This is a genomic window from Collinsella aerofaciens, from assembly GCF_040910265.1.
GTDB classification, from domain to species: domain Bacteria; phylum Actinomycetota; class Coriobacteriia; order Coriobacteriales; family Coriobacteriaceae; genus Collinsella; species Collinsella aerofaciens_BK.
In genome coordinates this window covers 57672-115342 of the sequence record NZ_JBDGAW010000002.1, presented here as the reverse complement: position 1 = coordinate 115342, position 57671 = coordinate 57672, and the positions used below count along the sequence as shown (strand labels likewise).

At 59.8% G+C, this 57671-nt stretch carries 48 protein-coding genes and 1 riboswitch (2 of these 49 cut by a window edge); of the genes, 27 read left to right on the top strand and 21 right to left on the bottom strand.

The window, feature by feature from the left end; all coding sequences use genetic code 11:
* Positions 1-366, top strand: partial view of a class I SAM-dependent methyltransferase gene (locus AB5Z14_RS02015; protein ID WP_117805916.1) — the 3' portion only. 339 nt of this gene lie to the left of the window's left edge; the window shows 366 of its 705 coding nt (coding positions 340-705); its start codon lies beyond the left edge, outside the window; the stop codon is at positions 364-366.
* A 48-nt stretch (positions 367-414) separates the two neighbouring features.
* On the opposite strand, the gene AB5Z14_RS02010 is transcribed toward AB5Z14_RS02015, so the two are convergent.
* Positions 415-711, bottom strand: a complete 297-nt coding sequence (locus AB5Z14_RS02010) for a hypothetical protein (RefSeq protein WP_055310006.1) — start codon at positions 709-711, stop codon at positions 415-417.
* Between the two features lie 77 nt (positions 712-788).
* Here AB5Z14_RS02010 and AB5Z14_RS02005 point away from each other — a divergent pair, with 77 nt between their 5' ends.
* From AB5Z14_RS02005 to AB5Z14_RS01990, 4 genes are all read left to right on the top strand, one after another.
* Entirely contained in the window at positions 789-1277 is a 489-nt protein-coding gene (locus AB5Z14_RS02005) for a GNAT family N-acetyltransferase (RefSeq protein WP_117582849.1), read from the top strand.
* A gap of 306 nt (positions 1278-1583) precedes the next feature.
* Positions 1584-3587 carry a GTP-binding protein gene (locus AB5Z14_RS02000; RefSeq protein ID WP_368130060.1) on the top strand — a complete coding sequence of 668 codons (2004 nt, stop codon included), beginning with the start codon at positions 1584-1586 and terminating at the stop codon, positions 3585-3587.
* 93 nt (positions 3588-3680) lie between these two features.
* Complete coding sequence (locus AB5Z14_RS01995; RefSeq protein ID WP_089572898.1) at positions 3681-4799, top strand: DUF8462 domain-containing protein; 1119 nt, start codon at positions 3681-3683, stop codon at positions 4797-4799.
* Positions 4792-7305, top strand: a complete 2514-nt coding sequence (locus AB5Z14_RS01990) for an excinuclease ABC subunit UvrA (protein WP_438265643.1) — start codon at positions 4792-4794, stop codon at positions 7303-7305. The genes AB5Z14_RS01995 and AB5Z14_RS01990 overlap by 8 nt, the downstream gene beginning before the upstream one ends.
* A gap of 29 nt (positions 7306-7334) precedes the next feature.
* Here the strand turns inward: AB5Z14_RS01990 and AB5Z14_RS01985 are convergent, their stop codons facing one another.
* The 6 genes from AB5Z14_RS01985 to AB5Z14_RS01960 all read right to left on the bottom strand — a co-directional run bounded on the left by AB5Z14_RS01985 (position 7335) and on the right by AB5Z14_RS01960 (position 14883).
* Positions 7335-7934 carry a tRNA (cytidine(34)-2'-O)-methyltransferase gene (locus tag AB5Z14_RS01985; protein ID WP_368130058.1) on the bottom strand — a complete coding sequence of 200 codons (600 nt, stop codon included), beginning with the start codon at positions 7932-7934 and terminating at the stop codon, positions 7335-7337.
* A 102-nt stretch (positions 7935-8036) separates the two neighbouring features.
* Entirely contained in the window at positions 8037-9167 is a 1131-nt protein-coding gene (locus AB5Z14_RS01980; RefSeq protein ID WP_368130057.1) for a GTP-binding protein, read from the bottom strand.
* Between the two features lie 86 nt (positions 9168-9253).
* Positions 9254-9592 carry an arsenate reductase family protein gene (locus tag AB5Z14_RS01975; protein WP_368130056.1) on the bottom strand — a complete coding sequence of 113 codons (339 nt, stop codon included), beginning with the start codon at positions 9590-9592 and terminating at the stop codon, positions 9254-9256.
* A 181-nt stretch (positions 9593-9773) separates the two neighbouring features.
* Positions 9774-10397 carry a flavodoxin family protein gene (locus AB5Z14_RS01970; RefSeq protein WP_368130055.1) on the bottom strand — a complete coding sequence of 208 codons (624 nt, stop codon included), beginning with the start codon at positions 10395-10397 and terminating at the stop codon, positions 9774-9776.
* A gap of 111 nt (positions 10398-10508) precedes the next feature.
* Positions 10509-12038, bottom strand: a complete 1530-nt coding sequence (locus tag AB5Z14_RS01965) for a diguanylate cyclase domain-containing protein (protein WP_368130054.1) — start codon at positions 12036-12038, stop codon at positions 10509-10511.
* 127 nt (positions 12039-12165) lie between these two features.
* Complete coding sequence (locus AB5Z14_RS01960; protein WP_368130053.1) at positions 12166-14883, bottom strand: bifunctional diguanylate cyclase/phosphodiesterase; 2718 nt, start codon at positions 14881-14883, stop codon at positions 12166-12168.
* Between the two features lie 314 nt (positions 14884-15197).
* On the opposite strand from AB5Z14_RS01960, the gene AB5Z14_RS01955 reads away from it, so the two are divergent.
* Positions 15198-16067: a patatin-like phospholipase family protein gene (locus AB5Z14_RS01955; RefSeq protein WP_368130052.1), complete on the top strand. Its 870-nt coding sequence runs from the start codon at positions 15198-15200 to the stop codon at positions 16065-16067.
* A 100-nt stretch (positions 16068-16167) separates the two neighbouring features.
* Here AB5Z14_RS01955 and AB5Z14_RS01950 read toward each other — a convergent pair whose 3' ends face one another.
* Genes AB5Z14_RS01950 through thiM form a run of 3 tightly spaced genes read right to left on the bottom strand, consistent with a single transcriptional unit; the run spans position 16168 to position 18044 of the window.
* Entirely contained in the window at positions 16168-16863 is a 696-nt protein-coding gene (locus tag AB5Z14_RS01950) for a thiamine phosphate synthase (RefSeq protein WP_022093951.1), read from the bottom strand.
* Positions 16860-17201, bottom strand: a complete 342-nt coding sequence (locus AB5Z14_RS01945) for a thiamine-binding protein (RefSeq protein WP_022093950.1) — start codon at positions 17199-17201, stop codon at positions 16860-16862. Before AB5Z14_RS01945 ends, AB5Z14_RS01950 begins: the two co-directional genes overlap by 4 nt.
* A gap of 3 nt (positions 17202-17204) precedes the next feature.
* Positions 17205-18044, bottom strand: a complete 840-nt coding sequence (thiM, locus tag AB5Z14_RS01940) for a hydroxyethylthiazole kinase (RefSeq protein ID WP_368130051.1) — start codon at positions 18042-18044, stop codon at positions 17205-17207.
* Between the two features lie 51 nt (positions 18045-18095).
* Positions 18096-18206, bottom strand: a riboswitch (TPP riboswitch).
* A 161-nt stretch (positions 18207-18367) separates the two neighbouring features.
* Here thiM and AB5Z14_RS01935 point away from each other — a divergent pair.
* The 4 genes from AB5Z14_RS01935 to AB5Z14_RS01920 all read left to right on the top strand — a co-directional run bounded on the left by AB5Z14_RS01935 (position 18368) and on the right by AB5Z14_RS01920 (position 22929).
* Positions 18368-19276, top strand: coding sequence for an HAD-IIB family hydrolase (locus AB5Z14_RS01935; protein WP_368130050.1), 909 nt, complete (start codon positions 18368-18370; stop codon positions 19274-19276).
* A gap of 10 nt (positions 19277-19286) precedes the next feature.
* Entirely contained in the window at positions 19287-20183 is an 897-nt protein-coding gene (locus AB5Z14_RS01930; protein ID WP_368130049.1) for a LysR family transcriptional regulator, read from the top strand.
* A gap of 155 nt (positions 20184-20338) precedes the next feature.
* Positions 20339-21472 (top strand): 5-methyltetrahydropteroyltriglutamate--homocysteine S-methyltransferase, encoded by a 1134-nt coding sequence (locus tag AB5Z14_RS01925; RefSeq protein ID WP_368130048.1) that lies wholly within the window; start codon positions 20339-20341, stop codon positions 21470-21472.
* 122 nt (positions 21473-21594) lie between these two features.
* On the top strand, positions 21595-22929 hold the full coding sequence (locus AB5Z14_RS01920) for a uracil-xanthine permease family protein (protein ID WP_368130047.1): 1335 nt from the start codon (positions 21595-21597) through the stop codon (positions 22927-22929).
* Between the two features lie 57 nt (positions 22930-22986).
* Here the strand turns inward: AB5Z14_RS01920 and AB5Z14_RS01915 are convergent, their stop codons facing one another.
* The 4 genes from AB5Z14_RS01915 to AB5Z14_RS01900 form a co-directional block, all read right to left on the bottom strand.
* The gene (locus AB5Z14_RS01915; RefSeq protein ID WP_368130046.1) at positions 22987-23652 is read right to left on the bottom strand and encodes an alpha/beta hydrolase; all 666 of its coding nucleotides are present in this window, start codon (positions 23650-23652) and stop codon (positions 22987-22989) included.
* A gap of 207 nt (positions 23653-23859) precedes the next feature.
* On the bottom strand, positions 23860-25572 hold the full coding sequence (locus AB5Z14_RS01910) for a hypothetical protein (protein ID WP_368130045.1): 1713 nt from the start codon (positions 25570-25572) through the stop codon (positions 23860-23862).
* A gap of 271 nt (positions 25573-25843) precedes the next feature.
* Positions 25844-27631, bottom strand: coding sequence for an LPXTG cell wall anchor domain-containing protein (locus tag AB5Z14_RS01905; RefSeq protein WP_368130044.1), 1788 nt, complete (start codon positions 27629-27631; stop codon positions 25844-25846).
* 207 nt (positions 27632-27838) lie between these two features.
* Complete coding sequence (locus tag AB5Z14_RS01900; protein WP_368130043.1) at positions 27839-29152, bottom strand: NCS2 family permease; 1314 nt, start codon at positions 29150-29152, stop codon at positions 27839-27841.
* 193 nt (positions 29153-29345) lie between these two features.
* On the opposite strand from AB5Z14_RS01900, the gene AB5Z14_RS01895 reads away from it, so the two are divergent.
* Together AB5Z14_RS01895 and bsh are read left to right on the top strand one after the other, a co-directional pair.
* Complete coding sequence (locus tag AB5Z14_RS01895; protein ID WP_055250721.1) at positions 29346-29765, top strand: peptide deformylase; 420 nt, start codon at positions 29346-29348, stop codon at positions 29763-29765.
* Between the two features lie 135 nt (positions 29766-29900).
* Entirely contained in the window at positions 29901-30866 is a 966-nt protein-coding gene (gene bsh / locus AB5Z14_RS01890; RefSeq protein WP_368130042.1) for a choloylglycine hydrolase, read from the top strand.
* A gap of 79 nt (positions 30867-30945) precedes the next feature.
* On the opposite strand, the gene AB5Z14_RS01885 is transcribed toward bsh, so the two are convergent.
* Both AB5Z14_RS01885 and AB5Z14_RS01880 read right to left on the bottom strand, forming a co-directional pair.
* Complete coding sequence (locus AB5Z14_RS01885; protein ID WP_368130041.1) at positions 30946-33195, bottom strand: KUP/HAK/KT family potassium transporter; 2250 nt, start codon at positions 33193-33195, stop codon at positions 30946-30948.
* A gap of 135 nt (positions 33196-33330) precedes the next feature.
* The gene (locus AB5Z14_RS01880) at positions 33331-34242 is read right to left on the bottom strand and encodes a DMT family transporter (protein ID WP_368130040.1); all 912 of its coding nucleotides are present in this window, start codon (positions 34240-34242) and stop codon (positions 33331-33333) included.
* A gap of 118 nt (positions 34243-34360) precedes the next feature.
* On the opposite strand from AB5Z14_RS01880, the gene AB5Z14_RS01875 reads away from it, so the two are divergent.
* Both AB5Z14_RS01875 and AB5Z14_RS01870 read left to right on the top strand, forming a co-directional pair.
* Positions 34361-35218 carry a LysR family transcriptional regulator gene (locus AB5Z14_RS01875; RefSeq protein ID WP_368130039.1) on the top strand — a complete coding sequence of 286 codons (858 nt, stop codon included), beginning with the start codon at positions 34361-34363 and terminating at the stop codon, positions 35216-35218.
* Between the two features lie 201 nt (positions 35219-35419).
* The gene (locus AB5Z14_RS01870; protein WP_368130104.1) at positions 35420-36901 is read left to right on the top strand and encodes an aminotransferase class I/II-fold pyridoxal phosphate-dependent enzyme; all 1482 of its coding nucleotides are present in this window, start codon (positions 35420-35422) and stop codon (positions 36899-36901) included.
* Between the two features lie 75 nt (positions 36902-36976).
* On the opposite strand, the gene AB5Z14_RS01865 is transcribed toward AB5Z14_RS01870, so the two are convergent.
* Positions 36977-37387, bottom strand: coding sequence for a peptide deformylase (locus AB5Z14_RS01865; RefSeq protein WP_368130038.1), 411 nt, complete (start codon positions 37385-37387; stop codon positions 36977-36979).
* A 204-nt stretch (positions 37388-37591) separates the two neighbouring features.
* Between AB5Z14_RS01865 and AB5Z14_RS01860 the strand changes: the two genes are divergently transcribed.
* Together AB5Z14_RS01860 and AB5Z14_RS01855 are read left to right on the top strand one after the other, a co-directional pair.
* Positions 37592-39004, top strand: coding sequence for an MFS transporter (locus AB5Z14_RS01860; RefSeq protein WP_368130037.1), 1413 nt, complete (start codon positions 37592-37594; stop codon positions 39002-39004).
* A 152-nt stretch (positions 39005-39156) separates the two neighbouring features.
* Positions 39157-40068, top strand: a complete 912-nt coding sequence (locus AB5Z14_RS01855) for a hypothetical protein (protein WP_368130036.1) — start codon at positions 39157-39159, stop codon at positions 40066-40068.
* Between the two features lie 420 nt (positions 40069-40488).
* Here the strand turns inward: AB5Z14_RS01855 and pdxT are convergent, their stop codons facing one another.
* Complete coding sequence (gene pdxT / locus AB5Z14_RS01850) at positions 40489-41076, bottom strand: pyridoxal 5'-phosphate synthase glutaminase subunit PdxT (protein ID WP_368130035.1); 588 nt, start codon at positions 41074-41076, stop codon at positions 40489-40491.
* A 20-nt stretch (positions 41077-41096) separates the two neighbouring features.
* Positions 41097-41987 carry a pyridoxal 5'-phosphate synthase lyase subunit PdxS gene (pdxS, locus tag AB5Z14_RS01845; protein WP_368130034.1) on the bottom strand — a complete coding sequence of 297 codons (891 nt, stop codon included), beginning with the start codon at positions 41985-41987 and terminating at the stop codon, positions 41097-41099.
* A 145-nt stretch (positions 41988-42132) separates the two neighbouring features.
* On the opposite strand from pdxS, the gene pdxR reads away from it, so the two are divergent.
* Together pdxR and AB5Z14_RS01835 are read left to right on the top strand one after the other, a co-directional pair.
* Positions 42133-43572 (top strand): MocR-like pyridoxine biosynthesis transcription factor PdxR, encoded by a 1440-nt coding sequence (gene pdxR, locus AB5Z14_RS01840; protein ID WP_368130033.1) that lies wholly within the window; start codon positions 42133-42135, stop codon positions 43570-43572.
* A gap of 540 nt (positions 43573-44112) precedes the next feature.
* Entirely contained in the window at positions 44113-44670 is a 558-nt protein-coding gene (locus tag AB5Z14_RS01835) for a hypothetical protein (RefSeq protein ID WP_368130032.1), read from the top strand.
* Between the two features lie 576 nt (positions 44671-45246).
* On the opposite strand, the gene AB5Z14_RS01830 is transcribed toward AB5Z14_RS01835, so the two are convergent.
* Positions 45247-45807 (bottom strand): ferritin family protein, encoded by a 561-nt coding sequence (locus AB5Z14_RS01830; protein WP_022094328.1) that lies wholly within the window; start codon positions 45805-45807, stop codon positions 45247-45249.
* A gap of 256 nt (positions 45808-46063) precedes the next feature.
* On the opposite strand from AB5Z14_RS01830, the gene AB5Z14_RS01825 reads away from it, so the two are divergent.
* From AB5Z14_RS01825 to AB5Z14_RS01785, 9 genes are all read left to right on the top strand, one after another.
* Positions 46064-47284 carry an iron-containing alcohol dehydrogenase gene (locus AB5Z14_RS01825; RefSeq protein ID WP_368130031.1) on the top strand — a complete coding sequence of 407 codons (1221 nt, stop codon included), beginning with the start codon at positions 46064-46066 and terminating at the stop codon, positions 47282-47284.
* A gap of 8 nt (positions 47285-47292) precedes the next feature.
* Positions 47293-48672, top strand: a complete 1380-nt coding sequence (locus AB5Z14_RS01820) for an aldehyde dehydrogenase (RefSeq protein ID WP_368130030.1) — start codon at positions 47293-47295, stop codon at positions 48670-48672.
* 425 nt (positions 48673-49097) lie between these two features.
* Complete coding sequence (locus tag AB5Z14_RS01815) at positions 49098-49424, top strand: HIRAN domain-containing protein (protein WP_368130029.1); 327 nt, start codon at positions 49098-49100, stop codon at positions 49422-49424.
* 18 nt (positions 49425-49442) lie between these two features.
* On the top strand, positions 49443-49622 hold the full coding sequence (locus tag AB5Z14_RS01810) for a hypothetical protein (RefSeq protein ID WP_368130028.1): 180 nt from the start codon (positions 49443-49445) through the stop codon (positions 49620-49622).
* Between the two features lie 66 nt (positions 49623-49688).
* Positions 49689-50234, top strand: coding sequence for a metallophosphoesterase (locus AB5Z14_RS01805; protein ID WP_368130027.1), 546 nt, complete (start codon positions 49689-49691; stop codon positions 50232-50234).
* Positions 50235-50307: 73 nt separating this feature from the next.
* Complete coding sequence (locus AB5Z14_RS01800) at positions 50308-51144, top strand: PRD domain-containing protein (RefSeq protein WP_368130026.1); 837 nt, start codon at positions 50308-50310, stop codon at positions 51142-51144.
* 346 nt (positions 51145-51490) lie between these two features.
* Positions 51491-52939 carry a PTS transporter subunit EIIC gene (locus tag AB5Z14_RS01795; protein ID WP_368130025.1) on the top strand — a complete coding sequence of 483 codons (1449 nt, stop codon included), beginning with the start codon at positions 51491-51493 and terminating at the stop codon, positions 52937-52939.
* A gap of 78 nt (positions 52940-53017) precedes the next feature.
* A complete protein-coding gene (locus AB5Z14_RS01790) occupies positions 53018-53782 on the top strand; it encodes a ChbG/HpnK family deacetylase (RefSeq protein WP_368130024.1) in 765 nt (254 codons plus the stop codon).
* A 139-nt stretch (positions 53783-53921) separates the two neighbouring features.
* Positions 53922-55679: a DUF2130 domain-containing protein gene (locus tag AB5Z14_RS01785; protein ID WP_368130023.1), complete on the top strand. Its 1758-nt coding sequence runs from the start codon at positions 53922-53924 to the stop codon at positions 55677-55679.
* Between the two features lie 80 nt (positions 55680-55759).
* Here the strand turns inward: AB5Z14_RS01785 and AB5Z14_RS01780 are convergent, their stop codons facing one another.
* Positions 55760-57671, bottom strand: the 3' portion of a protein-coding gene (locus AB5Z14_RS01780; RefSeq protein WP_368130022.1) for a DEAD/DEAH box helicase. Its footprint extends 770 nt past the window's final position; only the last 1912 of its 2682 coding nucleotides appear in the window; its start codon lies off the right edge, out of view — the gene reads right to left on this strand; the stop codon is at positions 55760-55762.

The following is a 57671-nucleotide window of genomic DNA, read 5'->3' as shown; positions in this document are numbered from 1 at the left end:
GCGCTTGCGGCTGCTGTGGCGCGCATGCGCTTACATGCGGGCGAGGACAGCATTGCCGGCCTTCGCCATACGGCCGAGCTGATCAAGCAAGGCGAGCTCGCGGCTCCCGACGTGGTGTATCTGGACCCCATGTTTCCCGAGCGCACCAAGAGCGCGGCGGTGAAAAAGAAGTTTCAGCTCTTGCACCATCTGGAGCAGCCGTGCGCCGACGAGGAGACGCTGGTCGAAGCTGCGCTTGCGGTGCACCCGCGCAAGGTCGTTATCAAGCGACCGGTGAAGGGGCCGCTGCTTGCCGGCGTTAAGCCGAGCTATCAGCTTGCGGGCAAGGCCGTTCGTTACGATGTTTTGGTGCCGCCGCGCCCGTAGCTTGTGCACGATGGCTGGCGCTTCGCCAGCGCCGTGCCGATGCGGGGTCTATTTCCAAGGGTGCGACGTCAGGTGCCAGCCGCCGCAGTATTCGCATTTGTAGCAGGCCAAACCACGCCGTCCGCGGTTTTCGCAGTCGGCCATAACGGCCTCGGCTTCGGCGCGTGTGTCGTAACGGTTTTTGCGCTCGCACGACTTATAGCGCCAAGCCTCGTCGCGCTCGGCGTCCAGGGCGTCGCGGCGCTCGTCCTCGCGTGCAAACAGGTCGCTCATATCGCCGCCGGTGGCAGCGCCCAAAAACTCGCTTTTGGCTTTTGACCAGGCGGCTCGCTTTTTGCTCCCCATCTGCTTCGCGCTCCTCTCCAAACGTTGGTATCATTGCTCAATCAAAGTGATACCAATAAACGTGAGGTCGCCGCGTGATGATCAGAAAAACCCTCGATACCGACATTCCCGCCGTCATGGCTATCTATGACGCGGCCCGCGCCTTTATGCGCGCGCATGGCAACGCCACGCAGTGGCCCGAGGGCACGCCTTCGGCCGAGCAGCTGGCTGCCGATATTGCCGCTGGTGGCAGTTACGTGTGCGAAGTCGACGGCCGCGTGGTGGCGACGTTTGCCTTTTTACCGGGTCCGGACGAGTGCTATGACGTGATTGAGGACGGTCAATGGCGCAGCGACACTCCGTATGCCGTGCTGCATCGCGTGGCATCCGACGGCACCGTGCACGGTATCGCGGCGGCGATGTTTGCCTTTGCCAAGGAATGCGCCGACCATCTGCGTATTGACACGCACGAGGACAACTTGCCCATGCAGGGCGCCATCGCCAAGGCGGGGTTCGAGCGTGTCGGTATCGTCTATGTGTCCGACGGCACGGCGCGTGTCGCGTTTGATTGGCTGCGCGAGGCGTAGGAGCCAAGGCACGTATCATCACCCAGCTCAAATAAAAAATGGCCCCGAGTGGGGCCATTTTTGGTAAAACGCGTCGTTGTGGGACTCGCATTGTTACCGCCCCAGATGAACCCGGGCAGACAAAAAGGGGAGGTGCCGGCTTTCGCAAGGCGCGAACCTACGAAAATCGCCGCGCGGCAACGCGGGGCGATGAGCTCGGTCGGGGGATAGGGCCCGCTTCGCCCACCGGCCCGTAAATTGTATCATCCAGTGTGGAGCGTGAACGCCCGTTGCCGCGTGCGATGGGCTTGCAATAAGAGGAGAGCCATGTCGAAGCAAGCGGTCGTTGGAATCTTGGCGCATGTCGATGCCGGCAAGACCACGTTGGCCGAGGCCATGCTGTTCAACGCGGGCCGCATTCGCAAGCGTGGCCGCGTGGACGATGGCGATTCGCATCTGGACACTAACACGATCGAGCGCGAGCGCGGCATCACGATTTTCTCGTCGCAGGCCGTGCTCGACCACGGCGATACCCACGTCATGCTCGTGGATGCTCCCGGCCATGTCGATTTTTCTGCCGAGGCGGAGCGCACACTGCGTGCCCTGGACTACGCGATTCTGGTGGTGGGCGCCAACGATGGCGTGCAGGGGCACACCGAAACCCTGTGGCGCCTGCTTGCACGCTATGACATCCCGACGTTCATCTTCATCAACAAGATCGATTTGGAGAATCCCGGCCGCGATGTTTTGCTGGCACAACTCGGGCAGCGTCTTTCCGAGGGCTGCCTGGATGCCAACGAGCTGCTGGCGGGCGGCGCCGTTCAGGAGGACGCTGCTGCGTTGGACGAAGCGGCGCTCGAGGAGTTTCTTGAAGCGGGTGAGCTTTCTGTCGCAACGCTGTCGCGCATGGTTGCCGAGCGCAAGCTCTTTCCCTGCTTTGCCGGCTCGGCGCTCAAGGACCAAGGCGTTGACGAGCTACTGGATGGTATATGCGCGCTGATGCGTGAGCAGGCGTGGCTCCCGGAGTTTGCCGCGCGCGTCTATCGTGTCAGCCGCGGGGATCGTGGCGAGCGCTTGGCTTGGGTTAAAGTGACCGGCGGCACGCTGCGCGCAAAACAGATGATCAGCGGGCATTCCAGTGCCGAGGCGTGGGAACAGAAGGTCGATCAGGTACGCATCTATAACGGCGAGAAGTATGAGCTTGCCCAAGAAGTTGCTGCTGGCGGTATTTGCGCCGTGACGGGTCTTGCGCACGTTCGCCCAGGGGACGCCCTGGGCACGGAGCCCGCGGGCGATGCGCCCGTCATCGCTCCGGTCCTCACCTATACGGTGCTGCCGGGCGAACACGACGTTCATGCGGTGTTTAAAGCGCTGAGTGAGTTGGCGGACGAAGATCCCATGCTCGGCGTAAGCTGGAATACGCATCTTGAGCAGATCCATTTGCAGTTGATGGGCGCCGTGCAACTCGAGGTCGTGCAGCGGGTGTTGGCCGATCGCTTTGGCCTTTCGGTTGCGTTTGAGCCCGGCGGCATTCTCTATAAGGAGACTATTTCGCGGCCGGTCGAGGGCGTGGGCCACTTTGAGCCGCTGCGCCACTATGCCGAGGTGCATCTGCGCCTGGAGCCGTTGCCGGCGGGTTCGGGTGTGCAGTTTGGCACCGTGACCTCGACCGACGAGCTCGATCTTAACTGGCAGCGTTTGGCACTCACCAACGCTATGGAGCGCGACCACCTGGGCGTGCTGACGGGCTCGCCCATCACCGATGTGCGCATTACGCTCACGGGCGGCCGCGCGCATGCCAAACACACCGAGGGCGGCGATTTTCGCCAGGCCACGTATCGCGCGATTCGCCAGGGTTTTATGCAGGCGCGCGAGGTCGGCGCAGACGTGTTGCTGGAGCCGTGGTACCACTTTGAGCTCGAGGTGCCGGGGGAGTGCGTGGGCCGGGCGTTGTCAGATGCCACACGCATGGGTGCCGAGTACGAGCCGCCGACGATGGCGGGAGACCGAGCGAAGCTTGTGGGTCGCGTGCCGGCATCCGAGGTGCAGGATTACGCGCTGGAGGTGGCTGCCTACACGAGCGGGCGCGGTCATCTGTACCTGGAGTTCGCCGGTTATGCGGCTTGCCATGATGCCGAGCGCGTAATCGAGACGGCCGCCTATGAGCCCGAGGCCGATCTGCCCAACACACCCGACTCGGTCTTTTGCTCTCATGGCGCCGGCTACACGGTCAAATGGTATGACGTGCCCGCCGCAGCGCACGTAAAGATCGATCCCGCCACCTTCCGTCCCTGGCGAGCAGCAGACGCCGAGTTTTTCGGCCACATGTGACAAAGGGACAGCCCCTTTGTCACATGCTATTGGTATAACTCAGTATAAGTTGGTATAACTGTTACCAGGGTTTGCCAATCCGAGGAGGCCGATATGAATCCAAATCCCTTTAAGCCCACAGCTGGTAAGCGGCCTCCGATACTCATCGGTCGCGAGTCGGTCATCGAAGATTTTGAGGAAGGGCTCGACAACGGCGCCGGAGCGCCGGGCAGGCTCATGCTCATTACGGGAAACCGCGGCTGTGGCAAAACGGTTCTCCTGCGGGAGCTGCAACGTCTAGCCAGCGAGCGCGGATGGGCGGTTGTCTCCGATTCCGCTTCGCTTGGTTTGTGCGACCGCTTGGCCGACGCGCTTCGCTCGAATAAACCCGTTGTGACGTCAATGGAGTTTGGGCCGTCGTTTGGCCGGATGTCGGTCGAGGCGGCGCGGGCAAAAGGCGAGACATTGCGAGGGCTGGTCAACGAGCGTCTCAAGAAGCTCGGTCCGGGCAAGGGCGTCTTGTTTGCGATTGACGAGGCACAATCGGTGTCTATCGAGGAACTGGCGGCTCTTGCCGTCCTCTATCAGCAGGTGCTCGGAGACCAGGATGCCACGGGCTTGCCCGATAGCGACCAGCGCGGTCTTGCGCTGGCGTTCGCCGGCTTGCCCAGTATGGTTGACGATCTGCTCGAAGAGCCGAGCGTGACGTTTTTGCGGCGTGCCCAGCAGCGTACGTTGGGGGCAATATCTTTGCCCAAAGTGCGCGATTCGTATATCCAGACGGTCAAAGACGCTGGTCTTTACGTTGACGCGGAGACGGCGGACCTTGCGGCGCGCAAGAGCATGGGGCATCCCTATATGGTTCAGCTGGTGGGCTATTACATGTGGCGGTCTGCTGTCCGGCGTGGCTCGCAGGTCATCGAAAGGCGCGATGTCGAGAATGGCCATGCGGATGCCGTCTCCGAGTTCTACGAAGCGGTTGACGCACCTCTGTATTACGGTCTGCGCAGCCCTCAGCGCCTCTTTATCGAGGCTATGGCGGTTGACGAGGACAAGCCGACGCGCACGGCGGATATCATTGAGCGCTGCGACCGTACCCAGAGCTGGGCGAGTAAATATCGCGCAAGCCTGATTCGCGAGCGCGTCATCGAGGCCGCCGGATACGGCCTTGTGCGGTTTACCGTGCCCATGCTGGGCGAGTATATCCGCGACCGCGTTTTATGGCATGAGTAGGGTGATAAAGGTGACGGAACAGAAGATGAGCCCGCAGGCTATCGAGGTGCGCGGTGCACGTGTCCACAATCTCAAGGACATCGATATCGATATTCCGCTGGGGAGGCTCGTGGGCATTGCCGGCGTGTCGGGCTCGGGCAAGAGCTCGCTGGCGCTGGGAGTTCTTTATGCCGAGGGCTCGCGCCGTTACCTGGAGGCGCTCAGCACCTATACTCGACGTCGCCTGACGCAGGCCGAGCACGCCCAGGTGGACGAGGTATTGCACGTACCGGCGGCACTCGCGTTGCATCAGCGTCCCAGTGTGCCAGGCGTGCGCTCGACCTTTGGTACCATGACCGAGCTCAACAACAGTCTGCGTTTGCTCTTTAGCCGCTGTGCCCATCACGTGTGCCCACATTGCGGGGCGCGTGTGGAGCCGAGCCTTAACGTGGCTGCGGGCCTGTCGCTCACGTGCCCCGCATGCGGCCGCGAGTTCTACGCGCCGAGTGCCGAGGACCTTGCCTTTAACAGCGGCGGTGCGTGCCCTACCTGCGGCGGCACCGGTGTCATGCGCGAGGTGGACGAAGCGAGCCTGGTGCCCGACGAGTCAAAGACCATCAACGAAGGCGCGGTGCTTCCCTGGGGTACGCTCATGTGGGATCTGATGAAGCAGGTAGCCGGCGAGATGGGCGTGCGCACCGACGTGCCGTTTAACCAGCTCACGCCTCAAGAGCGCGACATCGTGTTCCACGGTCCGGCGGTTAAAAAGCACATTCTCTACGTTCCCAAAAACGGCGAGGGCGCCACGCCGCTCGATTTTACCTATTACAACGCTGTCTATACCGTCGAGAATGCGCTCGCCAAGGTTAAGGACGACAAGGGCCTCAAGCGCGTGGCGCGCTTTTTGCGCGAGGGGCCATGCCGTGACTGTGGCGGCACGCGTCTCTCCGAGGCCGCACGCCATCCCCAGGTGCGCGGTATCAATCTGGCGCAGGCCGCGGCTATGACGCTGGGTGAGGCGATTGAGTGGGTGCGCGGGGTGCCCGCATCCTTGCCGGCCGAGATGCAGCCCATGGCGACGGATATCTGCGATTCGTTTTTGAGCACGGCCCGTCGACTGGTCGATCTGGGCCTCGATTACCTTTCACTCGACCGCGCCGGTGCCACGCTCTCCACGGGCGAGCGTCAGCGCGTGCAGCTCGCCCGCGTGGTGCGTAACCGATCGACGGGCGTGCTCTATGTGCTGGACGAGCCCTCGATTGGCTTGCATCCTGCCAATGTCGACGGCCTGGTAGGCGTGATGCGCGATTTGGTGGATGACGGCAACACCGTGGTCGTTGTCGACCACGACACGCGCGTACTGGCGGAAGCCGACTATCTGGTCGAGATGGGCCCCGTTGCCGGAGCAGGCGGCGGCAATGTGATCGCCGCGGGCGCGGTAGGCGAGGTCGAAGAATCGCAGGGCAGCCGCATCGCCCCATTTTTGCGCTCGGAGCCTGAGCGCTTGCGTCCGCAGGTGCCTGACGACGAAATGTTTGACCGGGGCCATATCCGCATGGCGACCGATGCCATCCATACCGTCAAACCGCTCGAAGTCGATATACCGCGCGGTCGCCTTGTCGCGGTGACGGGCGTTTCGGGTTCGGGTAAGACGACGTTGGTGCTCGAGACACTCATCCCGGCACTTAAGGCGCAGGCAGCCAGCGAGCGCCTGCCAAAACACGTGCGTTGGGTCGATGCCGAAGGCATTGCCCGCGCAAACCTGATTGACGCTACGCCTATCGGCGCCAACGTGCGCTCGACGGTGGCGACTTATGCCGACATCCATGATGAACTGCGTCGCGCCTTCGCCCGCACGCCCGAGGCCAAGGCAGCCGGCTACAAGGCAGGCGCATTTAGCTACAACACTGGCGCTTTGCGCTGCCCTACGTGCGATGGCACGGGTTCGATATCGCTCGACGTGCAGTTTTTGCCCGACGTCGAGATCGTCTGCCCGGCATGTCGCGGCTCACGTTATGCAGACGCGGCTTCGCATATCCATCGCGAGGGCAAGGACGGGAGCTTACTGACGTTGCCGCAGCTCATGGACATGAGTGTGGACGAAGCGCTCGACGCCACGGTGGGGCTCAAGAAAGTTCAGGCACGCTTACAGACCTTGCACGACCTGGGCTTGGGCTATCTCACGCTCGGTGAGCCCACACCGGCGCTTTCGGGCGGCGAGGCGCAGCGTCTTAAGCTTGCGAGCGAGATGGGCCGCGTGCAGGACGATGCCGTATTCGTATTCGATGAGCCCACGATCGGACTACATCCGCTCGATGTTCAGGTGTTGCTGAGCGTGTTCGACGGTCTCGTTGCCAAGGGCGCCACAGTTGTCGTGATCGAGCACGACCTCGATCTTATCCGTAACGCCGATTATGTGATCGACATGGGTCCGGGCGGTGGCGACGCGGGCGGGCAAATCGTCTGCGCCGGTACGCCGGGCGACATCGCAGCCTGCTCCGCAAGCATCACCGGCCGCTACCTATAAGCGAATGTGAAAAAGGGGCAGTCCCTTTGTCACATTCTCGGAAAGCCTGTTTGGCGCAGGGCCTCGTAGAGGACGATAGCAGCGCTGTTGGAGAGGTTGAGTGCGCTGATGCGGTAGTCGTCCGGGTCGACGAAGTTGCCGCAGATATCCTGTTGAAGGATGGCTTCGTGGCTGTCCTCGGTATGTCCGAGCGATTCCTCGTGGGCTTCCCAGGCCTCGGCGTTGTCAAGCGAATCGCAATCGCGCAACATGGGGATGCGTTCGCAGCGCTCGGGCGCCGCGGCAAGCAGCGGCTCGGGAATGCCCGAGCTCTCGCTGCCAAAGACCAAGTAGTCGCCATCGCGGTAGGTGCTCTGCGCATAGGTGCGGCGTGCCTTTTTGGTCAGCAGATGCAGGCGCTCGTCGGCGGGGGAGAGGCCGTTGCGTGCAAGGAAATCCTCCCAGCCGGCATAGGTCGTCACATCCAAGTTTTGCCAGTAGCCCAGGCCGGCGCGACGTACCGTCTTGTCATCGAGCGAAAAGCCCAGCGGCTCCACCAGATGCAGGCGGGCGCCGGTGACCACGCAGGTACGGCCGATATTGCCCGTATTGGCCGGAATCTCGGGCGCATACAGCACAATGTTGAACATGAATCTCCTTGGCTCAGAACGAAAAACCACCACGAAGGGGACAGACACCTTCGTGGTGGTTTGGCGGCTGCGTGACGGGCGGACAAATCCGCCTCGATAAACCTAGGCGCGGTGCCAGTCGGTCAGGCAGGCATCGAGGGAGGCGATGAGCGCATCCTTGTCCATGTGACGACCGATGATGCACAGGCTCGTCATGCGGTCGCCCGTCTCGTCGTCCCAAATCTGCATGATCTCGGGGTTCTCGTCGATGATCTTCTGCTTCTCGCCTTCGGGCGCCGAGTCGACAAACAGACCGTTCTCCATCAGGCGCATCTGGTGGCCGGCCTGCTCAAACATGTAGCACATGTCCGGATTGCTGGCCTGCCACAGCGGACCCTTGACGCGGATGACCTCGTCGGGCCACTCTTGCTCAACAAAATCGGTGAACTTCTGCAGGTCAAACGGCTTGCGGCGTGAGTACACAAAGGTCTCGATGTCGTACTCGAGCACCTCGGGGTCGTCGTGCTCTTCGGGATGCTCCATGGCCTCGATCCAAGCGGCGGAGTTGTAGGCGCGCATAAAGTCGAAACGGTCGGTATCGAGCAGCTCCTCCATGGGGACCTCGCCGTTTTGAGCCTCGACAATCACGGCGTCCTTCTGCAGGCTGCGCACGATAGCCTTGAGCTCGGCGATCTGCTCAGGGCTCACGGTATCGGTCTTGTTGAGGATCAGCGTGGAGCAGAACTCGATCTGCTGGATGAGCAGGCTCTCGATGTCGTCCTCGTCGATATCCTCGGCCAGCAGGTCGCGACCGCCGTTGAACTCGTCGTACATGCGGGCGCAGTCGACCACGGCCACGATGTTGTCGAGCGCAAGCTTGGGCTCGCCGCCCACTTTGGCCTCATCGCAGAAGCTCGAGATGGTGTAGGCGATGGGGATAGGCTCGCAAATGCCCGATGCCTCGATGATGATGTAGTCGAACTTGCCCGAATCGGCGATGCCCTGCAGCTGGTTGGCAAGGTCGTCCGAAAGCGTGCAACAGATGCAGCCGTTGGTGAGCGGGATGAGGTCGTCGGTCTCGGAAAGGCCGCCGTCGGCGATGAGGCTGGCGTCGACGTTAATCTCGCCGATATCGTTGACGATCACGGCTGCGCGGATGCCGCCGTCGTTAGCGAGGATGTGGTTGAGCAGCGTGGTCTTGCCGGCACCGAGGTATCCGGTAAGCATGATGATCTTCACGGGTTTGTTGGGCATGTGCCCTCCTTTGTTAGACATGGCTTACAGTTGAATCTTATGCCAAACGCCTGCTCTTATACCCACGCGCCGGCAAATAACACAGGCTACTCCCAGGCTCCCCATACATCGGGGCAATAACCGACGGTGGCCTTTTTGCCGTTGCGCACGATGGGCTCGGCTAGAACCTGCTGGTTTTCGAGCAACTTGTCGAAGCGCTGGCTAGGGGTGAGGTGCTGGATGAGCGCGAGCGCCTCCTCGTCCTTGGCCTTGGGGTTGAGCAGCTTGTCGATGCCGCCGACCGCCTGCATCACGCTCGTGAGCTCGCCCTTGCTCATCTCCTTTTCCTTCAGGTCAATAAACTGCACCTTAATGCGGCGCTCCTTAAAATAGCGCTGGGCCTTCTTGGTATCGAAGGACTTTTTGGTGCCGAAGATTTGGATCATATGTTCCGCCGTTCTAACGAACGGCGGTCACCTCGACGCTGCAAAGCCATCTGATGGGCAATCTGCCTTTCAATCGTCGGGCGCGGGCAAAAGCCCAGCGCCCTCCTCTTTCAAGACACCTTGCCTCATCAGCTGGTTTTTCGCTGACATTAACGAAACATCGAGGTGACCACCGCTGGTCTTATCGAATGAAATTGGTCGTTGCGCGATCTGCTTTGGGCGCGTTGATGCCGGCGGCGCGGCCTGCTTCGATGCAACGCAGGAGCCAGGCCATGTTTTTGCCGATGTTTCGCATGGTGGCAAGGCCCTCGGCATCCCCATCGGCGTCGCCGGGCACGCGGCCAAACACGTTGTTCCAGTAGGTGGAGGCAACTACGGGCATTTGCTTAATGGTGAAGTACTTGTTGAGCACATCGAAGGTGGTCGACGTGCCGCCACGACGGGCAACGGCGACCGCGGCGCCAGGCTTGTGCTCAAAGGCGCGGCCGCCCGCATAGAAGGCACGGTCGAGGGCCGAAAGAATGCGGCCGCTGGGGTGCGCATAGTAGACGGGCGAGCCAAAGACAAAGCCGTCTGCCTGCTCGGCGGCGGCGATAAGCTCGTTTACCACATCCTCGTCGAAGGTGCAGCGCCCATCAAGATTGCCGCACTGGCCGCAGCCGATACAATCGCGGATGGGCTTGGCGCCCAGCTGGAACACCTCACTGTCGATGCCCTCGGCGCTAAGCTGCTCGGCGACCTCGGCGAGTGCGCGGGCGGTGTTGCCGTTTGCCTTGGGACTGCCATTGACCAAAAGAACCTTCATCACAAACTCCCTCTGCTGTCGGTGACTTCTGCGGAGGATTATCGCACGAGCGGGCAGATGGCGTGGGGCGCGATGCGAAACGGCTTGTGTTTCACATCGCGCCCCACGACGCTAGTTCAGTTTGGTGCCCGGTATCTGCGGCGCCTCTTTAAGCAGAGCTTTGAGCTCGTTCAAAATGGAAACAGGTTGTCGGTCGACGGCGTCCAGATGAAGCGTCGCCACGCGAAGGGGCGGCTGATATTCAAATGAGCCAAAGAGCACGGGCGACCCTAAGAACCGCTCGATTTCGTCTGCGATCGCATCGGTCTCTTCGGAACCAAGATCGTCGAAAAGCGCCACGAACATCGGTCCGGTTGAGCGGAACAGGCGACCCTTGCCGCGCGAGCACTCCATGAGGCAGGCGGCGCTTTCTGCCAAAACGCGGTCGCCCGCATCAAAGCCAAAGCGGGCATTGACCTGAGCGATATCGTCAATTTTAATGGCGACGAAGCCCACCTCGTGCGCCACGCGACGCATCTCGCCAATGGCGTTGACCAGGGTGTGGATATCGCCCAAGCCGGTCACGGAATCGGTCGTATCTGCCAAGCTTCGGTTGATGATAATGCCCACATACATGTTGGGCTCGGTATCGGTGGCGTCCAGGCGGTAGCCCGTACAGTCACAAAGCACGTATTTTCCGGTGGCGTCCATGACGCGATACTGCATGTAATGGAAGTGCCACGTGCCGTTTAGCACCATATCGAGCTCGGTGCGTACATTGGCGCGGTCTTCGGGGTGAACGCGGGCAAGCCACATGTCGACAGAGTTGTAGGGGTGTTGCGAGGGCAAACCGAAATCGCGCACGGCATTAATCGACCATTGCGATTCGCCGGTATCGAGGTTAAGGATAAACGGATAGCGCGTCTCGGAGCTCATGGAGATCGCTTGGAACACGCGGTCGTTGCAGGGAAGCTGATCGGCGATCGGGCGTTGCGACGCGTTGTCTTCTTTCGGTTGCTGCACGCGGTGCATGAGCTTGTAGCGATACATTTTTCGGTCGGCGTCCATGACCGTCTGGCGATGCGTATCGCCAGCAAGCGGGTCAACGCGCGAGCAGCCAAAACTAAAGCTCGCGATCATGGGCGCTTTGCCGTCCGATGTTGCCTCGATAAGATCGCTGCGCGTCCGCTCTAGGCGCCGCTCGAGCTCGGCTTCGTCTACCGTAGGAGACACGAGTACAAATTCGTCTCCGCCGATACGGAACAGCAGGTCATCGTGCTTCATTGTTTCGGTGAGCACGCGGCAGATGCCCAGAATGTAGCGGTTGCCCTCGGCGTGGCCAAACGTATCGTTGCAATGCTTGAGGTGGTCGATGTCGATATAGGCGCAGGTGAAGGGGACGCCTTTGCGCCAGAGTTGATCGACGTGGCGGTCGAGCCCGCCACGGTTGCCAAGATTGGTGAGCGGGTCGATATAGGCGCTGCGCTCAAGCAACTGCCGTTCTTGCTTCAGGACGGCATACGTTTTTTGTAGCTGCTCGCCAATGGCACGCAGCTCTGCGGGCAATGCCGAAACATCGAGCTCGGCGGTTGAGGCCCCGTTCGCAAGTCGTTGAAGGTGGGCGATGATTGATTGCTCGCCCAGGCGATACGACTCGTTCATGATGTAAAACCTCCTTGGGCGAGACAATGGTTTGTATCATATGCCCAATTGCATTTTAATGGGGATAATAAGTTAGCCAATGGGGACAAACGTGCCCCTCAACGGTAGCGGCCTGCATGTGAACGCATCAATCCTCGCCATCGCCATCGAGCAATGCCTCAAAATCTACCGCCGGCATAGGACGGTAGTAGAGGAAACCCTGTGCATAGCGTGCGCCCATCTGACGCAGCAGCTGAGCCTGCGCCTCCGTCTCGATGCCTTCGATCACAACGGGCAGATCGAGCGATTGCGCCATCCCGAGCATCGATGAAATGATTTGCGCGCTACGGCCTTGATCGCCGTCGACGGGCACAAACGTGCGGTCGAGTTTGATGACGTCGACGTTGACGTTTTTGAGCATCGCGAGCGTGGACTGGCCGGTGCCAAAATCGTCCATGTAGGTCGAGAAGCCGCGGGTGTGCAGGTCGGCCGTCAGTTTATCCACAGCCTCGGGCTCTCCGGTATAGGCAGTCTCGGTAATCTCGATGCGCATGAGCTCGGGCGATAGATTGTAGCTGGCGGCAAGCGCACTCATATGCTCGGCGACGTCGCAGGCAAGGATATCCACGCGCGACACATTAAGCGAGATCGGAACCACGCGAAGCCCCTGGTCAAGGCGCTTGCGAAGCCACAAGGCAACGCCCTGCCAGATATATTTGTCGAGCGTCACCACAAAACCGCTTTCCTCGAGCGCCGGGATAAAGGAAACGGGCGGAATGATGGTGCCGTCATTACCAATCCAGCGCGTGAGCGCCTCGGCACCAACAATCTCGCCGGTTTCCATGTCCACCTGGGGCTGCAGGTAGTAGGTGATACGATCGTTGGAGAGCGCATATTGGAACTCGGTGAGGGTGTTGTGAAACGCAACCTCGTGGGCGTACTCCTGGGGGCTGAAAACGGCGATGCGGTCTTTAAAGTCATTTTTGGCGCGACGGTTGGCATACATGGCCTTTGCCTGAGCGTCGATGGTGATCTCCTCACGGGGATCGATGGGGTAGACGCCCATGGACGGCCAAAAACCCACGCCGTCGTCGTGCCTGGCAACCGCCTCGCGCACGCTGGCATAAATTCGATGAATCGTATCGCGGTCAAAGGGAGCGAGGATGCAAAAGTCGTCCATGCCCCAGTAACCCGCAACGCCAATGCCCACGTTCTCGATATCCTTAAGCACCGTGCCCACATCGGCAAGCACGCGGTCGCCCTCGGTTTGTCCGTGCCATTCGTTAAACAGGCGCATGTGTCCCATGTCGACGGTGGCAATGCACCATGCGCTGCCTTGCGCCGTCGACAGAAAGGCATTGGCGCGTCGCATAAACTCACTGGGGCGGTAGAGGCCGGTGAGCGGGTCGATGCGCTCGGTGATTGCGCCTTTGCGCTTGATTTCGGGAATGCAGGGACTGTCGTTGTGGAACGGTCCGTTTATGGCGCGAACGCGGCGGTCGAGTTCGTCCAAAACGGCCGGCGCCTGGTTAACAAGGCGCTCGTAGTAGACAGGCACGACTAGGCATGTGGGGGTGATGGCGTCGCCGGCAATCTGGATGGGTTCTGAGACAACATGTTCCAAATCACGAACGAGGTGATCGAAGGCATTGCGGTCAAGACTATCGGTAAGTACAACGAACTGCACGCTGCGCGAGCGGAATGCGCGGCTTCTGCCGCGGGTGAGCGAGAGCATGCGGCCGGCATACTCGGAAAGCATGGCATCGACGGCGTCGGCCCCATAGCGTTCGTTGAGCTGCGTCGTACCGCGAACGCGCACGGCGATAAGGCCCGTCCCGCGGTTGTCGCGGCGACAACCGTCAATGGCGCCGATCAACATGCGCTGGGTTCCAAGCCCTGTTGCGGGGTCAATCGTCTCGACCAGAGCGTGATTGACGAGTTCGCCAACGTAGAGCGAGGGCGTGTCTCCGCTTCCGTCGATGCGATAGCCTCGGACGCGACAAAGCACGTAATCGCCGGCAGCGTTGCGCACTCGATACTGCATGACGCGATAGTGCTTGGAGCCGTTGTAAATCTGGTTGATATCGTTGATATAGGCCTCGAGGTCATCGGGATGGACGCGCGTTTTCCAATAATCGTGGCAGTTGTCTATATGCTCCGAAGGAAGACCGAGATCGCGCAAGGCGCCTTGTGACCAAAGGGTGCGATGCTTGTCCAAGTTTTCGACAAAGAAATATCGTCCCACGTCAAGCATCGAGAAGGCGTCGAAGACGCGGTCGCTGACTTCAAAATCGTCTGCATGAACTTGTTTGATATTGCGACGATCCAGGTGTACGGCATGGCGCAGCTTGTAGTCGTACATGCGGTGGTCGGCATCGAGCGTCATACGATCGGACGTTTCGCCCAGTTTTGGGTCGGCATGCGATACGCCATAGCTAAACGAGTGAGGCATCTCGGCGTCGTTGTTTTTGAGCAGCACCGAGCGGCAATGCTCAAGGCGCTCGGCAAGGTCGTCTTCGGTCGCGACGGTGGACAAGATTGCGAACTCGTCGCCACCCAGGCGAAACACCGCCTCGTCAACTTTGATATAGAGCTTAAGGTACAGGCTCACCTGCATAATGTAGCGGTTACCCTCGTCGTGACCGAAGGCGTCGTTGCAGTGCTTGAGGTTATCGATATCGATAAACGCCATGGTGACCGGCACGCCCTGCTCCCAGAGTTCTTCCAACGAGCGGGTATAGCCGCCACGGTTGCCAAGGCCGGTAAGTTGGTCGGTAAAGGCTATTCTTACCAGGTCTTCCGGACACTCGAACAGGTCTTGAATGGTCTTTTCGAGCGTCTCGGTATGGGTGTTGGTTGTGTCCATATGTGAGTGGCTTTCTGGGGTCGAGATGGCTTGCGTTGGATGGTCTTATTGATAACGGGGCCTTCTGCGGTCTATGGACGCGTGAACTTTCGTCCCCGCCTTGTTTTGTCGATAGGCTGGATTGTTGTCTACTGTTTGGTTCTGTTGCCTAATGATACGAACATCATTATAGGGTGTGTTTGTATAAACATCGTCAGCTGTAATAATAATCGTCGAGTGGTAGTGCTTGGTTTGCATTGGCAAATGTGACCGAGACGGTATATGTTGACGGGTATACTTGTTCCGTTCAAAAGCATGAGGACGGGGATGGTTGCATGGCACTGCCAAGTAAGGCGCACACGGTGGGTCTGGCACTCGAGGGCGGTGGCTACCGGGGCATGTATACGGCAGGCGTGCTCGACGTTTGGATGGAACATGGCCTGACCTGCGATCATATGGTTGGTGTCTCGGCAGGTGCCGCGTTTGGCTACAACTTTAAGTCGCGCCAGATTGGTCGCGCCATTCGTTACAACAAGGCCTATTGTGCCGACAAGCGTTATGCGAGCGTGGCCAGCTGGCTGCGCACCGGTGACATATTCAATGCCGAGTTTGCCTATCACGAGGTGCCTATCGAGCGCGATCCCATCGACTTAGATGCCTACCGCGCCTGCCCTATGCGGTTTACGTGCGTATGCACCGATATCGAGACAGGTGAGGCCGTCTACCATGACCTGCCTTACGGTGACGAGCGCGATATTGAATGGATTCGTGCTTCGTCGGCGATTCCCGTGGCGACCAGGCCTGTTGCCATTGATGGGCATCGGTATTTGGATGGCGGCGTTGCGGATTCTATTCCCAGCGCCTGGCTGTTTGCACAGGGTTACGACCGCAATGTGGTGGTGCTGACGCAGCCGGCGGGTTTTGTAAAACAGGCCAATAGCCTGATGCCCATGCTGCGACGCGCGTTCTGTCGCTATCCAAAGTTTGTTGCAGCGCTTAGAGATCGACATGAGGTGTATAACGCCACGCTTGACGACCTTGCACGTCGTGAGGCCGCTGGTGAGATCTTTGTGGTGCGGCCGAGTGAATCGGTGAAAGTGCCGTCGTTGTGCCGCGAGCCCGATGAACTCGAGCGCATCTACCAGATTGGTCGCCGCGATGCGGAGGCGACGTTGCCCGCGCTGGAGGCCTACCTGGCAGGGTAGGGGCCACGGCGGAAAGCGCATCCCAGAATGGGGGTCCAAACTGGGATGCGCTTTCCGTAGCTGAAGATTTGTAGTCGCGGAGCAGTTGCTCGGCTTATGCCTATGCCTGCTGCCAGGTGTCGACGAGCTCCTTTGCCGCGGCGTGAGGGTCGTCGGCACTGCAGACGGCGCTCACCACAAAGAAGCCATCGACGCCGGTGGCCTTGAGCTGCGGCAGGTCGGCCGTCTTGACGCCGCCGCCCACCACGATGGGCACGGGGCTTGCCGCGTGGAGTGCGGCCAGGTCCTCAAAGCTCTTGGTGATGATAGAGCCATCGGCTGCGCGTCCGCAGTCGCGCTTGGTCTCGGTCTCGTGGAGCGGGCCGATGCCCAGGTAGTCGACCAGGCTCATGTCGGCGGTCTTGACGTACTCGAGCATCTCCTCGCAGCGGGCCGAAAGGCCCACGATGGCATCGGGGCCCAGAAGCTTGCGGCAGACCTCGACGGGAATATCGCTCTGACCCACGTGCACGCCGTCGACGGCAATGCCCTGCTCGCGCGCGGCGAGTACGCAGTCAAGGCGGTCGTCGATCAGCAAGGCGACCTGACCGGTCTTGCCGGCCTGTGCGATTGCCTGCGCGGCGTCGCCGGTCAGCGCGATGATCTCGCGGGCGCTTGCCACCTTGGAGCGCACCTGGATGCAGGTAAAGCCGGCATCGAGCGCCTGGGCCACCACATCACCCACGGGACGTCCCAGCGTGTTTTCGGGGCCGAGTACCAGGTAGGCCGAGATATCAAGGTTGTCGCGGATGCTCATCGTGCTTCCTCCTGCTTTTTGATCTGTGCTTCCATGCGCTCGAGTTTGCCGGTCATGGTGTCGGTAAATCCGGGTCGAATATCGGCCTTGAGCACGACTTCGGTGCGGATGCCCTTGCTCGCCAACACAAAGGTCGCATCACGCACGACCTGCATGACCTCGTCCCAGTCGCCCTCGATCTCGGTGAACATCGAGGTGGTGCGGTTGGGAAGGCCGCTCTCGCGAATGACACGCACGACTTCGGCGACCTCGGCGGACAGTTCATCGCCGGTGCCGCACGGGGCGATGGCCACGGCGACGAGCGTGTTCATGCCGGTATTGGTTGCGGGCTCGGACATGGCTTATGCCTCCTCGAGCTCGAGCTGGTTGTTGGCGATGTCTTGGGCGGTCGCGCGGTAGAGCTCGTCGATAAAGGCGACCTTAAAGCTTGCCGGGGCATCGGCGACAGCGGCGGCACGCGTGCCGGCCACGTTGTAGACCGCGGTGCCGCAGACTGCCGCCGTAAACGGATCGGTGACGCAGGCGTACACGGCCAGCACGCCGCCCTGCGAGCAGCCGCAGCCGGTGATCTTTGACATGAGCGGGCTGCCGCCGTGGGACTTGGCCACCGTCGCGCCGTCGGTGACCAGGTCGACTTCGCCCGAGACCACTACGGCGCCGCCGGTGTAACGGGCGAGCGCCACGGCGGCATCGCGGGCGGCGTCGACCGTGTCGGTGGTATCGACACCGCGCACGCGGCTCAGATCAGCCGCCTCGCCCTCAAGACCCCACAGGCCGGCGAGTGCAATGATCTCGGAGGCGTTGCCGCGCACGATGGCGGGCTTGTACTGCTTGAGCTCGTTTACCAGCTGGGTGCGCAGGCTGCCGATGCCCAGACCCACCGGATCGAGCACCCAGGGCTTGCCGGCGTCGTGTGCCGCCTTGGCCGCGCGGGGAATCGTCTGCTCGTAGATGGGGAAGAGCGTGCCCATGTTGAGATAGATGGCGCCGCCGCCGGCAACGAGCGCCTCGCCCTCGTCGGGCAGATAGACCATGGCGGCCGAACCGCCCACGGCGAGCTGCGCGTTGGCGACAAAGTCGATCGTCACCGTGTTGGTGATGGAGCCGGCCATCGGATTGGTGGCGCGAATCTCCTCCACGGCCTTGACCATATGTTGCTTAAGCTGTTCCGAATCAATCACTGCACATGCCTCCTTGGCATAGAAAAGGGGCGCTGTGCATAGACAGCGCCCCTGTAAAGGCGGCATGCTCCCTACGCCAGCATTAACTGACAGGTTCAAAGGATTGGGCCCCATGCCCTCTCAGCCTTGTGGTTTGCACCGCCGGCACTCCCGCATCGAATCTGTTGTTCCCTATACTAACGCACCTGCCAAAAAGGGACAGGTTTATTTTGGCAGGGGGCAACTGGGGCGTTGCATTTTCCCAGATAAAACCTGCCAAAATAAACCTGTCCCTTATTGGCAGGTCGTTACAATGGTTACGGTGAAAATGACTGGGGGATTCTATGATCAAACTTGTGCTGACCGATATGGACGATACGCTGATTCCAGCCGGGCATGACGGCGCCAGCGACTACGCCATCGAGGGCATTCATGCCATGCAGGCGGCGGGTCTGCACTTTGGCCCGGTTTCGGGTCGCCAGCCGTCCGCGATGGGCTGGATGTTCAAAAATCGTTCCGAGTGCTTCTCGACCGGCGCGTTCTGCAACGGCCAGGTCATGTTTGTGGACGGCGAGGCGGTAGCCTCGCATGCGACCGACAACGCCGCCCTTATGCGCTTGGCTGACTACTTGGAGCAAGAGACCGACGATACGTATCTGAAGGTCTACAGCCTGGGTGACGACTTTTGGGATAACGATGCCTATTGCGTGACGAGCGACCCCGAGCGCGTGCGCCGCGCCATGGAGTCGGGCGGCAACGCATGGCTCAAGGGCGAAGAGGCCCCGTGCCGTCCTGTCGTCGATGACGCGTCGGTGTTCAAGGCGAATATCTGGAGTGCTCGTTCGCGTGAGGAGCTCGCGGAGCTACGCGAGCGCGTTGCCGCTGAGGTGCCGGAACTCTCGCTCGTGTTTCCCAACAATCGTGTGCGCCTGTTCGACATTCTTCCAGCAGGTTGGGACAAGGGTTGCGCTGCGCTGGAGTTGGCGCGCGCTTTGGACCTGACGTCCGACGAGGTGGCCGTATTTGGCGATTCCGATAACGATCTGCCCATGATCGGTGCCGTCCCCAACTCCGTTGCAGTCGCCAATGCCAACGAGGCCGTCACGGCTGCCGCGCGCTGGCATATCGGCGCTGCGGCAGACGATGCGGTTGCCGGGGCTCTGCATCAGATTGCCGCCTGCGCCGCGACGGGGGAGATGCCGTCGTTTATGCGTCAGATGGACGCGGCGGGTCTTGACGTCACGAACGTCTAGGGAGGGCGCTATGAAGCTTCAGCAGCTCAGGTATGTCGTCAAAGTTGCCGAATGCGGCAGCATCACCGAGGCCTCGCGCCGGATCTTCGTGTCGCAGCCTTCGATTACCGCGTCGATCCGCGACCTCGAAAACGAGATGGGCGTGCACATCTTTGAGCGCACCAACAAGGGTGTCATTGTGTCCGAGGAGGGCGAGACCTTCTTGGGCTACGCGCGACAGGTGCTCGACCAGGCCGATCTGCTCGAAGGCAAGTACAAGGGCGCGTCCGAGCAGGTGCCGCACTTTAGTGTGAGCTGCCAGCATTATTCCTTTGCCGTTAATGCGTTTGTCGATGTGATCCGCGAGTTCGATGCCGCGCGCTACGATTTTACCCTGCGCGAGGAGCAGACTCACGAGATTATCGAGGACGTCGCGCATATGAAAAGCGAGCTCGGCATCTTGTACCTGTCCGAGCATAACCGCGAGGTTATCGAGCGTATGCTCGCCGCCAACGAGCTCGTATTCGAGGGGCTCTTCTGCGCCGCGCCGCATGTCTTTGTATGCGCCGATCATCCGCTGGCGGGTCGCTCGAGCGTGACGCTCGAGGACTTGGAAGACTACCCGTTCCTGTCCTATGAGCAGGGCAGCTATAATTCGTTCTACTATTCCGAGGAACTGACCTCGACGTTTGAGCGTCGCAAGAATATCCGCGTGCGTGACCGTGCGACACTGTTCAACCTGGCTATGGGCCTTAACGGCTACACGGTGTGTTCGGGCGTGATCAGCCATGAGCTCAACGGCCCCGGCATCATCTCGATTCCGCTCGATGTGGACGAGTACATGGAGATCGGCATCATCACGCGCAAGAACACGACGCTCACGCGCTATGGGCAGGCCTATATCGACGCGATTCGTCAGCATATCTAGGCTGCTGTGCTCCGCGCTGGTCAAATCTCTTTATGACAGTCCAGACTGATATAGGAAGCATCTATATCAAACTGTCATGAACGCATATTTTACGATGGCCATATGAACGCTCATACTCTGTCCCAGTAAAGCAACCAATGCAAAGGGAGATATCTATGAGCACTTCGATTCAACCGAACGCGCCGTTTCGCGCCGATATCGTCGGCAGTTTTCTTCGTCCCCAGGCCGTGAAGGACGCCCGTGCCGCCTACGCCGCGGGCACGCTTGATGCCGAGGGGCTTAAGGCCGTCGAGGACGATGCCATTCGCGATTTGGTGGCAAAGCAGAAAGCCGCCGGCCTGCAGGTCATCACCGATGGCGAGTTTCGCCGCAGCTACTGGCACCTCGATTTTATGTGGGGGCTCAACGGCGTCGAGCGTCGCACCTCGCGTACGGGCTATATGTTCCACGATGAGGAGACTACCGCCGACACCGCCGTGGCAATCGGCCCCATTAGCGGCGAGAACCATCCGTTCGTCGAGCACTTTAAATTTGTCAAGGCGCTCGAGGGGGAGGGCCAGGTCGCGCGACAAACCATTCCGGCGCCGATCCAGACGTTCTCCGAAGTCACGCTCGACCGCTGCGATGGCCAGCAGGAGAGCCTGCGCGCTGTCTATAAGACCGATGAGGAACTTGCCGACGCCATCGCAGCCGCTTATCGAACCGTGATCGCCGACCTTTATGCCGCTGGTTGCCGTAACATCCAGTTCGACGACTGCACCTGGGGCATCCACTGCGATACCGACTTTGTGTCCAAGACCGGTATGAGCCCGGTTGACCTGCAAAAGGTGAGCGAGCTTGGTGTGGCGCTCAACAACGCCGCCATCAAGGGCAAGCCCGACGACCTGGTCATTAACACGCACGTGTGCCGTGGTAACTACCACTCTACCTATGCCTTCGAGGGCGGCTATGACCCCATCGCGCCGTACCTGTTCGCAAACGAGGATGTCGACGCATTTTACCTGGAGTTCGATACGCCGCGCGCCGGCGGTTTTGAGCCGCTCAAGTACGTTGCCCCGGGCAAGAAGGTCGTGCTGGGCTTGGTAACCACTAAGGCGGCAGAGCTCGAGAACGAGGATGTTATCGTCGAGCGCATCCGCGAAGCCGCAAAGTACGTGCCGCTCGAGAACCTGTACCTGTCGCCCCAGTGCGGCTTTGCTAGCTGCGAGATTGGCAACAAGCTGACCGAGGACGAGCAATGGGCAAAGATCGCGCTGGTCAAGCGTATTGCCGAGCGCGTTTGGAAATAGCGGTAACGTTCGCAGGTGACGGCGCGTGCGAGACATGGCGTATCGCGTACAATGGTTCGGATCGTATCGTTCGGGCGGGTTATCCGATATGCCCGATCGCCCTTCCATTCGAAAGGACATCCATGTCCCAATCCTCGACGCCCGCCGTCACCGATGCCATCTACGATGCATCGTCGCTTGGCCGCCCGCGCATGTTCCTGCTCGGTCTGCAGCACCTGTTTGCCATGTTTGGCGCCACCGTGCTGGTGCCCGTGCTCACCGGTCTCTCGGTTTCGGCGACGCTTTTGTTTGCCGGCTTGGGAACGCTGCTGTTCCACTTCCTGTCGTGCGGTAAGGTGCCGGCATTTTTGGGCTCATCGTTTGCCTTTATTGCCGGTTATGCCGCAATCGCGCCCAACGGCGAGACCGAGCTTTTGCCCTACGCCTGCCTGGGCGTAGCTTGTGCCGGCCTGCTCTATCCGGTGCTGGCGGCCCTGTTCCGCGCCTTTGGCGCCAAGCGCGTCATGCGCTTCTTCCCGCCGGTGGTGACCGGCCCTATCGTCATTTCCATCGGTCTGATTCTGGCGAGCTCCGCTATTGCCAACTGCCAGACCAACTGGTTTGTGGCTGTTATTGCCGTTGCCGTTATCGTGATCTGCAACATCTGGGGCCGCGGCATGGTCAAGATCGTGCCGATCCTGCTGGGCGTCGTGGTGAGCTATGCCGTTGCGGCTGCGCTGGGCGAGGTCGACTTTTCTGGCGTCGCAGCCGCTCCCTGGGTTGGTTTGCCCATCGTGTGGGACAACACCGTGTTTGCACTCTTTGGGCCGCAGTTCGATAGCGGCCTTGCCACGACCGCCATCATCACCATCATGCCGTTGGCCTTTGCAACCATGATCGAGCATATCGGTGATATCTCCGCTATTGGCTCCACCTGCGAGCGTAACTACATTGCCGATCCCGGTCTGCATCGCACGCTGCTCGGCGACGGCCTTGCCACGATTCTGGCTTCGCTCTTTGGCGCTCCGGCCAACACTACGTATGGTGAGAACACCGGCGTGCTCGCCCTGACGCGCGTGTTCGACCCGCGCGTAATTCGAATTGCCGCGTGTTGCGCCATCGTGCTTTCGTTCTGCCCCAAGTTCGCGGCTGTCATTGCGGCCATGCCGGCGTGTGTGATCGGCGGTGTGTCGCTCGTGCTCTACGGCATGATCAGCGCTGTGGGCGTCCGCAACCTCATCGAGAACCAGGTCGATTTCCAGAACAACCGCAACGTGCTGGTTGCCGCGCTGGTGCTCGTGCTTTCGCTCGGCATCGCGTACAGCACCGCCGGCGCCATCGTGTTGGAGCTGGGCGGCGTGACCATTTCGCTGTCCGGCATTGCCGTGGGCTCACTGGTGGGCATCGTGCTCAACGCCATTCTGCCAGGAAACGACTTTGAGTTTGATGTTTCCGAGCTCGAGGAGGCTGCTGAGTAGCAGCTGCGTTCAACTAAATCAGAAAATGGCGCCCAGACGTACGCGTGGGCGCCTTTTTTAATGCGTCAGTATCCAGTAAATGCCACGTGCCATGCGCAGATCGGTTTGCGCAAAATGATTGCCGGGGTTGAGCTCCAGCGTTGTTGGAATGCCGCGCTCGACGAGCAACGCTTCCATCGCGCGTGTGTCGTCGAGTACATGCCGCATCATGCGGTTGGGCGTCTTGGTTTCCTTTTTGCCGAGTGACAGGTAGACGGCTTGCGGGCTGCCGGCAAAAGGGGCCGTGCTGGCACGGTCGACAAAGTCGGGAAACCATAGCGACCCCGATGCGCTCGCGGCGCGGTCAAAGGTGTCGGTTTGCCAGAGGGACCAGAGTGCGAAGAGGCCCGCGAGCGAGTAACCGGCAATGCCGCGCCAGGTGGGCGGCTGAGGAAGCGACGACTCGACCTGGGGGATTATCTGATTCAGCAGCTCATCAAGAAAGCCGGCAGCCTGCCCACCAAAGGGCTCGGCATCGCGTACAGTCCCGTCGCATGCCCAGGGGCTCAGCTCGCGATTCCAATCGAGCCCGCCAATGGCGACGAGGGTGAATGGCGGACAGTCGAGCTCTCGGCAGTGCTCATAAACCTCGCTGCCGTCGCCCACGACCACAGGAAGGTAGATGACAGGCGCGCTTTCCGTATGATTCGAATAAACGGTTATCTGCTTTTGATGTGCTTCCATGACGGGCTTCTCTCAGCGTTGTGATATCGACGGCCCCCATTGTCGCACGCCGGCTCATGCAGGTTGGGCTAGACCAAAGACAATCTCGTGCATACCCTGCGGACGCATATGGAAAACGCCACCGCCGGAGGGGAGCTCGGCGGTGGCGTTGTTAAACGGTGCTGGGGCTCGGGGCCTTCGCGGGAGCTGCCATGTGCGCAGAGGCGTCTAAGAACGCTTGCGGCTCGCCATGGTGCCTGCGGCGATAGCGGCTGTTCCCGCAAGGACGGTTGCCACGATGGCCGCACCTGAGGTGTCGCCGGTTGCCGCGAGCACGCCGGTAGTCTTGGCTTTCGTGGTTGAAGCCGCAACGGCCTTGGTCGGCTTTGAGCCCTCAGGCTTGGGGTTCTGCTTGGACTCCGCGGGCTTGCTTTCTGCGGGCTTGGTCTCGTCGGGCTTGGGGTCTTCCGGCTTGGCTACCTCGGGAGGTGCGATGGTCGTACTTTTGGCGACTGCTTTGATATAGAGGGAGTCGACCGTGGCGTCGCCCGTGCCGATGGCTTGGCCTGCCTCGTAGATGCCGTCACGGAGCTTGCGATAGTCAATGACCTTGCCGCCTTCGGGCGTCTGGATGGCGGCGTTCTCAATCTTGATGGTGCCGATTGTCTTGCCGTCAGCGCTCATGGCACGGGCAAAGATTGCCGCTGTATCTCCTTCGGCCGTTACCTTGCTGCGGATGATCGAGATGACTGCGGGTGTGACGCCCTCGCTGGTCTGGGCGATGATGCCGATGTTCTCGCCTTGGGGCTCGGGGCTCGTCTCGCCATCTTGCTTTTCGCTGTAGGGGGTGGGGCCGTCGCCGTTCTCGACATAGCGGGCTATGGCCTTGACAACGGAGTCGCTGATGTAGATGTGGCCACCCTTCTCGTTGGGTGGATCGTTTCTGGTGGAGAATGCAGCCGAAACCTCGCCTTCCGCAAACGCGTCCACGGTGGAGCCGTTCTTGACGACGATGTCGTCCTGGTAGGTGAAGAGGGCGATGGCGCCACCGTATCTGCCTTTACCTGCACGGACCGTCACGTTTGCATGATCGAGGGTGATGCCCTTGTTGGCATAGACGCCATATTTAACACCGTTTGCGTTGAGGGAGGCGTTTGTGGCTGCGAGGCTGCCCTTGGCCTCGACGGCAGCGTCTTTCTCGGAGCTTGCCTCGACCGTCCCGCCACCCTTGATGGTGAGGTTCTTGTCGGCTCCAATACCCTTGTCCTTGGTAGCCCTGGCGGTGACGGCTCCGCTGTCGTCAATCGTGATATTGCCGTTTGCCCTGATGCCATCCGATGCACCCGTGGCGTTGACGTTGCCCGAACCTTTGATAGCGAGATCACCTCCGGCATTGATGGCATCAAATCCAGTGCTCGTGGCGTTGACGGATCCGGCTCCGTCGATGTTGATATTACCCGTGGAGAGGATAGCGTCCTCAGTAGATGTCACGCTGAGCGTGCCGCCCTCGTCGCCTTGGATATTGAGCTCGGCATTCTCGTTAGTGCCATGAAAAACGTTGATGCTTTCGATCCATTCGGCAGTGACGATGTTGGTTCCCGAGTAATTCACGTTGAGCTTGCCTGCGGCCTGGATCTCGCCGCCGTTATAGTTGTTGAGCTTCAAGTCGTCGGCGCCGTCCCACGACCAGGTACCGGCCTCGTCGCTCGCCGCGGTGTTGTACTTGTTGCCGCCGACCTTGACCCATTCCGCTGCGAGCGAGACGCTCGGCATGAGCAGCGAGCTCACCGTGAGCGCGCACACGGCGCCCGCGACGATGCGGCGCGTCACGCGGCGCCAGCTGCCGTGCGCGAGTCCTATGCGACGGCGAACGTCGGGTTCGGCAACATGGGTTCCGGCGGTAGTGTCATTGCGTTTGGGGGTCGTGAACAAGGCTGCCATGGTTGCTCCCGTTCTCATAGGGCCTATACGACTAGATTCAGCGTATCTGCTGGATGTTGCCGGCGGTAGTGCCGTTTGGAGGGCAAAATGGCCAAAATGGGGGAGAAATAGGCCGCACGCCGGCGCAGGGACCGGCGCTAAAAGAAAAGCGCGGGGCCGCATGGCGACTCCGCGCTTTATTGTTCAGCTTTTGCAGCCTTGCCCTTACGCTACGAAGAAGTAGACGAGGAAGGCAAGGGCCGCGATCCACCCGTCCCGTGCGAAAAAGTGTTTACGAGCGCTTGCGGCTCACCACGGCGCCCGCGGCGATGGCGGCTGTTCCTGCAAGGGCGGCTGCCACGATGGCTGCGTTCGAGGCGTCGCCGGTTGCCGCGAGCTTGCCGGTGGTCTTGGCTCCCGTGGCTGCAACTGCAACGGTCTTGGTCGTCTTCGTGCCCTCGGACTTGGAACCCTCGGGCTTGGTCTCGCCGGGCTTCTCCTCGGGTTTGATCTCCTCGGGAGGCATGATGACCGTGCTCTTGGCGACAGCTTCGTTATAGGGGGAGTCGATCGTGATGTCGCCCGTGCCGATGGTTTGACCTGCCTCGTAGGAGATGCTGGGGCCGTACTCTTCTTCGTAGCGATAGTTAATGATCTTGCCGCCTGCGGGCGTCTGGATGGGAGCGCCTTCGATCTCGATGGTGCCGATCGCCTTGCCATCCTCGCTTATGGCAAGAGCGAAGATTGCCGCCGTGTCTCCCTCGGCCGTGACCTTGCTGCGGACGATCGAGATACTCGCGGGCGCGATGCCCTCGTAGGTCTGGGCGAAGATACCGATGTTCAGACCCCTAGGCTCAGGGATGACCCCGCCGCTTTGGTCGTTGCTGTAGCGATCGGGGCCGTCGCTACCGGACTCGACATAGCGGGCTATAGCCTTGACAACGGAGTCGCTGATGTAGATGTGTCCGCCAGCGACGTTTGGCTGGTGGTTTCTGGTAGAGATTGCAACCGAGAATTTGCCTTCCGCGAACGCGTCCACGATGGAACCATTCTTGATGACGATGTCGTCCCCGTCAGTGATGAGGGCGATGGCCTGGCCGCCGCTCGCGCTTGTACGGACCGTCACGGTCGCGTGATCGAGCGTAACGCCCTTGTAGGCATAGACACCATATTCAACACCGCTTGCGTCAAGGGAGGCGTTCGTGATCGCGAGACTGCCCTCAGCGTCGACGGCAAGATCTCCCTCGGAGCTCGCCTTGACCTGGCTGCCGCCCGAGATGTCGATGTTGCCGTCAGCCCAAATCCCCGTTTCTTCTATCGAGCTTGCTTCTACCTTGCCACCGCCTTTGATGATCAGGTCACTGCCCGCGGCGATGCCGTAACCTTCGCTTCCTTTAGCGATCACCGTGCCAGAGGAATCGATGGTGGTCTTGCCCTTGGATTGGATACCTTCGGTACCGCCCGTTGCATTCACGGTGCCCGAGCCCGTGATAGAGAGGTCGCCCTTTGCCTCAATTCCGTCGGAAGTAGCGCTCGTGGTGTTCACAGCGCCTGGGCCAGAAATGGAGAGGTCGCCTGTGGATTTAATTGCATCGGCCTCGGCTGTCACATTGAGCTCATCCGTGCTATTCGAGCTCGTTATGTTCAACTCCGCTTTCTGGTTAGTGCCATCCTGCGCTTTGATGGCGGCTCCGGTGTAATCGGGCTCGGTTTTCACGGTGTTCTTGCCCTCGTACGCAATGTTGAGCTTGCCTGCAGCATTGATCGCACCGCCGTCATAGCCGTTGAGCTTCATATCGTTGGCGCCGTCCCAGGCCCAGGTGCCGGCGGCGTCTCCCGCGGGCCCCGCGGCCGCTTCGTGGCGGACGCCGCCGACGTCCACCCACTCGGCCGCGAGCGAGACGCTCGGCATGAGCAGCGAGCTCACCGTGAGCGCGCATACGGCGCCTACAACGATGCGGCGTGTCACGCGGCGCCAGCTGCCGTGTGCGAGCAGCGTGCGACGGCGCACGTCGGGCTCGACAAAATGGGCTCCAGAGGTTTTGTCATTGCGCTTGGGGGTCGTGAACAAGGCGGCCATGGTTACTCCCATCCTCATAGGGCCTATGCGATTACGCCCAGCATATCTGCAGGATGTAGCCGGCGGTAGTGCCGTTTGGAGGGCAAAATGTCCAAAACTTGGGAAGCACAACATCGCGCGTCCGTGCGTTGCCTGGCTTTAAAAGAAAAGCGCGGAGCCGCTCGTTGCGACTTCGCGCTTTGGTGTTCTGCTTTGGCAGCTTTGCCGCTACGCTACAAAGAAGTAGACGAGGAAGGCAAGGGCTGCGATCCACATGAGCGGCTTGATCTTGGGGGCTTCGCCCTTAAAGAGCGCGACGATCACGTAGGCGATAAAGCCCAGACCAATGCCGGCAGAGATGGAGTAGGTAAAGGGCACGCCGGCGACAATCATGAACGCCGGGAAACCCTGCGACACGTCGGACCAGTCGATCTCGGAGGCCTCGCTCATCATGAGGTAGCCGACGTAGACCAGAGCACCGCAGGTGGCGGCGCTGGAAACGATGGTGACGATGGGGGAGAAGAACGCGGCGAGAATGAACAGCACGCCGGTGGTGACGGAGGTGAGGCCCGTGCGGCCACCGTCGGCGGCGCCGGAAGTGGACTCGACGAAGGTGGTGATGGAGGAGACGCCCATAAAGCCACCGGCAGCAGCGGCCACGGAGTCGACGACCAGGATGGGACGGATGTCCTCGACATTGCCGTCCTCGGTCAAGAACTCGCCCTGCTTGGCGACGGCCATCGCGGTGCCCATGGTGTCGAAGAAGTCACTCATGAGCAGCGAGAAGGCAACGACGAGCAGCATCGGGTCGGTCAGAACCTTCACGATGGCCATGTTGCCATCGGCGGTGCTGGCAAACGGGGCGCCAAAGGTCGAGAAGTCGAGCGGTGCGATGAGGCCCTCGGGGGCGTGGGTGACGCCCAACGGGATGCCGGCGATAACGGCGACGATGATGCCGATGAGCAGCGAGCCCGGCACGTTGCGGGAAGCCAGGGCAACCGTCACGACGATGGAGATGATGCCGACGATAAAGGTGGGGGAGGCGATGTCGCCCAGGCCGACGAGCGTACCGGCGCCAGCGGTGATGATGCCGGCGTCGCACAGGCCGATCATGGCGATGAACAGGCCCAGACCCACCGAGATGGCGTGGCGCAGGACCACGGGGATGGCGTCCATGATGGCCTCGCGCAGGCCGCAAAGGACGAGCAGCAAGATGACGATACCCTCGAGGAAGATAACGCTCATGGCCACGTGCCAGTCACCGCCGCACATGGTGGTGGCGATGCCCGCGATCATGGCGTTGATGCCCAGGCCCGAAGCGCAGGCGAGCGGGCGGTTGGCGAAGATGCCCATGCAGATGGTCATGATGCCGGCGCCCAGGCAAGTGGCGCAGGCGAGCGCTCCCGCATCGATGCCGGCGCCCGAGAGCACCGCGGGGTTGACGGCAATGATGTAGGCCATCGCCAGGAACGTTGTCAGTCCAGCGCGAAGTTCGGTCCCGATTGTGGACTTGCGCTCGCTGACGTGAAATAGTTCGTCCATGCATACCCTTTCCTTGTTCGGCCCCGAGTTTAGGCCGATTGACACGAACTCACTCACTATATCGCCTTTACAACCTTGCTGTTCCTCACATGTTGATGTTCGGCGCTTTGTAGCGGACGGGCGGTATTTTCCGCATGAAAATGTGTGGGTACCGTATACTTAAGCAGTTACAACGACCCCTATGGAGGAACGTATGATTAAAGAGCTCTGCCACGACGAGGCTATTCTGTCCCAGCGTTGCGAGGTCGCGACCGTCGAGGACGAGTCGGTGGCACAGGACCTGATCGATACCATCAAGTCGCTCGACGATGCCGGCTGCCTTGCCGCCAACCAGATCGGCGTCACCAAGAAGGTCTGCGTCTACCTGGACGATGCCGGCGAGCCCCATGTGCTCTACAACCCCCGTCTGGTGTTTGGCCTGGGTGCCAGCAAGATGGAGGAGAGCTGCCTGACGCACGAGGAGGTCACCAAGTCCACGCGCTATATCAAGTGCAAGGTTGCCTTTGACCAGATCGTCGACGGCAAGATGCGCGAGCGCAAGCAGGACTTTGTGGGCTTCGAGGCACAAATGATTCAACACATGATTGATCACTGCTTAGGCAAACTCGTCTAGAGCGGTTCAATTGGGGACCGAATTTGCGGTCTTTGAGCCCGGGTATGACATTGTTGCCATGTCCGGGCTTTTGTGTTTAGCGCCTTTTTGTTTGGTGACAATGAACTTAGCGAGAACGTGAAGCTAGGAGGCGCTATGTGTACGAGTATTCGATTTACCGATAATTCTGGCCACATGTATCTGGGCCGCAACCTCGACTGGAGCTTTGACTACGGCCAACAGGTTCGCGTGATGCCGCGCGGGTTTCACATTCCGTATTCGTTTATCGACGACGCGACAGCGGCACACGCGGTGATCGGTATGTGCATCGATTACAAGAACTACCCCATGTTTTTCGATTGCGGTAACGATGCGGGTCTGGCTGTGGCGGGGCTCAACTTTCCCGGCTATGCCGAGTATGCCGAGGGCCCTGTCGACGGCAAGACCAATATCGCGGCCTACGAGTTTCCCCTCTGGGTGGCAGCGACGTTCTCGACGGTCGATGAGGTCGAGGCCGCGCTGCGCGATACGGTGATTGTCGCCAAATCTGCCGGAGAGGGGCTGGGCGTGTCGCTGCTCCATTGGATTATCGGCGACAGCCAGCGCAGCATCGTGGTCGAGATGATGGCTGACGGCCTGCATGTATACGACGATCCGGTCGACACCCTTGCCAACCAGCCGACCTTCCCGTGGCACATGGAAAACCTCCGCACCTATATCACCGCCACAAGCGATTTTCCGCAGACGGCGACATGGCGTGGCGCCGAGCTCAAGCCCTATGGCGCGGGTGCCGGCATGCGCGGCATTCCGGGCGATTGCTATTCGCCGAGCCGTTTTGTAAAGGCGGCGTACCTCAATGCCAATTACCCGCAAAAGGAGAGCGAGACCGAAAACGTCGTCCGCATGTTCCGCTCGCTCGAGGGCGTGGTGATGATTGAGGGGGCGTCCAGGATGGGCGATGGCAAGTTCGAGAAGACTATCTACACCGGATGCTTTAGCGCGCGCACGGGCAATTATTACTACGCGATGTATGGGGATCCGTCGATTCGCTACGTGTGCCTGATGGATGCCGAGGGCGCGAGCCCCGATAGGCTCGTGGTTCCCGAGCCGCGCCGTTCGTAGCCGATAGCTTTACTGCAATGCAAAGCGGCCCTGCGTCTCCCGTGAGATGCAGGGCCGCTGTCGTCGATTTGTGACGTCGCTAGAAGTTGGCGTCGTTGAGTTGTTCGCTCTCGAGTCCGTCGAGTTGCTGTTGCTCGGGCGTATCGGCGATGCTCTCGAGCAGCTCGGTGGGATCGACGTTCATACTCTTGCCGGCTTCGTTGCCGTTGACCAGGTCGTCCGAGAAGATGTCGACTTCCATTTCCTCGGCCTCTTCGATCAGGATCTCGAGCGGCACCTGGGTGCGCACAAGTTTGACGGCCGGACGCATGCGGGCAAAGAGCGGTACGTACTCAATGATGATGGCCGAGTTCTCGAGACCATACCAACGTGCCGGGCTTCCGCAGGCGCGGCGGACGGCGTACTTGATGGCCATCACACGGTGGTCGTTGCGGTTGATGTCCGTCTCGGGGGCGAGCATCTTGCGCAGCATGCAAAAGCGGAAGTCGCCCACGTTGCCGCGTGTCTCGTAGATAGAGTAGGTGTGATGTTGCGGCGGCAGCTCGCCCGATGCCATCAAGTCGCCGACGATCTGACGCAGATAGGCGTTGACGCGCTGGTTGACCTTAAAGCCCAGGTCCAGGCGAACGCGGAAGAGGAAGTCTGTGCCAAAGGTCTCGACGGAATACTCGTGCGTATAGGGTTCGTCGGTAACGTGCACGTTGATGAACCAATATGCCTTGGCGCGCTTGGGGTGCTTGTCCAGGATGGAATAGAGCACGTCGCGGTCGAGCGTGAGCGGGTCGGGGCTGTTGGTGAGAAATACCAGATTGTCGGCGAGCACGGGATAGGTCTCGTCGTTGCGCAGGCGGTTGAGCTGATCGATGTACTTGGAGACGGGCAACAGAATCGTCTGCGTGCGCTCGATGGCGGTGCCACGGCGCCACACGTACATAAGGCCAAACAACAGTGCGGCCAGGAAGATCATCACATAGCCGCCGTCAAAGAACATGGTGAGGCACGAGGCAAAGAAGCACAGCTCAATGGCACCGAAGAGCAGGGCGAAGACGCAGGCGCCCAGCTTGTGCTTGAGGATGCCGGCGATATAGCTCGTCAAAAGCGTCGTGGTCATGAGCATGGTCACGGTAATGGCGAGGCCGTAGGCGCTCTCCATGCGCTCGGAGTTTTGGAACAGCAGCACGATGAAGATGCAGCCGACCCACATGATGTTGTTGACGAGCGGAATATAGAGCTGGCCCTTGGTGTCGCTGGGGTAGTGGATGCGCAGGTGCGGCATAAGATTGAGACGCGTGGCCTCGGATACCAGCGAGAACGAGCCGGTGATGAGCGCCTGCGAGGCGATGATGGCCGCCACGGCCGAAAGTACGATGGCAAAGGGGCGCAGGGGCTCGGGGAGCATCATATAGAACGGGTTGACGATGTCCATCGCGAGCATCTGGGGATTGGAGTTGTTGGCGAGCAGCCAAGCGCCCTGACCCAGATAGTTAAGGATAAGGGCCGCCTTAACAAACGGCCAGGATGCGTAAATGTTAGCTTTGCCCACGTGGCCCATGTCCGAATAGAGCGCCTCGGCGCCGGTCGTCGACAGAAAGACAAAGCCGAGCACCATGATGCCCGAGTGGTTGATGGGCGAGAACAGGAACATGATGCCGCGGATGGGGTTGAGTGCGCGCAAGATGGACAGGTTGCCGAGCATGTTGAACAAGCCGGCGCCCGCCAGGAACAGGAACCATAGCGTCATGAGCGGACCGAAGAGCTTGCCGATTGACGAGGTGCCGGCGCGCTGCATGGCAAACAGACCACAGATAATGATGATGGTGATGATGATCACATTGGTTTGCCCGTCACCCAAAAGCGCGTGGCCCCATTCGATGGTGCGCAGACCCTCGATGGCTGTGGTGACCGTGACGGCGGGGGTGAGGATGCCGTCGGCAAGCAGCGCTGCGCCGCCGATCATGGCGGGCAGAATCAGCCATGGTGCCACTTTGCGCACCAGGCTGAACAGGGCGAAGATGCCGCCTTCGTTGTGGTTGTCGGCCTTCATGGCGATTACCACGTACTTGACCGTGGTCACGAGCGTCATGGTCCAGATGACGAGCGAGAGCGCGCCCAGGATCATGTCCTCACTGACGGTGCCGATGCCGCCGTTGTTGGCGACAATTGATTTCATGGTGTACATGGGGCTCGTGCCGATGTCGCCATAGACGACGCCGAGCGTTACGAGCAGCATGCCAGCGGAGAGGGGAATGGCTCCATGCCCGCCTTGACTACGCTGGTCTTGGAGGCTTGCCTCCAGTTCGTTGTGTGCCACGTGGACTCCCTTAGACATCCGGCCTCTGCCAAGAGCAGTAGACCTTTATGCCATCTTTATACAAGAGCAGTTTGGCACATTGGTTAGCTTTAGACAATAATCCCCAGATGGGGATTATTCATATACGCAGGCAGCATTTCAAAGCGGGGGCTATTAAGCACGTGCTGCTTGAGCGATACCGGCTTTGGCGCTTGCGCGTTTGCCGGCGAGTTCGCAAAAGAGCGCGCCGCCGATGATAAGTGCGGCACCCATCAGGCGGACCGGTGTTATGGTTTCGCCCAAAAGGACGGCCGAGAACACGACGGCCGAAAGCGGCTCGAGGTAGCCGACGACGGCGACGGTCTGCACGGGCAGTTTGGCGACAGCGCTAAAGTAGAGCAGGCAGCCGATGCCGGTGTTGACGACGCCGAGCATGACGACGGCACGCCAATCAATACTGGCGGCGACACCGGCGGACAGGAATGAGGGGACGCCTTGGGTGACGAGCGTGAGGACCAGCGCGGTCACAAAGGCGGCGCTCACCTGGAGCGCGGAGTTCTCGAGACCCTCGATGTGCGGCGCGCCCTTGCTGGCGATGACCATCAGTGCATAGCAAAATGCCGAGGCGATGCCGCAGACGATGCCCGCAATGGGCATGTTGCCGCCTAGACCTTGCGCTGCAATGAGAAAAGCGCCGCAGGCGACGGCGATAAACCCGGCGATTTTTCCGCCGGTCAGCTTTTCGCCAAAGATGAGCGGGGAGAGCGCCATGACAATGATAGGGCCGCAATAGTACAGCAGCGAGGATGCGCCGACGCCGATCGTCTGGTAGGCGCGGAACAGAAAAATCCAGCTGGCGCCCAGCGCGGCTCCCGAAAGGAGGAGGGCTGCGGCTTCGCGGGGGCGAGATGGCGCCTGCAACTTATGGCGTTGGGTGATGGCGAGGACGGTGACAAGCGAGAGCGCGCCCAAAAACGTGCGTAGTAACACGATATCGGAGCTCGGCAGCGCGATAGCAGCGGCGATGATGCCGTTGGAGCCAAACAATAGCAATGCTGCTAAGTACGTAAACAGTCCGTTGTTCATACGCTGACATCCCCTCTATATCCGAGCATGTTCACTATGGGTGAACTGGCTTTAGAAGAAAAGCGAATATAATGCATGGCAAACATGATAAAAACTCATGAAAAGGTGGGGACGTGCCGTGGAGGCCAATATCCAAAAGATGCAAGTGCTGCTTGAGACGGTGCGTGCCGGCAGCTTTACGCGTGCTGCTGAGCGCCTGAGCTATTCGCAGTCGGGCGTAAGCCGCATGGTGGGCGACCTTGAGGCAGACTGGGGTTTTAAGGTGCTTGATCGCAGCCGCGAGGGCGTGGTGCTTTCTGCCGACGGGCGGCAGGTCATGCCGGCAGTCGAGGCGTTATGCGAAGAGTTTGGCCGCCTACAGCGACGCGTGGACGAGATGCGTGGGCTCATGCGTGGCAAGATCTGCATCGGTACGTTTTCGAGTGTGGCGACCCACGTGCTGCCGCCGGTGATTGCGCGCTTTCGCGCCGATCATCCGGATGTCGATTACGAGCTGTTGATGGGTGATTACTCCGAGATTGAGCAATGGGTGGCGGAAGGCCGCTGCGACCTGGGCTTTATCCCGCGCGAGCCACGCGGCACCGGCATGGCGTCGCGGCCGTTGGTGCAAGACGAGCTGATGGCCGTGGTGCCAGCGGACTCCTCGCTTGCCACCGCGGAGGTCGTTTCCCTTGCCGATTTGGCAAACGAGCAGTTTATTCTGCTGGAACGCGGTGGCGACGACGAGATTACGCCGCTGTTTCGCCGCACGGGCCTGGCGGTGCGTTCTAAGCTGTCGACCTGGGATGACTATGCGATTATGGCTATGGTCGAGGACGGCCTGGGCGTGAGCATTCTTCCGGCGCTCATCTTGCGGCGCTGTCAGTTCGATGTCGCCGTGCGCCCGCTCGAGGGACGTCCTCATCGGCAGATCAACGCGATATATCGCACGGCCGATGTTTCGCTTGCTACCGCCCGTTTCCTCGAATACCTCTAAACGTGTGCGCGTCATTGTCCGCTTTGGGCAAATCTCAGAGTCCGGTACATTTTATTGTGAAATTGAACTTCCGGATAATGCGCCGCGCTATACTGCTTGCTAAATTGAACTTTGGTTCAATTCGTGTTCTATAAATTGAACTTTGCCAGCAAGGAGGTTCTAGTGGCCCAAGAGACGTTTAGCGATCGCCTGCGACAGACTATGTCCGATCGCGACGTTCGCCAGTCGGACGTAATCCGCGCATCGGAGATGCTCGGCAAAAAACTCGGCAAGAGTCAGATGAGCCAATATGTGAGCGGCAAGACGATTCCGCGGCGCGATGTGGCAGAGCTACTCGCCCGCATTTTGGAGGTCGATGTTACCTGGCTGCTCGCCGGTGACGCCGACCAAGGTGAGACGTCCTCGTCCCATAACGTTGCCAAATCCGAACCTAGTCCCTCAGCTCAAATTCCAAGGAGCACCACCATGCGTACTTTTTCTAAATCCACCAAGCTCGATAACGTCCTGTATGACGTGCGCGGTCCCGTCGTCGACGAGGCTGCCCGTATGGAGGACGAGGGCGAGCGCATCCTCAAGCTCAATATCGGCAATCCGGCGCCCTTCGGTTTCCGCACGCCCGACGAGGTCATCAAGGACATGCGCCAGCAGCTGCCCGACTGCGAAGGCTATTCCAACTCGCGCGGCCTGTTCTCTGCGCGCAAGGCGATTATGCAGTACTCGCAGATCAAGGGCCTGCCCAATGTTCAGATGGAGCACATCTACACGGGCAACGGCGTGTCCGAACTCATTCAGCTTTCGATGAACGCTCTGCTCGACAATGGCGACGAGATTCTGATCCCCAGCCCCGACTATCCGCTTTGGACGGCGTGCGCAACCCTTGCCGGCGGCCATCCCGTGCACTATCTGTGCGATGAGCAGGCCGATTGGTATCCCGACCTGGAGGATATGGAGTCCAAGATCACGAGCGCGACCAAGGCCCTCGTCATCATCAACCCCAACAACCCCACGGGCTCGGTCTACCCGCGCGAGGTGCTCGAGGGCATCGTTGAGGTTGCGCGCAGGCACCAGCTCATGATCTTTGCCGATGAGATCTACGACCGCCTATGCATGGACGGCTACGAGCACGTCTCGATTGCCTCGCTCGCTCCCGATCTGCCCTGCGTCACCTTTAGCGGCCTTTCCAAGTCGCATATGATTGCGGGTTATCGCATCGGCTGGATGGTGCTTTCGGGCAACCAGCGCTGTATGAGCGATTTCATCATGGGCATCAACATGCTCTCCAACATGCGCCTGTGCTCCAACGTGCCGGCTCAGTCGATCGTCCAGACGGCGCTCGGCGGCCATCAGTCGGTTAACGACTACATCCGCCCCGGCGGCCGTGTCTACGAGCAGCGCAACTTTGTGTATGAGGCGCTCAACAAGATCGATGGCATCTCGGTGGTCAAGCCGCGTGCGGCGTTCTACATCTTCCCCAAGATGGATGTTAAAAAGTTCAACATCACCGATGACGAGCAATTTGCCCTCGACCTGCTGCACGAGAAGAAGATCCTGATCACGCGCGGCGGCGGCTTTAACTGGGCCGAGCCCGACCACTTCCGCATCGTGTACCTGCCGCGCATGGAAGTGCTCAAAGAGTCCCTCGAAGACCTCGCCGACTTCTTCGATCATTACCGCCAGAGCTAGTGGGATAGAAGCTCCGCACTATGAAAAGCTCCCTGCAGTTGTTTTGCTGCAGGGAGCTTTCTTGAATCGGCGGAACTATATAACAATCCCGTTGCAGTGATCGATTTCGTGTTGGATGATTTCGGCGGTGTAGCCCGAGAAGTTTTTGATGCGGTGGACGAAGTTCTCGTCCAAATACTCAACCTTGATGCGGCGATAGCGGGTACAGGGACGCTCGCCGGCCAACGAGAGGCACCCTTCGCTCGTCTGGTAGGCGTTGACCTGCTCAAGAATTTGCGGGTTGTACATGAGCAGCGATTTGCTGCCGTCCTTTACGCAGATGATGCGCTTGCGCACGCCGATCATGTTGGCGGCGAGGCCCACGCACTCGTGCTCATGCTCGTGGAGCGTATCCAGGAGGTCCTGCCCGGTCGCGGCATCGTCGGGCCCCGCGTCTTCGGAAGGCAGGCGCAAAAAGAACTCGGATTTCATGATGGGCTTAATCATGGCGGGCTCCTCATGTCTCATGCTTTCGTGGACTTTTAATAATAGCGCGGAAGGAAAGCTGCGCGTCCGCGTTACAATCTTTCGACGTTGGACCATGTTGTCAGATTCGTCGTGTACGGCGTCTGGCGTAAGTCTAGGGCTCATTTTCGCCCTGGACCGTTCCTCTGGGGCGATGCGATTGTCGTTCTAAGAGGAAGGAATTTCATGGGGACCAAATCCCAAAAGCAAACTCAATCACCGTCGACAGCCTCGGCGATTCTCGTCGTAATGTATGCTGCAGCCTTTGTCGCCGCGTTTAACGAGAACATCATTAACGTGGCGTTGCACGACATTATGGCGGCCTTTTCGGTGAGTGCCACCACGGCGCAGTGGCTTGTTTCGGGCTACATGATCGTGACGTCGATCTTTACGGCCATTATGGCCTTTCTGTCCGGCCGTTTCTCGACGCGCAAGCTGCTGTTTTTCGCATGCGGATGCATGGTCGCCGGCGAAGTCCTGTGCCTGTTCGCTCCGTCGTTTAGCGTTTTGCTGCCAAGCCGTATTTTGCAGGCTGCGGGATCGGGCATCTTGTTCCCACTCATGATGAACGTGGTGCTGTCTTGCGCCCCGCGCGAGAAGCTTGGCCTGTATCTGAGCCTGGGCGGTGCCTGCATTACGCTGGGGCCGGCGTTTGGACCTGTGATCAGCGGTCTAATGTGCACGTTGTTTGGCTGGAGGGCGGTGTTCGTAGTGCCGCTGGTGGGCGGCATTGTGGTCGCTGCGGCGGGCGTAAAGCGTGTTCAGAATGTCGGAGAGCGTTCGAACACCACGCTTGATATTCTGTCGGTAGTTTTGCTCGCCGCCGGTATTACGGCTTTTGTGTATTCCGTAGGCGAGTTCTCGACCAATCTGATTGCCGGCATCGTGACACTCTTCGCCGCCATTGTGCTGCTCGGCCTGTTTGCGGCCCGCCAGCTCAAGCTCGAGCATCCGGTGCTTAACGTGCGTCCCATGGCGAGCGTTCGTTTTTGGCCTGCGTGTCTGCTTGTGGTGGTGTCGATGATGACAACGTTCTCGATGAGCGTTTTGTTGCCGCTCTATTTTGAGGGCGCATACGGCATGACCGCACTTATTGCGGGCTTGCTCATTTTGCCGGCGATTGCCTGTAACGCCGTGACCTCGATTGTGGGCGGACGCGTGATGGACGCCCGTGGCGCATGGCCACTGCTGCCGATTGGCTTTGCCCTGATCGCCGTGGGACAGACTGCCATCTCGATGACGGCGGCAAGCATGAACATCGGCGTTGTCGTGGCGCTGACCGTTGTGGTGTATGCCGGAGTCGGTTTGGTGCTAAGCCCCTCGCAGACGGCCGGCTTGGAGACGCTGCCTGCCGCTGAGCATCCTCACGGAACGGCATTGCTCAACACGTGGAACATGATTGCCGCATCGTTTGGCCCGTCGCTGTTTATCGGCCTGCTCTCGAGTTCTGCGGCGACTGCCGGCGCCGTTGGCACTGCGACCGACGTTGCCCAGGCGATTGGATTTGCGGTAGCCGTGCGTGTGGCGGCTGTAATTGCCGTGGTCGGATTTGTGGTATCGGTTGTGTACGCTCGTCGCGAGTCGCACATGTCGCATTAATGTGTGCACATAGATTCTGCAGCTAGATTGAATGGCGACACCATAAACTAATGGACGTTTTGCCGAGAGGCATGAATGTTTAAAGCGCAAAGAGTGCGCGACGGGCCCCGCGAATGGGGCGATGATGCCCGAGAGGGCCAAGAAGGAGTCTCATGTCCGAGAACGAAGAGATCATGAACGAGACCGAGAACGAGACCATGGCTGCCGAGGTTGAGGCAGTCGAGACCGTGGAGACCGAAGCTGCCGAGGCTGAGGCTGCTGACGAGGTTTCCGCCGAGGAGGAGGCCGAGGTTGTCGAGGCCGCCGTTGATTACGATGACGAAGAGCTGATGGACAAGATGCAGAAGGCCGCCCGCCTGCTGCGTAGCCGTCGCTTTGCTATTTCCAAGGAGGAGGAGGCCAAGGCCGAGCGCATGGCGAACATCGAGCGCGCCATCAAGCTTCTTGACCTCAAGCCCAAGATGGAGCAGAAGGAAATGTCCGACCTGCTGGGCATGCGCCTTCGTGAGCTCGATGGCCTGATGGCCGAGGCCGAGGCTGCCGATCTGGTCGGCCGCATCGACGACGCCGAGGGCGATATGCGCAAGATCGTCGTCTTCGCTGCCGAGGATGCCGCTGAGGGCCTGGTCGAGCTTGCCAACAAGAAGGAGAAGCTCCTGCCCGAGCTTTCTTACGAGGAGGCCACCGAGCTGATGGCCGCTCTCGATAAGGTTATCGCTCCGCTCGTCGCCATGGGCCTGGACGAGGACCGCGGTCCTCGCGGCGGCCGTGACGACCGCGGTGGCCGTGGCGGCGACCGTGGCGGTCGCGGCGGCTTTGGCGATCGCGGTGGCCGTGGCGGCGACCGTGGCGGTCGCGGTGGCGATCGCGGCGGCCGTGGCGGCTTTGGTGACCGTGGCGGCGACCGTGGCGGTCGCGGCGGCTTTGGCGGCAACCGTGGTGGCTATGGCGATCGCGGTGGCAACCGTGGCGGCTTCGGCGGCAACCGCGGTAACGACCGTGGCGGTCGCGGTGGCGACCGTGGCGGCCGCAACGGTGGCGGCTTCCGCGGCAACCGCTTTTAGGGGTTACGCGGTTCTACGAACCGCGTAACTAGTTGACGCTGCAAACCCGCCAGAGCGGCAATCTGCCTTTCAACTTCGGCGGCATGACCAGAAGGTCAATGCCGCCTCGTTTCAAGGCACCTTGCTCGCTCTGGCGGGTTTTCGCTGTCGGTACCAAAACATCGGCGTTGCCTTGATCGAAACCTGCCAAAAAGGGACAGGTTTATTTTGGTCGGTTTTATCTGGGCAAACGTGGTCGTCTATCGCAATGTAGTCGTTGGGAACGTTCTTGTTGGACTAGTCGTTTAAGAACGTCACCAACGACTACATAGTATGAGAGTGGATAATCTCCCGGTTTGAGTCTGCATTTGAGCTCAAAGTGGGAGATTATCCACTCTCATTTGCTATGCGTCCGAAAATCCACGCTCGTTTGTTTTCTGCCTACATTTGGAGGAAGAGCTCGTGGAGGCGGGTGTCTTCGTCGAGTTCGGGGTGGAAGGTTACGCCGAGCTGGTTGCCCTGGCGGGCGGCGACGATGCGCCCGTCGACTTTCGCTAAGGCCTTGGCGTCGCCGTGGACCTCGACGATTCGGGGCGCGCGGATAAACGTCAGCGGCACTTCACCGTCGATGCCGGCTACCTGCCCCTTGGTTCGAAAGCTGCCGAGCTGCCTGCCGTAGGCATTGCGCTCGACAAGTACATCCATGGTTGCCAGGCGCGGCGTGCCCTTATCGTCATGGGCGGCAAGGTCGTGAGCCAGCAGAATCAGGCCGGCGCAGGTGCCCAGGACGGGCATGCCTTCAGCGATACGGGCACGAAGCTCCTCGAGCATGCCCAACTCATCAAGCAGCTTCCCTTGAACGGTGGACTCGCCGCCGGGAAGTACCAGACGGTCAAAGTCCTGCTTCAAATCAGCCGCCTGCCTCAGCTCAATACAACGTGCGCCCAGCTCGGACAGCCTTGCCTCGTGCTCGGTAAAAGCACCTTGGACCGCCAACACGGCGACCGTCTGGTCTGCGTAATCGCTCATGTGCGATCCTTTCTGCCGGACTAGCGTCCGCGCTCCTCCATAATGATCTCGATCTCGTCGGCATTGATGCCGACCATGGCCTCGCCCAGATCCTCCGAGAGCTCGGCGATGAGCTTGGTGTCGGTGAAGTTTGCCACGGCCTTGACGATGGCGGCGGCGCGCTTGGCGGGGTCGCCGCTCTTAAAGATGCCCGAGCCCACAAAGACGCCCTCGGCATCCAGCTGCATCATCAGTGCGGCGTCGGCAGGAGTCGCCACGCCGCCGGCGGCAAAGTTCACGACGGGAAGCTTGCCCGTGGCGTGGACCTCGCGCACTAGCTCGACCGGAACCTGCAGCTGCTTGGCTGCCTCAAAGAGCTCGTCGTCGCGCAAGGCAACAACGTCGCGGATCTGCTTTTGGATCTTGCGCATGTGGCGCACAGCCTGGACCACGTCGCCCGTGCCCGGCTCGCCCTTGGTGCGGATCATCGTGGCGCCCTCGGCAACGCGGCGCAGCGCCTCGCCCAAGTCGCGGGCGCCGCAGACAAACGGCACGTCAAACTGCGTCTTGTCGATGTGGTAAACATCGTCGGCAGGGGAGAGAACCTCGGACTCATCGATGTAGTCGATCTCGATGGCCTGCAGGACCTGGGCCTCGACGATGTGGCCGATGCGGCACTTGGCCATAACGGGGATGGAGACGGCCTCCTGAATGCCCTTGATCATCTTGGGGTCACTCATGCGCGACACGCCGCCGGCGGCGCGGATGTCGGCCGGGATGCGCTCGAGGGCCATGACGGCGCAGGCGCCCGCCTCCTCGGCGATGCGGGCCTGCTCGGGCGTGGTGACGTCCATGATGACGCCGCCCTTAAGCATCTGCGCGAGCTCGCGATTGAGTTTGACGCGATCGGCCTTGCTGGTCTGTTCTGCCATGGTTGCTCCCTTGGTTGGCATGTGTATTGCTTGACGGAACATCCTATAGGGGAGCTGGGTATGGCGGAATAATCAGTTTTCGAGATAATAACAAGGTCAGACTAATACCAGATTGAATGACACGATAAGGTCAGGTGGCAAACTCATGCTTGACTACAATTTGGAACAACGTGGTGGAGCATCGCTCTATGAGTATGTTTACCAGCAAATTCGAGACGATATCGTTGCCGGTCGCATTGCGGCGGGGGAGCACCTGCCGTCCAAGCGTGCCTTTGCCAGTCATCTGGGAATCAGTGTCATTACGATCGAAAATGCATATAGCCAGTTGCTCGCCGAGGGCTATATTTGCTCAAAGCCTCGCCGTGGCTACTACGCGTGTGAGCTTCCCGAAGCCCCGGTTCTGGCTTCGGCTGCGGAGGATGCCGACCGAGATGCTGCTCCTGCGAGCTTTGGCGTTCATGACTCCTATGGACAGCCTGAACAATTCGCCGCGCTTTCTCCTTCTGCCTTGGAAGCCGCACGTCTCTGGCAAAGTGCTCTGCGGGCGACGTTGACGTCCGAAGATGAGCGCGAAATCTTCTCACCCGCACCTGCGCAAGGCACCGCGCGTCTCCGGCGTGCAATCGCTCATCATCTTCGCGGGACGAGGGGCATGAATGTCAATCCCGACAATATCGTCATCGGTGCGGGCGCTCAGCTGCTCGATACGATGCTGGTTCAGCTGCTTGGCACGGACAAGATTTACGCCGTCGAGGACCCGGGCTACTTGCGTCTGACGCGCATCTATCAGGCCATGGGCTGCAAAGTGCGGCATATCCCGCTGGATGGTGAGGGCGTTAACTTGGGTGAGCTGCTCGATGCTGGGGCGGACGTCCTTCACCTGATGCCGTCTCATCAATATCCGACTGGCCTGGTGACGAGCATCGCGCGTCGCTACGCACTGCTGAGCTGGGCTGCCGAGCAGCCGGGTCGATACCTCATCGAAGATGACTTTGATTGCGAGTTTCGCCTTGCCGGCAAGCCGATTCCCGCGCTTGCTTCAATCGATGCCGCTCAATCGGTCATCTACACCAATACTTTTTCGAAGAGTCTATCATCGGCCCTGCGCTTGGCGTACATGGTCCTGCCCGATGAGCTCATGGACCGATTTAGGCGTGAATTGGGTTTTTATGCCTCGTCGGTCAGCTCCGTAGATCAAGTCGCGTTGGCGCGCTTGCTTGAATCGGGCGATTACGAGCGTCATGTGAACCGGGTGCGCGTTCGTGCTCGTGAGGCGCGCGATGGTCTGGCGGCAATTGTGCGCAAGGCGTTTCCGACAGGGGAGGTGTCGATCGAGCATGCAGACGCGGGCCTTTACTGCACCGTGGTTGCGGAGTGCGAAGCGGGCGGAAGCTCTTTTGCACGGGCCCTCATGCACTCGAGTATCCCTTTTATCGATATCAGTGACTGTTTTTGGTGTACCGATGGCGCATCTGTCCCTGAAAACTCAACTCAAATTCTTGTCCAGTATGACGATCTGAGCCCGAAAGTGCTTAAAACCTTGGAATTGCAGCTAACGGGGCCGCTCTGCAACCTAAGTGAGTAGACTTGTGGCACTTTGGCGACCAGGCAGTTTTGTAACAAGCTATCTACCTGTGGTTTTGAAAAAGCAGGATGACCGGCCTGCTCGGGATGTTTAAAAAAGTCTACTCACTTGCCGCGCAAAGCTTCCGCACGAGAAAAAAATGGGGTTTTCAACAGGGCTTCGTCCAGTTCTCGGCAAGCTTTTGGTCAGTTGGGGAGGGCTGTTGAAAACTTAGCAGTCCGTTCGACGCCATTTTTTGGTGCGTTCGTACCAATGCGAGACCGATTGGGTTGAAATTCGTGTTTTCCTGTGCTTATGAAGGACCTACTTTGTGACATATCGGCTTTTAGGTACTGGCGTTTGCCCCCTCAGGTTCGCGCTTTGTGTCCGCCGCTTCCACGGCCGGAAGAAGACCGGCAGCGATATGATCTCGCCCGTAACCCGACGGCTGCGGTTGCGCTCGGCTTTCCGTTGTATGCATTGGTTCGGACGAGAAACAAGCGGACTTGTCCTGCCAGCATTAGGCAGCGGCTGTTCCTCGGTGAGCTCCCCAGGGAATCCGTGCTGGAAACGGAGCATGGATTTTTGATCACGTCTCCTCTACTTACGGCATTCATCATGTCGCGGCATCTGACGGATCTTCAGCTTCTTTTGGTATTGGCGGAGATGTGTGGCTTGTTTGCGGTGTGCGCTCTGCCGGTGGCACTTGAGGCGGAGCTTACGCGTGCAATTGATTCGGGCGCGATTTCGACAACGTTCGGTTGGGTGCGCTGTCCGTCCGAGGACGGCACCGCCTCAAATTTATGGCGTCGAGACGCTTTGGTTTTGGGCAGAGACCTTGACCGTTTTTGTTCAGATGTTTGCGGGATGCGTTACGGCAATAGATTTATGGCGGTATCGCAACTCGTTCCATTGGGCGCCGCGTCGCCTTTTGAGGTCGAGGCGTATTTGTTGCTTGCGCTGCCGCGAGCCCTGGGAGGCGAAGGGTTTTGCGACATAGAGCTCAATGTCGAAGTGACGCTAAGCACAAGTGCTCGAGCGATTGTGGGAAAGTCCCGTGTATATATCGACCTACTACTTTCTTCGCCGGACAGCAGGCGACAGGTGGCCATTGAATGACAGGGAAAGGCCTCGCACGGACGCGCAGGGGATGGCTTGCGTGACGCCGACCGCATGACGGCCCTTCAGGCCATGGGCTACGATGTACTTCTCCTGACATACAGACAGATATCCGATGAGGATAGATTCCGCGCCGTCGTTAAGGCCGTATGCAGGATGCTCGATGCTGAATATCGTGATAAAAGCTCAGATGAGCAAAGGGCTGAGACATTACTCCGGTCTGAACTATTCGTTGACTGGACAAAATTGGGAGTAATCGACGGAAAGGTGACCGTTAGACGCAAAACAGCTCGATCGTGGACGGCTGCGGTTCTAAGTGAGTAGACTTTTGGCACTTTGGCGACCAGGCCGTTTTGTAACAAGTCATTTACCTGCGGCTTTATAAAGCAATATGGATGGTGTGCTCGGCAAGTTCCAAAAAGTCTACTCACTTAGTTTTTGACGAGCAACCGATGCCGAAGGCGGTCCTATTTCAGGGAGTATTTCAGGGCGTTAACGAGTCCTCGAGACACAAAAAGGCCCGAACCGTGCGGTCCGGGCCTCATCGAGCTAGAGATTGTCTCTCAGGCGGCTGGCTTAGCCAAAGTAGCGCTTGAGCAGGCCGGCGAAAGCCTTGCCGTGACGGGCCTCGTCGCGAGCCATCTCGTGCACGGTGTCGTGGATGGCATCGAGGCCGGCGGCCTTGGCGCGCTTGGCAAGATCGGTCTTGCCGGCGGTGGCGCCGTTCTCGGCCTCAACGCGCATCTCGAGGTTCTTCTTGGTGGAGTCGGTCACGACCTCGCCCAGGAGCTCGGCGAACTTAGCGGCGTGCTCGGCCTCCTCGTGGGCAGCCTTCTCCCAGTACAGGCCGATCTCGGGGTAACCCTCGCGATGAGCGACGCGAGCCATGGCCAGGTACATACCGACCTCGGAGCACTCGCCCTCAAAGTTGGCGCGCAGGTCGGCAACGATGTCCTCGGAGACGCCCTCCATCTTGGCGACGCCCACGACGTGCTCGGCAGCCCACTCGAGCTGGCCCTCCTCCTGCTTCAGGAAACGAGAACCGGGAACGCCGCACTGGGGGCACTTGAAGTCCTCGGGCAGCTGGTCGCCGTCGAACTCTTCCACATAACCGCAAACGGGGCAAACAAACTTCATGATTCGATCCTTTCGATCGATGGCGATTGTGCGCTCGTCCGGTCCCGTAAGGGCCCTCTCCGGACGTGCGTCTTGACGAGTTCTATTATCCATAAATGCAACCAAATGTGAAGCCTATTAGGAATGATTTTTAATAAAACAATTTTGAGATATGAAGATGTTGATTGATTAACGATTGGCAGGCCGTCTTTGACCGCCGCTGAGTACAATCGGTCGAGCAAATGTTGACCCATCAACAAATAAAGGAGTTTCCTTTATGCATCTAGCCCGTCGTGCCTGGTGCCGAACATATCAGACGGTTTTTCGCATTGCATTGCCGATCCTGCCCTATACCGAGCCGCGCATTTTGGAGCATGCCGAGGATGTGCCCGCGGTGCTTCAAAAGCGCTCGATCCAGAAGGTCCTTATCGTGACAGACCCTGGTATTGCACGTTTGGGGCTCACGGCATCACTCGAGCGTGCGCTTGCGGCTCAGGGGATTGGCGCTACGGTCTATGCCGAAACGCGTGCGAACCCCACGGTCTCAAACGTGGAGGAAGCGGCGGCGCTGTATCGCGAGAACGACTGCCGGGCCATTATCGGCTTTGGCGGAGGATCAGCCATGGACTGCGCCAAGGGTGTGGGGGTGCGCATTGCGCAGCCAAACAAGCCCATCAACAAGATGCGTGGCCTGTTGCGCGTCCACCGTCTCCTGCCGCTGCTTATTGCGGTTCCCACTACCGCCGGTACGGGAAGCGAAGTCACGCTCGCGGCGGTTATCACCGATAACGAGACGCACTATAAATACCCCATTAACGACTTTGTGCTCATCCCGCGTTTTGCGGTGCACGACCCCGAGTTTACGCGCGGGTTGCCTGCCTCCATTACGGGGCAGACGGGCATGGACGCCCTGACGCATGCTGTCGAGGCCTTTATCGGCCGTAGCACCACGCCCTACACGCGCAAGATGGCGCGTCAGGCGGTCCAGCTCATCCGCGACAATTTGCTCGAGGCCTATGAGCATGGCGACGACATGCGTGCGCGCCGCAATATGCTTTCGGCGGCGTATAAGGCAGGCGTTGCGTTTACCCGCTCCTATGTTGGATACGTTCATGCCATCGCACACAGCTTGGGCGGGCGTTACGGGATTCCGCACGGCTTGGCCAACGCCATCATCCTGCCGCATATGCTTCGCGCCTATGGCGAAGCTGCTGTTCCCAAGCTCGCCGATCTCGCCCGCATGGCCGGTATCGCGCCGGCTACCGCGCAGGACAGTCTTGCGTCCGAGGCCTTTATCGATTGGGTCGACCGCATGAACGAGGCCCTGGGAATCCCCAAATATGTCTCGGGTATTCGCCGCTCCGATATTCCGCAAATGGCGTCCCATGCCGATGCCGAGGCCAATCCCCTGTACCCCGTTCCTCTTTTAATGGACCGCCTGGAGCTCGAGCATATGTACGAAGTTGTTGCAGGTGGTATGTTTGAGGACGAGAACTAGGAGGGTCCATGAACACCGAGGAAATTGCGCGCATCGTCGGCGAGCAGCGCACTTACTTTAAGACGCATACCACGTTTGATGTCGATACTCGCCGCCGTGCACTGGTGCGCCTGCGCGATGCGGTTCGTGCGCACGAGGCCGATATTGCCCATGCGCTCAAGACCGATTTGGGTAAGTCACATGACGAGGCATATATGTGCGAGATCGGCACGTCGCTTTCCGAGATTCGTCATCAGATTGCGCATGTGGCTCGATGGAGTCGTCCGCGCCTGCGTCCGTGTGACCTCGCTAATGCCGTGAGCGTGTGCAAAACGCAAGCCGTGCCCTATGGCGTCACGCTCATCATGGCGCCCTGGAACTATCCGTTTTTGCTGACGCTCGAGCCGCTCGCCGGCGCGCTCGCTGCAGGCAACACCGTGGTCATCAAGCCGAGTGCCTATGCGCCGGCTTCGAGTGCGGTGCTCAGGCAGATTTGCGAGGAAGCATTTGATCCGCGCCTGGTGACGGTCGTCGAAGGCGGGCGTGCCGAGAACGAAGCGTTGCTCGATGAATGCTGGGACAAAATCTTCTTTACCGGTAGTGTTCCGGTCGGCAAGCTCGTCATGGAGCGCGCGAGCAAAAACCTCACGCCCGTGACGCTTGAGCTGGGCGGAAAGAGTCCCTGCATCGTGGATGCGACGGCAAACTTGAAGGTCGCGGCACGACGTATCGCCTTTGGTAAATGGCTCAACGTGGGGCAGACCTGCGTGGCGCCCGACTACCTGCTGGTCGATACGCGCGTGCACGATGAGCTGTTGGGCCTCATCAAGGAGGAGGTCCGTCGCATGTTTGGTGAGCACCCGCTCGACAACGAGGACTACGGTCATATTGTCAACGCCAAGCATTTCGCGCGCGTACGCGGGCTGATCGACCCCGATAAGGTTGTGCTGGGAGGAACGGCGCGCGAGTCGTCGCTCAAGATTGAGCCGACGATCCTAGACGGCGTGACGCCCGAGGATGCCGTGATGCAGGAGGAGATTTTCGGCCCCATCTTGCCGGTGCTGACGTTTGAAGGTCTAGACGAGGCCGAGGCGTTTATTATGGAGCGTCCGACGCCGCTGGCCCTGTACATCTTTAGCCGGGACCGCGCGGTGCAGCAGCGCTTTGTGCGCTACGTGCCCTTTGGCGGCGGCTGCGTTAACGACACGATCATGCATCTGGCTACGAGCCATATGGGCTTTGGCGGCATGGGCGCAAGCGGCATGGGACAGTACCATGGCCGTGAAAGCTTCGATGCGTTTAGCCACAAGAAGAGCATCGTGAGCAAGGCAACCTGGCTGGACGTGCCGTTCCGCTATGCGCCCTACGCAAGCTGGAAGCACAAGTTCGTGCGCATGTTTGTGCACTAGAAAAAGGCGCGGGCAATACGAACAGGTGTTCCTATTGCCCGCCATTTGCGTTAGACTACTGCCACGGGGTGCGGATGGGCCAACTCCCTTTAGAAGGGAATTGGTATGAGCGTAAGCGATGTTATTTCGTTATTGGCGTTGTTAATCGCGGCTATCGAACTCGGCCTGTTTATCGGCCGAACGAAATAGCCGCCCCCGTGTAAGCGAAGACGGCCACTTCTCACGATGTAAACGTGTATCGGAGTTGGCAAGACCCGCTGCCACGGGTGCCATCCGTGCTCCTATCTTATCTGCAAGCGCTCTGGCATGCAAGCGTTGCGACAAACGGTCGAAAAGACCCGGGTTGGTCTATTTGTGTCCGCACGAGTTCGTAGACTTCTCAATAAGGTTAAGTGCCGGTTATTCCGGCCGTTAGAGGAGCTGCCATGTACGAGCCTTCACGTGTTCTTTTATCGTTTCACATCGCTGGATTTCAGTATGCCGACGGCGCATTGGTTCTGGGCGATCTGAAAGCGGGCGATAAACTGACACTGTGTGCCGAGCGCGATAATCCCCACGATCCCGAGGCGGTCGCGATCTTTTTCGGCAAGATCAAGCTCGGCTATGTTCCGGGAAACGAGGTTGGCCCGCTGTCCGTGATGATGTATTACGGGCACGAAGATGTGTTTGAAGCCCGCGTGCAGCAGGTCGCGCCCGAGCGCAGCCCCTGGCATCAGGTGCGCGTTGGCCTTTATGTGGCGGATGCCCGCTAGCCGCTAGGGGAGGCTGTCATGTTTGATGACGACGGCCTGTTTGATCTGACGGATGATCCATTTGAGTGGGATCTGCTGCTCGATGACGATGAGCTGGAGCAGGATCGTAAAAAGCGGAAGGATAAGAACGCGCAAGGCGACGCATCGAAAAAGAATGACAAGCGCCGCCGTGGACTGTTTGGCGGGCTCTTTGGGTAACCGCCGCGCCCAAGCGTCTGTATACTAGGCACGTGTTAGACGCGTTGCGAAATGAGGACACAGACGATGATGTGGTTTACCGCCGACTTGCACTTGGGCGATACGAATATCTTGCACGATATGGATCGGCCGTTCGCCTCGGTCGAGGAGATGAACCGCAAGGTTATTGACGCCATTAACGAGTGCGTTGCTGCGGACGACCGCCTCTATATTCTTGGCGATTTTACGTATCGGCTGCCCATGGCGGAGGCCGTGAACCTACGCGAGCGTATTGCCTGTCAAAACGTGACGCTCATCCGCGGTAACCATGACGGCGATTGGGAAGATCCGGACGCACCGCATATTTGGGATGATGTGCGCGACTACCTGGAGATTGCCCCCGGCTATGCCAAGGGACATCGCCTGGTTTTGAGCCATTACCCCATGCTCAGTTGGAACGGCAAAGCGCGTGGTGCCATTATGCTGCACGGGCATATCCACAGCAGGGGGGACCGTACCAACGCGCGCAACCGTGATCGCGAGCGTCCCGTTTACCGCTACGATGTTGGCCTCGACGCCAATGGCTACAAGCCCGTAAGTCGAGATCAGATCTTGAGCTTCTTTGGACTGTAATTGGAAGTGCAGGTAGAATGAACGCGCCGCGCGGATGGTCTGCGCGGCGCGTTTTAATAGGAGCGATGATTCCATGAGGGCTATCCAGCGCATTAACCACAACGCTGCCATCTGCGAAGATGGTGCGGGGCGTCAGCTTATCGCGTTGGGTCGCGGTATCGGCTTTGGCGATATGCCCCACGAGGTCGACCTGGATGTCATCACCCGCACCTTTTACGGCGTCGATTCAAAGTACCTGGCGTTTATCGACGAGGTTGATCCCGAGGTGCTGGAGTTTTCTGCTCAGCTGGCAGATATCGCAACCGGGCAGCTCTCGTACGAATTGAGTCCCAATCTGCCCATTACGTTGGCCGACCATATTCAGTTTGCCATTAAGCGCGCTCGTGAGCACATGGTGGTATCGTTGCCGCTCGAGCGCGATTTGGAGCAGTTGCACCCCATCGAATATCGCTTAGGCGAGCTGGCTGTTCGCGGTATTAAGAAAACCTTTGCCGTCCGCATGCCCAAGAGCGAGGCCGCGGGTATCGCCATGTCGATTATCAACGCGGCAGTTAAGCCAAGCGAGCGGCGCGTACTTGCCGAGCAGCAGGAGGAGCGCCTGCTCGACATGACGGTCGCAATTATTCAGGAAGAGCTCGGCGTGACGGTCGATCGTACGTCGTTCGCCTTTACCCGCTTTGCCACTCATGTACGCTATCTGCTCGACCGCGTGGCAAAGAAAGAGCCCATCGATACCGAGAATTCCGGTCTCTACGACGTGCTCGTGGAGCAGTATCCGGCGGCATCGCGTTGTGCCCATCGTGTCGACGAGCTGATTCAGGAGACCTTTGGCGAGGCGTTGGCGCAAGAAGAGCTTGTCTACCTGATCATGCATGTGAATCGCGTGGCTCCTTCAAATGCAGATAACTAGTAGGGGCGACTAAGCGTTTCAAATCTGTCTCGGCAACCGTTCGCGGGCTCTTTGCTACCGTTTGTCAGTAATCTGAGCCGCAGCGAACGCGTTCACCGCATATACTCGCCGTGTGTTGGGTGTTACTCACGGCGCAGCTCCGAGAGGCACTACCGATTCTGCCGAGGTCCGTATTGGGTCTCTGTCGGTTGTGCGCGGGGCTTTTTTCATGTCGATCCACCCGGGAATCACATGCAATGAAATCTCTTGCCAACGGGCATCGCGCGCTGCGCAGGCGCGAGCGGAATCGTGTGCCTTGGCGCGGTGAAGTCCCACGGGCTTTTAGTTGGAAGAGAAGGGATTCGACATGGCTGTCGATAACAAGAAGATTGCCGAGGACGTGCTTGCTGCCGTCGGCGGCGCCTCCAATGTGACGAACGCGACGCACTGCATGACTCGCCTGCGTCTGAACCTCAAGGATCAGTCCATCCCCAATGACGATGAAGTTAAGAAGATCAAGGGCGTACTGGGTGCCCAGTGGTCTGGCGGCCAGTATCAGGTCATCATCGGCCAGAACGTGCCGAAGGTCTATGACGCCGCCATTGCGCTGGGAGTTAAGGGCGAAGGCTCCATCGACGAGAATCTCGATGACGGCACCAAGGAGCCGCTGACGCTCAAGACTGCGGGCAAGAAGGTCCTCAACTACCTGTCCAAGACGATGGTCATGACGATTCCGATCATCATGGGCGCCGCCATGTTCCGTACCATCGCCGTGATTTGCGGCGACGGCATGCTCGGTATTTGGGCTGCCGATTCCGATATCTACAACTTCTTCTATAACTGGATCTACAACGCAGGTTACTATTTCCTGCCCATTTACCTGGGTTGGGCCGCTGCCAAACAGCTCGGCTGCAGCCAGCCGCTCGGCATGATGCTCGGCGGTGTGCTCATTGCCCCCGAGTTTATGACGCTCGTTAACGCTGCAGCAGATTCGGGTGCAACGACCACTCTGGTCTACGGCGTGCTTCCGGCTCAGCTGAACAACTATTCTGCCACCGTGCTCCCCATGGTCCTGTCCATGCCGGTGCTCATGGTCGTCGAGAAGTTCATGAAGAAGGTCATTCCCGACATGCTCTCCACGGTGTTTGTGCCTGTGTGCACCTTGGCCGTCATGGTTCCCGTTTCGCTGTGCGCTCTGGCTCCGATCGGCTCCATCCTGGGCAGCGTGGTCGGCAACTTCATGTTCGGTCTCGGCAACACCGGCGGTATCCTAACCATCGTTTCCCTGGTGGCTATCGCCGCGCTTTGGGAGTTCCTGGTCATGACCGGTATGCACCAGGTTTTGATTACCCTTGGTATTGTTCAGCTGCTTACGCTGGGCTCTGACTCCTGCGTTATGGTTGCAGGCGGTATTGCTCAGTTCGCCACGTGGGGCATGGCCTTTGGTGCCTTCCTGCGCCTTAAGGAGACCGACGAGAAGGGCGCTATGCTCGGCTTTTCCCTTTCCGGTATCGTCGGTGGCGTGACGGAGCCTGCGCTGTATGGCTGCGGCTTTAAGTACACCCGCTGCCTGGGCGCCATGGTTGCCGGCGGTGCTATCGGCGGCCTGGTCGCGGCCCTCACGAACGTGACGACGTATGTTTTGGGCGCAACGAATATTCTGGCTATTACCGGATTTGTTGCCGGCGGAACGGCCAACCTCGTTTGGGGCTGCGTTGCTTCGGGCGTTGCGTTTATTTCCGCCGCTGCCATCGCCTACCTCTTTGGTTTTACCAAGGAGCAGCTCGATGAGGATGCAGCTGCCGCTAAGGCTTAAAGCATCTGTTTAGGTGGGATAATTTCCCGGGGCACTTGGCTATACTCCAAGTGCCCTTTTCCATAGATTGGAGTCGTTATGAAACAACTGCTTATTCGTGCCGACGATATCGGTTATTCGTACGCCGTTGACTTAGGGATTGCCCGTAGCGTCAACGAGGGTCTCGTGCGCTCGGCGGGCCTTATGCCCAATATGCCCGAGGCCGAGCGCGGTTGGTCGCTCGTGGCCGATGCCGGCATTGCGGTGGGCCAACACACCAACGTGTGCCTGGGCAGGCCGTGTGCCGACCCGGCGCTCATTCCGAGCATGCTCGACGACAACGGCGAGTTCCATAGCAGCCGTACCTTCCGCGAACACTTTAAGCGTGGCGAGGAACTGATTGACTTCGACGAGGCCTGTATTGAGATTCGTGCGCAGCACGACCGCTTTGTCGAGATCGTGGGTCGCGAGCCCGATTACTTTGAGGCCCATGCCGTTATGAGCAAAAATCTCAACCGCGCGATTTCGGTGGTGGCGCAGGAGCTGGGCCTTAAGGAGCAAAAAGCGAGCTTCGACCCCACGGCCGTGGTGCATTGCGGAGACACCGATCTGCGCATGGTGATGCGTTCGATGGAGCCGGGCTACGAGCCCAAGGAAGCAATCATGCAGACGGTTCGTGAAATGTCCGATGGCGAGACGGTCGTCTTTGTCTGCCATCCGGGCTATCTTGATCGCTTTATCCTCGAGAGTAGCTCGCTTACGACCGATCGTACCAAGGAGGTCGATGCGCTGATCGATCCCGAGCTTCGCACCTGGCTCGAGGCTCAGGACGACCTACACCTCATCGACTACCGCGACCTGTAAAGCACTCAAACCACCACAATGGGGACAGGCACCTTTGTGGTGGTTCTGGCGCCGTTGCCATTCTGGCGGCGGCGCCTTTTTGTCCGCATGGCGCGGTAGAGTATAGGCGGTTAGAATTTGCGTCCATCGAGGAGCTGCTATGAACGAGATCAAGTGCCCGCATTGCGGCGAAGTCTTTAAGGTCGATGCGTCCGGCTATGCGGATATCGTCAAACAGGTGCGCGATGCGGAGTTCTCGCGCGACCTGGATGAACGCGTAGCGGCGGCTCGACGCGAGGGCGAGCAGGCGCTGGAGCTGGAGCGTTCGCGATCGGCTGCCGCCTTACAGGAGGCGGAGTCGGAGCGTAACGCTCAGCTCGTTGAGCAGAAAAACGCCGCGGAACACAAGCTGGCACAGGAAGTTGCCAAGCGCGACGCTGAGCTTGCCGAGCTGCGTGCCAAGCTCGAGGGCGCTGCCGCAGAGCGCGAGAGCGCAAGCCAGCGTGCGGCTGTTGAGGCCCGTGCCGATGCTCAGAAGGAAAATGCTGAGCTGCAGCGTGAGATTGACAACCTGCGTGCGCAGCTGGGACGCAAGGATGACGAAGCCAAGCTTGCCGAGGCAGCGGTGCGCAATGCTGCTCAAAACGATTTGGCCGCACGCGATGCTCAGATTGCCGAGCTGCAGGCGAAGCTCTCCGCTGCAGACAAGGCCCAGGAGATGGCACTTGCCGCTGCTGCGGCTGAGTCCCAGCGCGAGCTTAATGCCGCTCGAAGCGAGGCCGAGCGCGCGCTTGCCGACTATCAGGCGAAGGTACAGGAGAAGTTCTCCACCGCAAAGGCTCAGTCTGCGCAGGAGGCCGAGGGCCTGCGTGCGCAGCTGCGCGAACAGGAACTGGCGGCAAAGATGAACCTGTCGGAGGCGGTTGCTGCGGCGGAGCGTGAGCGCGATGAGGCGCGCGCGAAGCTCACGAGCGAGCTGGCGGTGCGCGATTCGCGTGAGGAACAGGCCAAGGCAGCGCACCAGCTCGAGCTTGCACAGGCCAAGCGCGCGAGCGATGAACTGATTCGCTATAAGGACGAAGAGATTGAGCGTCTGAAGGACATGAAGGTTCGCCTATCCACCAAGATGGTGGGCGAATCGCTGGAGCAGCACTGCGAGACTGAGTTCAACCGCCTGCGCATGACGGCGTTTCCCAACGCGTACTTCGAGAAAGACAACGATGCGTCCGAGGGCACCAAGGGCGACTTTATTTTCCGTGAGTGCGACGCGAGCGGCAACGAGATTATCTCGATTATGTTCGAGATGAAAAACGAGAACGACGAAACCGCGACCAAGCATAAAAACGAGGACTTCTTTAAGAAGCTCGACCACGACCGTCGCCAGAAGGGCTGCGAGTATGCGGTGCTTTGCTCGCTGTTGGAACCCGAGAGTGAGCTCTACAACGCCGGTATCGTAGACGTGAGCTATCGCTACGAGAAGATGTACGTGATCCGCCCGCAATTCTTCATTCCCATGATTACGCTCTTGCGAAATGCTGCCATGGGCTCGCTGCGCTATAAGCAGGAGCTGGCGGAGTACAAACAGCAGAATATCGATGTGACGAACTTCGAGGCCAAAATGGAGAAGTTCAAGGACGGCTTCTCGCGCAATTACAATTTGGCGAGCAAACAGTTCGAATCGGCGATCAAGGAGATCGATGCCGCCATCAAACAGCTCGAGAAGACCAAGGACGATCTGCGTCGCAGTACCGAGAACCTGCGCCTGGCCCATAACAAGGCCGATGAGCTTACCATTCGCAAGCTCACTTGGGGCAACAAGACCATGAAGTCGGCGTTTGACGAGGCGCGCGAGACGGCAACGGGCACGGGCGATGAGCCCGCTGAGGCCGATTCGTATGAGGTCGAGGATGCCGAGTAGAAGGTAGCGTATCGCGCAAAAAGCGGGGCCGCTGGCGATGTTGCCAGCGGCCCCGCTTTGTTTCGTTCCATTGCGCCCGGCTAGTCCTCGAGCAGGTCCTCGATAAAGCCGACGCGGTAGTGGGTGAAGATAACCTCGCCGCCGTCTTGCGTGGCGTCCAGGTCGACATCGCCCATGATGCCAAAGTCGTGGTCGCCATCCTCGTCGGCAAAGATCTGGTGCACGTGCCACACGTGATCGGTCTTCTCGTCGCTCTCGTCGATGGTAAACATCGCCGAGCTGCGGGCGTCGCCGTCGGTGAGGATCTCCTCGTGTTGCTCGTGATAGGCATCGAGCGCCTTTTGCCAGCGGACTTCGCTCATGCCCCAGTCCTCGTCGAGCTCGCCCAGGTCGCGGACGTGTCCGCGGGCGGCAAGGGTCACGCGGCGGAAGAGCGCGTTGCGCACCAGCAGAGTGCAGCCGCGGCGGTCTGCCACGACCTCGTCGATGCCCTGGGGTGGTGCGGCGTCGAGTGCGGCCGGGTTGCCGGCGTTCTCCCACTCGTCAACCAGGCTCGAGTCGACCGAGCGCACCACAAAGCCCAGCCACGAAATGATGTCGCGAAGACGCTCGTCGCGCTTCTCGATCGGTACGGTGCGGTCGAGCGAGCGGTAGGCCTCGGCCAGATAGCGCAGCAGAATACCCTCTGAGCGGGCGATGCCGAGCTTTTGGATATAGCCCTTAAAATCACTCGCGCTCTCCAACATGTCGCGCAGGACGCTCTTGGGCGAGAGCTGGTAGTCGTTGGCCCAAGGCACTTCTTGGCAGTACTTGTCGAAGGCGGCATCGAGCAAGTCCTCGAGCGGCTTTTCGTAGGTGACATCCTGGATGCGCTCCAAGCGCTCTTCGTACTCGACGCCGTCGGCCTTCATTTCGGCCATGGCGCGGTCGCGCGCGGCGCGTTCCTGTGCGCGCAGCACCTGCTTGGGGTCCTCGAGCGTTGCCTCGACCATCGAGATGAGGTCCATGGTATAGGTCTCGCTCTCGGGGTCGAGCAGCTCCAGCGCGGCGAGCAAAAACGGCGAAAGCGGCTGGTCGAGCGCAAAGTCCTCAGGCAGGTCGACCGTCAGCGCATAGTCGATGTCGGGCGCGGCGTCGGCCGGAGCGTCGGGCGTGGGTGGCACTTCGGTGCGCACGACGACGCCGGAGTCGATGAGCGTGGCGAAGATCTCGTCGGCGCGAACCTCGAGCTTCGCCTTTTCCTCAGGCGTTTGCAGGCTTGTCTCGATGAGGTTGTGTACGCGGGCGCGAGCGTCACCGCCCTGCTCGACCACACTGATCACCATGGAGTGCGTGATGCGCAGGCGCGGCTTGAGCGTCTCGGGCTGCGTCTCGATCAGGCGCTCAAAGGTCTGCTTGTTCCAGGTGACAAAGCCCTCGGGGGCCTTTTTCTTTTTAATCTTGCGGAGCTTTTTGGGGTCGTCGCCCGCCTTGGCCATGAGCTTGGCGTTTTCGATCTCGTGCTCCGGGGCCTCGGCGATGACCATGCCCTCGGTGTCAAAGCCCGAGCGACCGGCACGACCAGCGATCTGATGGAACTCACGGGCGCGCAGGCGACGCATCTTGTAGCCGTCGAACTTGGTGAGCGCGGTGAGGACCACGGTGTGGATGGGCACGTTGATGCCGACGCCGAGTGTGTCGGTGCCGCAAATGACAGGTAGTAGGCCCTGCTGCGCCAGACGCTCGACCAGCAGGCGATAGCGCGGCAGCATGCCGGCGTGGTGCACGCCGACGCCGCATCCGAGCAAGCGCTTGAGGATCTTGCCAAAGGCCGTTGAGAAGCTCGTGCCCTTGGCCGCTTCCTTGATGGCCTCGCGCTGCTCCTTGCTGGCAATGCCGAAGTTGGCGAGCGACTGTGCCGTCGCAAGTGCGGCATCCTGGCTAAAGTGCACGATATAGAGTGGGGCCTCGCCGCGGCGCATGGCGAGCTCGACCGTGCCCTCGAGCGAGGTC

Excerpts from the sequence above, each read along its gene's own strand:
- AB5Z14_RS01815 (WP_368130029.1), top strand. The coding sequence starts at position 49,098 with ATGTACGAGCCTTCACGTGTTCTTTTATCGTTTCACATCGCTGGATTT.
- AB5Z14_RS01995 (WP_089572898.1), top strand. The coding sequence starts at position 3,681 with ATGAATCCAAATCCCTTTAAGCCCACAGCTGGTAAGCGGCCTCCGATA.
- AB5Z14_RS01785 (WP_368130023.1), top strand. The coding sequence starts at position 53,922 with ATGAACGAGATCAAGTGCCCGCATTGCGGCGAAGTCTTTAAGGTCGAT.
- AB5Z14_RS01900 (WP_368130043.1), bottom strand. The coding sequence starts at position 29,152 with ATGGACGAACTATTTCACGTCAGCGAGCGCAAGTCCACAATCGGGACC.
- AB5Z14_RS02000 (WP_368130060.1), top strand. The coding sequence starts at position 1,584 with ATGTCGAAGCAAGCGGTCGTTGGAATCTTGGCGCATGTCGATGCCGGC.
- AB5Z14_RS01795 (WP_368130025.1), top strand. The coding sequence starts at position 51,491 with ATGGCTGTCGATAACAAGAAGATTGCCGAGGACGTGCTTGCTGCCGTC.
- AB5Z14_RS01860 (WP_368130037.1), top strand. The coding sequence starts at position 37,592 with ATGGGGACCAAATCCCAAAAGCAAACTCAATCACCGTCGACAGCCTCG.
- AB5Z14_RS01950 (WP_022093951.1), bottom strand. The coding sequence starts at position 16,863 with ATGAGCATCCGCGACAACCTTGATATCTCGGCCTACCTGGTACTCGGC.
- AB5Z14_RS01985 (WP_368130058.1), bottom strand. The coding sequence starts at position 7,934 with ATGTTCAACATTGTGCTGTATGCGCCCGAGATTCCGGCCAATACGGGC.
- AB5Z14_RS01800 (WP_368130026.1), top strand. The coding sequence starts at position 50,308 with ATGAGGGCTATCCAGCGCATTAACCACAACGCTGCCATCTGCGAAGAT.
- AB5Z14_RS01990 (WP_438265643.1), top strand. The coding sequence starts at position 4,792 with ATGAGTAGGGTGATAAAGGTGACGGAACAGAAGATGAGCCCGCAGGCT.
- AB5Z14_RS01955 (WP_368130052.1), top strand. The coding sequence starts at position 15,198 with ATGGCACTGCCAAGTAAGGCGCACACGGTGGGTCTGGCACTCGAGGGC.
- AB5Z14_RS01820 (WP_368130030.1), top strand. The coding sequence starts at position 47,293 with ATGAACACCGAGGAAATTGCGCGCATCGTCGGCGAGCAGCGCACTTAC.
- AB5Z14_RS01810 (WP_368130028.1), top strand. The coding sequence starts at position 49,443 with ATGTTTGATGACGACGGCCTGTTTGATCTGACGGATGATCCATTTGAG.
- AB5Z14_RS01910 (WP_368130045.1), bottom strand. The coding sequence starts at position 25,572 with ATGGCAGCCTTGTTCACGACCCCCAAACGCAATGACACTACCGCCGGA.
- AB5Z14_RS01935 (WP_368130050.1), top strand. The coding sequence starts at position 18,368 with ATGATCAAACTTGTGCTGACCGATATGGACGATACGCTGATTCCAGCC.
- AB5Z14_RS01945 (WP_022093950.1), bottom strand. The coding sequence starts at position 17,201 with ATGTCCGAGCCCGCAACCAATACCGGCATGAACACGCTCGTCGCCGTG.
- AB5Z14_RS01805 (WP_368130027.1), top strand. The coding sequence starts at position 49,689 with ATGATGTGGTTTACCGCCGACTTGCACTTGGGCGATACGAATATCTTG.
- AB5Z14_RS01930 (WP_368130049.1), top strand. The coding sequence starts at position 19,287 with ATGAAGCTTCAGCAGCTCAGGTATGTCGTCAAAGTTGCCGAATGCGGC.
- AB5Z14_RS01960 (WP_368130053.1), bottom strand. The coding sequence starts at position 14,883 with ATGGACACAACCAACACCCATACCGAGACGCTCGAAAAGACCATTCAA.
- AB5Z14_RS01895 (WP_055250721.1), top strand. The coding sequence starts at position 29,346 with ATGATTAAAGAGCTCTGCCACGACGAGGCTATTCTGTCCCAGCGTTGC.
- pdxR (WP_368130033.1), top strand. The coding sequence starts at position 42,133 with ATGCTTGACTACAATTTGGAACAACGTGGTGGAGCATCGCTCTATGAG.
- AB5Z14_RS01925 (WP_368130048.1), top strand. The coding sequence starts at position 20,339 with ATGAGCACTTCGATTCAACCGAACGCGCCGTTTCGCGCCGATATCGTC.
- pdxT (WP_368130035.1), bottom strand. The coding sequence starts at position 41,076 with ATGAGCGATTACGCAGACCAGACGGTCGCCGTGTTGGCGGTCCAAGGT.
- AB5Z14_RS01970 (WP_368130055.1), bottom strand. The coding sequence starts at position 10,397 with ATGAAGGTTCTTTTGGTCAATGGCAGTCCCAAGGCAAACGGCAACACC.
- AB5Z14_RS01915 (WP_368130046.1), bottom strand. The coding sequence starts at position 23,652 with ATGGAAGCACATCAAAAGCAGATAACCGTTTATTCGAATCATACGGAA.
- AB5Z14_RS01790 (WP_368130024.1), top strand. The coding sequence starts at position 53,018 with ATGAAACAACTGCTTATTCGTGCCGACGATATCGGTTATTCGTACGCC.
- AB5Z14_RS01975 (WP_368130056.1), bottom strand. The coding sequence starts at position 9,592 with ATGATCCAAATCTTCGGCACCAAAAAGTCCTTCGATACCAAGAAGGCC.
- AB5Z14_RS01965 (WP_368130054.1), bottom strand. The coding sequence starts at position 12,038 with ATGAACGAGTCGTATCGCCTGGGCGAGCAATCAATCATCGCCCACCTT.
- AB5Z14_RS01830 (WP_022094328.1), bottom strand. The coding sequence starts at position 45,807 with ATGAAGTTTGTTTGCCCCGTTTGCGGTTATGTGGAAGAGTTCGACGGC.
- AB5Z14_RS01920 (WP_368130047.1), top strand. The coding sequence starts at position 21,595 with ATGTCCCAATCCTCGACGCCCGCCGTCACCGATGCCATCTACGATGCA.
- AB5Z14_RS01865 (WP_368130038.1), bottom strand. The coding sequence starts at position 37,387 with ATGATTAAGCCCATCATGAAATCCGAGTTCTTTTTGCGCCTGCCTTCC.
- AB5Z14_RS01870 (WP_368130104.1), top strand. The coding sequence starts at position 35,420 with ATGTCCGATCGCGACGTTCGCCAGTCGGACGTAATCCGCGCATCGGAG.
- AB5Z14_RS01880 (WP_368130040.1), bottom strand. The coding sequence starts at position 34,242 with ATGAACAACGGACTGTTTACGTACTTAGCAGCATTGCTATTGTTTGGC.
- AB5Z14_RS02005 (WP_117582849.1), top strand. The coding sequence starts at position 789 with ATGATCAGAAAAACCCTCGATACCGACATTCCCGCCGTCATGGCTATC.
- AB5Z14_RS01825 (WP_368130031.1), top strand. The coding sequence starts at position 46,064 with ATGCATCTAGCCCGTCGTGCCTGGTGCCGAACATATCAGACGGTTTTT.
- AB5Z14_RS01905 (WP_368130044.1), bottom strand. The coding sequence starts at position 27,631 with ATGGCCGCCTTGTTCACGACCCCCAAGCGCAATGACAAAACCTCTGGA.
- pdxS (WP_368130034.1), bottom strand. The coding sequence starts at position 41,987 with ATGGCAGAACAGACCAGCAAGGCCGATCGCGTCAAACTCAATCGCGAG.
- AB5Z14_RS01855 (WP_368130036.1), top strand. The coding sequence starts at position 39,157 with ATGTCCGAGAACGAAGAGATCATGAACGAGACCGAGAACGAGACCATG.
- AB5Z14_RS01980 (WP_368130057.1), bottom strand. The coding sequence starts at position 9,167 with ATGCCCAACAAACCCGTGAAGATCATCATGCTTACCGGATACCTCGGT.
- AB5Z14_RS01885 (WP_368130041.1), bottom strand. The coding sequence starts at position 33,195 with ATGTCTAAGGGAGTCCACGTGGCACACAACGAACTGGAGGCAAGCCTC.
- bsh (WP_368130042.1), top strand. The coding sequence starts at position 29,901 with ATGTGTACGAGTATTCGATTTACCGATAATTCTGGCCACATGTATCTG.
- AB5Z14_RS02010 (WP_055310006.1), bottom strand. The coding sequence starts at position 711 with ATGGGGAGCAAAAAGCGAGCCGCCTGGTCAAAAGCCAAAAGCGAGTTT.